The organism is Herbidospora cretacea (genome assembly GCF_001570605.1).
In the GTDB taxonomy this organism is placed as follows: domain Bacteria; phylum Actinomycetota; class Actinomycetes; order Streptosporangiales; family Streptosporangiaceae; genus Herbidospora; species Herbidospora cretacea.
In genome coordinates this window covers 57672-114336 of the sequence record NZ_BBXG01000004.1, presented here as the reverse complement: position 1 = coordinate 114336, position 56665 = coordinate 57672, and the positions used below count along the sequence as shown (strand labels likewise).

52 protein-coding genes (2 of these 52 only partly in view) are annotated in these 56665 nt (G+C 71.1%); 20 read left to right on the top strand and 32 right to left on the bottom strand.

What is annotated here, in order from left to right:
- The 3 genes from AW270_RS08650 to AW270_RS08640 form a co-directional block, all read right to left on the bottom strand.
- Positions 1 to 770: the 5' portion of an FAD-dependent oxidoreductase gene (locus AW270_RS08650; protein ID WP_061292628.1), read on the bottom strand. 634 nt of this gene lie to the left of the window's left edge; only the first 770 of its 1404 coding nucleotides appear in the window; the start codon lies at positions 768 to 770; the stop codon falls past the left edge of the window.
- Positions 767 to 2839 (bottom strand): molybdopterin oxidoreductase family protein, encoded by a 2073-nt coding sequence (locus tag AW270_RS08645; protein WP_082801412.1) that lies wholly within the window; start codon positions 2837 to 2839, stop codon positions 767 to 769. Before AW270_RS08645 ends, AW270_RS08650 begins: the two co-directional genes overlap by 4 nt.
- Positions 2840 to 2917: 78 nt before the next feature.
- Positions 2918 to 4243 carry an MFS transporter gene (locus AW270_RS08640; RefSeq protein ID WP_061292624.1) on the bottom strand — a complete coding sequence of 442 codons (1326 nt, stop codon included), beginning with the start codon at positions 4241 to 4243 and terminating at the stop codon, positions 2918 to 2920.
- A gap of 291 nt (positions 4244 to 4534) precedes the next feature.
- On the opposite strand from AW270_RS08640, the gene def reads away from it, so the two are divergent.
- The 4 genes from def (at position 4535) to AW270_RS08620 (ending at position 10855) form a co-directional block, all read left to right on the top strand.
- Positions 4535 to 5008, top strand: coding sequence for a peptide deformylase (gene def, locus AW270_RS08635; protein ID WP_061292622.1), 474 nt, complete (start codon positions 4535 to 4537; stop codon positions 5006 to 5008).
- A 152-nt stretch (positions 5009 to 5160) separates the two neighbouring features.
- Positions 5161 to 5946, top strand: coding sequence for a peptidoglycan recognition protein family protein (locus tag AW270_RS08630; protein ID WP_061292620.1), 786 nt, complete (start codon positions 5161 to 5163; stop codon positions 5944 to 5946).
- Positions 5947 to 6383: 437 nt separating this feature from the next.
- Positions 6384 to 7124, top strand: a complete 741-nt coding sequence (locus AW270_RS08625) for a glycosyltransferase family 2 protein (RefSeq protein ID WP_245674629.1) — start codon at positions 6384 to 6386, stop codon at positions 7122 to 7124.
- A gap of 47 nt (positions 7125 to 7171) precedes the next feature.
- On the top strand, positions 7172 to 10855 hold the full coding sequence (locus AW270_RS08620; protein WP_061292615.1) for a lipopolysaccharide biosynthesis protein: 3684 nt from the start codon (positions 7172 to 7174) through the stop codon (positions 10853 to 10855).
- Between the two features lie 53 nt (positions 10856 to 10908).
- Here the strand turns inward: AW270_RS08620 and AW270_RS08615 are convergent, their stop codons facing one another.
- From AW270_RS08615 to AW270_RS08605, 3 genes are read right to left on the bottom strand one after another with little or no spacing between them, the layout of a single operon-like run.
- Positions 10909 to 11811 (bottom strand): glycosyltransferase family 2 protein, encoded by a 903-nt coding sequence (locus AW270_RS08615; protein ID WP_063819158.1) that lies wholly within the window; start codon positions 11809 to 11811, stop codon positions 10909 to 10911.
- Positions 11808 to 13214, bottom strand: coding sequence for a GH39 family glycosyl hydrolase (locus tag AW270_RS08610; RefSeq protein WP_157521776.1), 1407 nt, complete (start codon positions 13212 to 13214; stop codon positions 11808 to 11810). The genes AW270_RS08615 and AW270_RS08610 overlap by 4 nt, the downstream gene beginning before the upstream one ends.
- A gap of 49 nt (positions 13215 to 13263) precedes the next feature.
- Positions 13264 to 14508, bottom strand: coding sequence for a cytochrome P450 (locus tag AW270_RS08605; RefSeq protein WP_061292609.1), 1245 nt, complete (start codon positions 14506 to 14508; stop codon positions 13264 to 13266).
- 153 nt (positions 14509 to 14661) lie between these two features.
- Between AW270_RS08605 and AW270_RS08600 the strand changes: the two genes are divergently transcribed.
- Positions 14662 to 15714, top strand: coding sequence for a GNAT family N-acetyltransferase (locus tag AW270_RS08600; RefSeq protein WP_061292606.1), 1053 nt, complete (start codon positions 14662 to 14664; stop codon positions 15712 to 15714).
- Between the two features lie 73 nt (positions 15715 to 15787).
- Positions 15788 to 16849 carry a GNAT family N-acetyltransferase gene (locus AW270_RS08595; RefSeq protein ID WP_157521775.1) on the top strand — a complete coding sequence of 354 codons (1062 nt, stop codon included), beginning with the start codon at positions 15788 to 15790 and terminating at the stop codon, positions 16847 to 16849.
- Here the strand turns inward: AW270_RS08595 and AW270_RS08590 are convergent.
- The 7 genes from AW270_RS08590 to AW270_RS08560 form a co-directional block, all read right to left on the bottom strand.
- Positions 16827 to 18164 (bottom strand): LVIVD repeat-containing protein, encoded by a 1338-nt coding sequence (locus tag AW270_RS08590; protein WP_061292603.1) that lies wholly within the window; start codon positions 18162 to 18164, stop codon positions 16827 to 16829. The genes AW270_RS08595 and AW270_RS08590 overlap by 23 nt on opposite strands.
- Before the next feature lie 18 nt (positions 18165 to 18182).
- Complete coding sequence (mshC, locus tag AW270_RS08585; RefSeq protein WP_061292601.1) at positions 18183 to 19388, bottom strand: cysteine--1-D-myo-inosityl 2-amino-2-deoxy-alpha-D-glucopyranoside ligase; 1206 nt, start codon at positions 19386 to 19388, stop codon at positions 18183 to 18185.
- A gap of 9 nt (positions 19389 to 19397) precedes the next feature.
- Positions 19398 to 20138, bottom strand: coding sequence for an NRDE family protein (locus AW270_RS08580; RefSeq protein ID WP_245674628.1), 741 nt, complete (start codon positions 20136 to 20138; stop codon positions 19398 to 19400).
- A gap of 101 nt (positions 20139 to 20239) precedes the next feature.
- Complete coding sequence (locus AW270_RS08575) at positions 20240 to 20986, bottom strand: SCO1664 family protein (RefSeq protein WP_061292596.1); 747 nt, start codon at positions 20984 to 20986, stop codon at positions 20240 to 20242.
- Positions 20983 to 21552 carry a DUF3090 domain-containing protein gene (locus AW270_RS08570; protein WP_061292594.1) on the bottom strand — a complete coding sequence of 190 codons (570 nt, stop codon included), beginning with the start codon at positions 21550 to 21552 and terminating at the stop codon, positions 20983 to 20985. The genes AW270_RS08575 and AW270_RS08570 overlap by 4 nt, the downstream gene beginning before the upstream one ends.
- Before the next feature lie 9 nt (positions 21553 to 21561).
- Positions 21562 to 22239 (bottom strand): MSMEG_4193 family putative phosphomutase, encoded by a 678-nt coding sequence (locus AW270_RS08565; RefSeq protein ID WP_061292592.1) that lies wholly within the window; start codon positions 22237 to 22239, stop codon positions 21562 to 21564.
- Positions 22236 to 23054 carry an undecaprenyl-diphosphate phosphatase gene (locus AW270_RS08560; RefSeq protein WP_174549854.1) on the bottom strand — a complete coding sequence of 273 codons (819 nt, stop codon included), beginning with the start codon at positions 23052 to 23054 and terminating at the stop codon, positions 22236 to 22238. Before AW270_RS08560 ends, AW270_RS08565 begins: the two co-directional genes overlap by 4 nt.
- A gap of 43 nt (positions 23055 to 23097) precedes the next feature.
- Here AW270_RS08560 and AW270_RS08555 point away from each other — a divergent pair, with 43 nt between their 5' ends.
- On the top strand, positions 23098 to 24030 hold the full coding sequence (locus AW270_RS08555; protein ID WP_061292589.1) for an aldo/keto reductase: 933 nt from the start codon (positions 23098 to 23100) through the stop codon (positions 24028 to 24030).
- 38 nt (positions 24031 to 24068) lie between these two features.
- On the opposite strand, the gene AW270_RS08550 is transcribed toward AW270_RS08555, so the two are convergent.
- On the bottom strand, positions 24069 to 25082 hold the full coding sequence (locus AW270_RS08550; protein ID WP_157521774.1) for a cellulose binding domain-containing protein: 1014 nt from the start codon (positions 25080 to 25082) through the stop codon (positions 24069 to 24071).
- A 205-nt stretch (positions 25083 to 25287) separates the two neighbouring features.
- On the opposite strand from AW270_RS08550, the gene AW270_RS08545 reads away from it, so the two are divergent.
- Positions 25288 to 26196, top strand: coding sequence for a hypothetical protein (locus tag AW270_RS08545; RefSeq protein ID WP_061292585.1), 909 nt, complete (start codon positions 25288 to 25290; stop codon positions 26194 to 26196).
- Between the two features lie 10 nt (positions 26197 to 26206).
- Here AW270_RS08545 and fabI read toward each other — a convergent pair whose 3' ends face one another.
- Positions 26207 to 26971, bottom strand: a complete 765-nt coding sequence (gene fabI, locus AW270_RS08540) for an enoyl-ACP reductase FabI (protein ID WP_061292583.1) — start codon at positions 26969 to 26971, stop codon at positions 26207 to 26209.
- 2 nt (positions 26972 to 26973) lie between these two features.
- Complete coding sequence (fabG, locus tag AW270_RS08535; protein WP_061292581.1) at positions 26974 to 27678, bottom strand: beta-ketoacyl-ACP reductase; 705 nt, start codon at positions 27676 to 27678, stop codon at positions 26974 to 26976.
- A gap of 119 nt (positions 27679 to 27797) precedes the next feature.
- On the opposite strand from fabG, the gene AW270_RS08530 reads away from it, so the two are divergent.
- Together AW270_RS08530 and AW270_RS08525 are read left to right on the top strand one after the other, a co-directional pair.
- On the top strand, positions 27798 to 29291 hold the full coding sequence (locus AW270_RS08530) for a TldD/PmbA family protein (RefSeq protein ID WP_061292579.1): 1494 nt from the start codon (positions 27798 to 27800) through the stop codon (positions 29289 to 29291).
- The gene (locus tag AW270_RS08525; RefSeq protein ID WP_061292577.1) at positions 29288 to 30655 is read left to right on the top strand and encodes a metallopeptidase TldD-related protein; all 1368 of its coding nucleotides are present in this window, start codon (positions 29288 to 29290) and stop codon (positions 30653 to 30655) included. Before AW270_RS08530 ends, AW270_RS08525 begins: the two co-directional genes overlap by 4 nt.
- A gap of 54 nt (positions 30656 to 30709) precedes the next feature.
- Here the strand turns inward: AW270_RS08525 and AW270_RS08520 are convergent, their stop codons facing one another.
- Entirely contained in the window at positions 30710 to 30925 is a 216-nt protein-coding gene (locus tag AW270_RS08520) for a dodecin (RefSeq protein ID WP_061292575.1), read from the bottom strand.
- Positions 30926 to 31003: 78 nt separating this feature from the next.
- Here AW270_RS08520 and AW270_RS08515 point away from each other — a divergent pair, with 78 nt between their 5' ends.
- Positions 31004 to 31321: a DUF3099 domain-containing protein gene (locus AW270_RS08515; RefSeq protein ID WP_061292573.1), complete on the top strand. Its 318-nt coding sequence runs from the start codon at positions 31004 to 31006 to the stop codon at positions 31319 to 31321.
- Positions 31322 to 31539: 218 nt separating this feature from the next.
- Here AW270_RS08515 and AW270_RS08510 read toward each other — a convergent pair whose 3' ends face one another.
- The 3 genes from AW270_RS08510 to moaA form a co-directional block, all read right to left on the bottom strand.
- Positions 31540 to 33462 (bottom strand): WD40 repeat domain-containing serine/threonine protein kinase, encoded by a 1923-nt coding sequence (locus AW270_RS08510; protein WP_061292571.1) that lies wholly within the window; start codon positions 33460 to 33462, stop codon positions 31540 to 31542.
- A 77-nt stretch (positions 33463 to 33539) separates the two neighbouring features.
- Positions 33540 to 33773: a DUF6457 domain-containing protein gene (locus tag AW270_RS08505; protein WP_061292569.1), complete on the bottom strand. Its 234-nt coding sequence runs from the start codon at positions 33771 to 33773 to the stop codon at positions 33540 to 33542.
- A gap of 19 nt (positions 33774 to 33792) precedes the next feature.
- Positions 33793 to 34776 carry a GTP 3',8-cyclase MoaA gene (moaA, locus tag AW270_RS08500; RefSeq protein ID WP_061292566.1) on the bottom strand — a complete coding sequence of 328 codons (984 nt, stop codon included), beginning with the start codon at positions 34774 to 34776 and terminating at the stop codon, positions 33793 to 33795.
- Between the two features lie 137 nt (positions 34777 to 34913).
- Between moaA and AW270_RS08495 the strand changes: the two genes are divergently transcribed.
- A complete protein-coding gene (locus AW270_RS08495; protein WP_061292564.1) occupies positions 34914 to 36068 on the top strand; it encodes an RtcB family protein in 1155 nt (384 codons plus the stop codon).
- Here AW270_RS08495 and AW270_RS08490 read toward each other — a convergent pair.
- Positions 36065 to 36835: a UbiA family prenyltransferase gene (locus AW270_RS08490; protein ID WP_245674627.1), complete on the bottom strand. Its 771-nt coding sequence runs from the start codon at positions 36833 to 36835 to the stop codon at positions 36065 to 36067. The two genes, AW270_RS08495 and AW270_RS08490, sit on opposite strands and share 4 nt — an antisense overlap.
- 90 nt (positions 36836 to 36925) lie before the next feature.
- Between AW270_RS08490 and AW270_RS08485 the strand changes: the two genes are divergently transcribed.
- From AW270_RS08485 to AW270_RS08475, 3 genes are read left to right on the top strand one after another with little or no spacing between them, the layout of a single operon-like run.
- Positions 36926 to 37969 (top strand): type III polyketide synthase, encoded by a 1044-nt coding sequence (locus AW270_RS08485; RefSeq protein ID WP_061292558.1) that lies wholly within the window; start codon positions 36926 to 36928, stop codon positions 37967 to 37969.
- Entirely contained in the window at positions 37970 to 38485 is a 516-nt protein-coding gene (locus tag AW270_RS08480) for an isoprenylcysteine carboxyl methyltransferase family protein (RefSeq protein WP_061292556.1), read from the top strand.
- Positions 38482 to 39498 carry an NAD(P)/FAD-dependent oxidoreductase gene (locus AW270_RS08475; RefSeq protein ID WP_061292553.1) on the top strand — a complete coding sequence of 339 codons (1017 nt, stop codon included), beginning with the start codon at positions 38482 to 38484 and terminating at the stop codon, positions 39496 to 39498. The genes AW270_RS08480 and AW270_RS08475 overlap by 4 nt, the downstream gene beginning before the upstream one ends.
- Here the strand turns inward: AW270_RS08475 and AW270_RS08470 are convergent.
- On the bottom strand, positions 39495 to 40202 hold the full coding sequence (locus tag AW270_RS08470) for a class I SAM-dependent methyltransferase (RefSeq protein WP_061292550.1): 708 nt from the start codon (positions 40200 to 40202) through the stop codon (positions 39495 to 39497). The two genes, AW270_RS08475 and AW270_RS08470, sit on opposite strands and share 4 nt — an antisense overlap.
- Positions 40203 to 40356: 154 nt before the next feature.
- Here AW270_RS08470 and AW270_RS08465 point away from each other — a divergent pair, with 154 nt between their 5' ends.
- The gene (locus AW270_RS08465) at positions 40357 to 41130 is read left to right on the top strand and encodes an alpha/beta fold hydrolase (RefSeq protein ID WP_061292547.1); all 774 of its coding nucleotides are present in this window, start codon (positions 40357 to 40359) and stop codon (positions 41128 to 41130) included.
- Between the two features lie 3 nt (positions 41131 to 41133).
- Here the strand turns inward: AW270_RS08465 and AW270_RS08460 are convergent, their stop codons facing one another.
- From AW270_RS08460 to AW270_RS08450, 3 genes are all read right to left on the bottom strand, one after another.
- Positions 41134 to 42612 (bottom strand): PQQ-dependent sugar dehydrogenase, encoded by a 1479-nt coding sequence (locus AW270_RS08460; RefSeq protein WP_061292545.1) that lies wholly within the window; start codon positions 42610 to 42612, stop codon positions 41134 to 41136.
- A gap of 150 nt (positions 42613 to 42762) precedes the next feature.
- Positions 42763 to 43707, bottom strand: coding sequence for a hypothetical protein (locus tag AW270_RS08455; protein ID WP_061292543.1), 945 nt, complete (start codon positions 43705 to 43707; stop codon positions 42763 to 42765).
- 156 nt (positions 43708 to 43863) lie between these two features.
- On the bottom strand, positions 43864 to 45687 hold the full coding sequence (locus tag AW270_RS08450) for an AMP-dependent synthetase/ligase (RefSeq protein WP_061292541.1): 1824 nt from the start codon (positions 45685 to 45687) through the stop codon (positions 43864 to 43866).
- 81 nt (positions 45688 to 45768) lie between these two features.
- Here AW270_RS08450 and AW270_RS08445 point away from each other — a divergent pair, with 81 nt between their 5' ends.
- Positions 45769 to 46383: a trimeric intracellular cation channel family protein gene (locus AW270_RS08445; RefSeq protein WP_157521773.1), complete on the top strand. Its 615-nt coding sequence runs from the start codon at positions 45769 to 45771 to the stop codon at positions 46381 to 46383.
- Here AW270_RS08445 and yczR read toward each other — a convergent pair.
- Positions 46367 to 47755: a MocR-like transcription factor YczR gene (yczR, locus tag AW270_RS08440; protein ID WP_245674626.1), complete on the bottom strand. Its 1389-nt coding sequence runs from the start codon at positions 47753 to 47755 to the stop codon at positions 46367 to 46369. The genes AW270_RS08445 and yczR overlap by 17 nt on opposite strands.
- Positions 47756 to 47877: 122 nt before the next feature.
- On the opposite strand from yczR, the gene yczE reads away from it, so the two are divergent.
- Positions 47878 to 48471: a membrane protein YczE gene (gene yczE, locus AW270_RS08435; protein WP_061292535.1), complete on the top strand. Its 594-nt coding sequence runs from the start codon at positions 47878 to 47880 to the stop codon at positions 48469 to 48471.
- A 4-nt stretch (positions 48472 to 48475) separates the two neighbouring features.
- Positions 48476 to 50233: a glycoside hydrolase family 15 protein gene (locus AW270_RS08430; RefSeq protein ID WP_061292533.1), complete on the top strand. Its 1758-nt coding sequence runs from the start codon at positions 48476 to 48478 to the stop codon at positions 50231 to 50233.
- On the opposite strand, the gene AW270_RS08425 is transcribed toward AW270_RS08430, so the two are convergent.
- A complete protein-coding gene (locus AW270_RS08425) occupies positions 50230 to 51087 on the bottom strand; it encodes a hypothetical protein (RefSeq protein ID WP_245674625.1) in 858 nt (285 codons plus the stop codon). The genes AW270_RS08430 and AW270_RS08425 overlap by 4 nt on opposite strands.
- Positions 51088 to 51172: 85 nt before the next feature.
- The gene (locus tag AW270_RS08420) at positions 51173 to 52090 is read right to left on the bottom strand and encodes a S66 peptidase family protein (RefSeq protein ID WP_061292532.1); all 918 of its coding nucleotides are present in this window, start codon (positions 52088 to 52090) and stop codon (positions 51173 to 51175) included.
- Positions 52091 to 52121: 31 nt separating this feature from the next.
- Here AW270_RS08420 and AW270_RS08415 point away from each other — a divergent pair, with 31 nt between their 5' ends.
- A complete protein-coding gene (locus tag AW270_RS08415; RefSeq protein ID WP_061292530.1) occupies positions 52122 to 52997 on the top strand; it encodes a sulfotransferase family protein in 876 nt (291 codons plus the stop codon).
- Here the strand turns inward: AW270_RS08415 and AW270_RS08410 are convergent.
- The 4 genes from AW270_RS08410 to AW270_RS08395 all read right to left on the bottom strand — a co-directional run.
- Complete coding sequence (locus tag AW270_RS08410) at positions 52975 to 54873, bottom strand: ABC transporter ATP-binding protein (RefSeq protein WP_061292528.1); 1899 nt, start codon at positions 54871 to 54873, stop codon at positions 52975 to 52977. The genes AW270_RS08415 and AW270_RS08410 overlap by 23 nt on opposite strands.
- A 39-nt stretch (positions 54874 to 54912) precedes the next feature.
- Complete coding sequence (locus AW270_RS08405; RefSeq protein WP_439649044.1) at positions 54913 to 55731, bottom strand: enoyl-CoA hydratase/isomerase family protein; 819 nt, start codon at positions 55729 to 55731, stop codon at positions 54913 to 54915.
- 142 nt (positions 55732 to 55873) lie between these two features.
- On the bottom strand, positions 55874 to 56089 hold the full coding sequence (locus AW270_RS08400; RefSeq protein WP_030452286.1) for a helix-turn-helix domain-containing protein: 216 nt from the start codon (positions 56087 to 56089) through the stop codon (positions 55874 to 55876).
- Between the two features lie 114 nt (positions 56090 to 56203).
- Positions 56204 to 56665, bottom strand: partial view of an ABC-F family ATP-binding cassette domain-containing protein gene (locus AW270_RS08395; protein ID WP_061292526.1) — the 3' portion only. Its footprint extends 1137 nt past the window's final position; the window shows 462 of its 1599 coding nt (coding positions 1138-1599); its start codon lies off the right edge, out of view; its stop codon occupies positions 56204 to 56206.

Genomic DNA, 56665 nt, shown 5'->3' with positions numbered 1-56665 from the left:
GTGCGCATCTCGTCGTCCACCACGATCCCGCGTTCGACGTGCAGGCCCGCGTCGTGCGCCAGGGCGGTGAGCGGCCGGACGCCGCAGGCCGCCACGACCAGGTCGGCCTCGACGTGGCCGCTGGTCAGCTCGACCTTGCCCTCGGTGATCCCGGTGACCACGACGCCCGTCATGATCTCGACGCCGAGTCCTTCGAGGGTGTCGCCGAGCACCAGCCCGGCCTCGTGGTCGAGCTGGCGGTCCATCAGATGCCCCTTGACGTGGAGCAGCGTGACCGGCAGGCCCCGCCCGGCCAGGCCGCGCGCGGCCTCGACGCCGAGCAGCCCGCCGCCGATCACGACGGCCCGCCGGGCGCCCTTCGCCGCCGCGAGGATGCGCTCGCAGTCGTCCATCGTGCGGAACGCGATGGCCCGTTCGGCGCCGGGCACGTCCGGGACGACCGGACGGCTGCCGGTGGCCAGCACCAGCACGCTGTAGGGGGTGCGCCGCCCGTCGGCCGTCAGCACGCACCGGGTCTCCCGGTCGACCCCGACGACCTCGGTGCCCAGGTGGGCGGTGACGTCGTGGTCGGCGTACCAGGAGGGGGCGTGCAGGCGCACCTGGTCGGCCCGGGTGGTGCCGGCCAGCACGTTGGACAGCAGCACCCGGTTGTACGGCGCCCGCTCCTCCGCCCCGAAGACGGTGATCCGCGTCTTCCTGTCGCGGGCCCGGATCTCGCTGACCAGGCGGGATCCGGCCATGCCGTTCCCCACCACGACGATGCCCCTCATCGGACACCGCCGACGACGGCGAGGTTGACCGCGCACACCTTGAACTCGGGCATCCGCGAGACCGGGTCGAGGGCCGGGTTGGTCAGCCGGTTGGCGCCCTCCCAGTGGAAGGGCAGGAAAACGGTGTCGGCCCGGATCGCCGCGCTGATCCGGGCCGTCGCCTCGGTGACCCCCCGCCGTCCGGTGACCCTGACCAGGTCGCCGGGGCGGATGCCGAGATGGTCGGCCAGGTCGGGATGGAGTTCGAGGAACGGCTCGGGGGCGGCCTCGTTCAGGTCGGCGATCCGGCGGGTCTGCGCGCCGCTCTGGTAGTGGGCCAGCAGGCGGCCGGTGGTGAGGTAGTAGGGGTAGTCGGCGTCGACGTCCTCGGCCGGGGGCCGGTGGTCGACGGCGACCATCCGGGCTCTCCCGTCGGGCGTGGGGAAGCGGTCGAGGAAGATCCGGGGGGTGCCGGGGTGGTCGTCGGAGGGGCACGGCCAGAAGACCCCGCCCTGGGCGGCGATCTTCTCGTACGTGATCCCCGAGTAGTCGGCCGGACCGCCCGCGCTGGCCCGGCGCAGCTCGTCGAACACGGTGCGGGGGTCGGCCGGGAACGAGCCGCCCCGGCCGAGCCGGTCGGCCAGGCCGGAGAGGATCTCCAGGTCGCTCCGCACCCCCGAGGGCGGAGCGACGGCCCGGCGGCGCAGGGACACGCGCCCTTCGAGGTTGGTCATCGTGCCGGCCTCCTCGGCCCACTGGGCCGTGGGCAGGACGACGGTGGCCAGCTCGGCGGTGTCGGAGAGCACGAGGTCGGCCACGACCAGCAGGTCGAGCGCCGCGAGCCGCCCGGCGATGTGCCCGGAACGGGGTGCGGAGACCACCGGGTTCGAGCCGAACAGCAGCAGGCCCTTCGGCCCGTCGGCGGTGCCGAGGGAGTCGAGCAGCTCGTAGGCCGACTTCCCGGGGCCGGGCAGGTCGGCGGGGTCGACGCCCCAGACGGCGGCGACGTGGGCGCGGGCCGCCGGGTCGTCGATCTTGCGGTAGCCGGGGAGCTGGTCGGCCTTCTGGCCGTGTTCGCGGCCGCCCTGGCCGTTGCCCTGGCCGGTGACGCAGCCGTAGCCGGAGCCGGGGCGGCCGGGCAGGCCGAGCGTGAGCGCCAGGTTGATGTAGGCGGTCACCGTGTCGGTGCCCTTGGCGTGCTGCTCGGCGCCGCGCCCGGTGAGGACGACGGCGTTGCCGGCCTCGGCGAGCATCGCCACGGCCCGCCGCATGAGCGCGACCGGCACCCCGGTCACCCGCTCGGCGCGCTCGGGCCACCAGGCCGACACGCTGTCGCGGACCGCCTCGAAGCCGGTCGTCCGGGCCTCCAGATAGGCGGCGTCGGCGTGGCCGTCGGCGATGGCGATGTGCAGCAGCGCGAGGGCGAGCGCCAGGTCGGTGCCCGGCGCGTTCTGCAGGTGCAGCGCGGCCAGGCGGGCGGTCGCGGTCTCGCGCGGGTCGACGACGACGAGCCCGGCCGGGTTGAGGTGGCGCACGAACGGCGGCATGGTCTCGGCGACGTTGCCGCCCGCCAGCAGCACCGCCCCCGCCTCGGCCAGGTCGGTGATCGGAAAGGGCAGCCCCCGGTCGAGCCCGAAGGCGCGGTTGGACGCCGCGGCGGCCGACGACATGCAGAACCGGCCGTTGTAGTCGATCTGGCTGGTGCGCAGCGCGACCCGGGCGAACTTGCCGAGCAGGTAGGCCTTCTCGTTGGTCAGCCCGCCGCCGCCGAAGACCCCGATCGCGTCGGGGCCGTGGACGTCCTGGATGCGCGCGATCCGCTGGGCGGCGTACCCGAGGGCCTCGTCCCATCCGGCGGGCTCGCCGTGGATGAGCGGGGTGGTCAGGCGGTGCGGGGAGCGGAGCAGGGCCCCGGCCGTCCAGCCCTTCTGGCAGAGTCCGCCCTGGTTGGCCGGGACGTCCTCGCGCGGAGTGATCGTGCCTGCTGTGACGTGCATGCCGCACTGCAGGGCGCAGTACGGGCAGTGCGTGGCCGTCCCCTCGGGCAGCGGCGACATCACAGACGCCGGAGCGGAAAGTGAGAACGGCATGGGTCCGATGGTGCTTTCAGGGGGTTTCACCGCTGGGTCCCTTCTGTTACCGCTGTGCTACAAACTGCCGGTCGTTTCCTAGACACGGGCGGCGGCGAGGCTGGGGGTGGTCCCGGTGGAGTAGCGGCGCAGGTAGCAGAACCAGGTCAGAGCGAAACAAACGCCGTAGAAAATGGCGAAAGCGGAAATCGCCGCGCCGGCTCCCCCGGTCGCGCCGATGGACGAACCGAAACCGCGATTGATGAAGAATCCGCCGAAAGCGCCCACGGCGGAGATGAAACCGATGGCCGCCGCCGCGTCCCGGCGCCCGCCCGCCAGCGCGTCGTCGTAGGCCTGCGTGCCGGGCTCCAGGCCCTCGATCGCCTTGGCCCGGAAGATCGCCGGGATCATCCGGTACGTCGACCCGTTCCCCACCCCGGCCGAGCCGATGAGCAGGAGGTAGGCGACGAAGAAAAGCACCACGTTGTGGGTCGCGAGACCCGCGTACACGAGAAGGACCGCGCCCGCCATCGCGGCGAAGTTCCACAGCGTGACCTTCGCCCCGCCGAGCCGGTCGGACAGCCAGCCGCCCACCGGCCGGATCAGCGAGCCGAGCAGCGCGCCCAGGAACGCCAGCGAGATCAGCCCCTTCTGCTCGGGGAACTGCGAGGTGATGAGCAGCGGGAACGCGGTGGAGTAGCCGATGAACGAGCCGAAGGTGCCGATGTAGAGCACCGACATGATCCAGGTCTGCGGCCGGCCCGCCGCCTTGGCCATCTCGCGCGGCTCGGCCTTGGCGACGGTCAGGTTGTCCATGAAGAAGAAGGCCCCCAGCGCCGCGGCCAGGATGAAGGGCACCCAGAACAGCCCCGCCGCGGCGAGCCCGAAGGCGCCGATCACCAGCGGCATCACGAGCTGCACCGAGGAGACCCCGATGTTGCCCCCGGCCGCGTTCAGCCCGAGCGCCGCGCCCTGCCGGGACTGCGGGTAGAAGTAGGTGATGTTGGCCATGCTGGAGGCGAAGTTGCCGCCGCCGAGACCGGCCGTGGCGGCGATGACGAGGAACATCCAGTAGGGCGTCGCCGGGTCGCTCACCGCGACCGCGAGCAGCCCCGCCGGCACGAGCAGCAGCAGCGCGCTGACCACCGTGAAGTTCCGCCCGCCGAACTTCGCGGGCCCGAAGGTGTACGGCAGCCGCAGCGCCGACCCCACGAGGTTCGGCAGGGCGACGATCCAGAAGAGCTGGTCGGTCGTGAACTCGTAGGAGCTCAGCCGCACCGCGACGATGCTCCACACCGTCCAGAGCGTGAACCCGAGGTGCTCGGCGAAGATCGAGTAGATCAGGTTGCGGCGGGCCACGGGCCGCCCCGTGGTGGCCCAGAAGTCGGGGTCGTCGGGGCGCCAGTCGGCGATCCAGCGTGCCATGAGGTGGGGTCCTTCCTCGGTTTCCAGGGTTGCCTGGAACCTAGGAGGCCGCCGTTACGCACACTGACGATCGGTGACGGTGCGCCCGTTAAGTGAGTCGCACGTACGAAACATGCAACTCATACGACGCACCGCCGCAACACGGATTTAACCGCGATTAGGTGAAGGGCGGGCCGGGCATTTCGTTGGGGTGTCGAAGCGGGACGCGGGACGACCGCGGCTCGCGCTGTGATTCTCGATGTGATTCTCGCTGTGATTCTGACCTGATGAATGCGCCCGCGGGGAGCGTGCATGACAGCCCATCGGATCGTCCCGTTCACCGATCCCGCACTACGCACCGTAGCCGATCACGTGACCACCTTCGACAAGGAACTACGTGAGCTGGTCAAGTCGCTCACGCGGACCCTGCGCGCCGGAGCCGGCCGGGCCGGTCTCGCCGCGCCGCAGCTCGGAGTGCCGCTCCGGGTCTTCGCCTTCGACCTCGACGGCCGGGCGGGCCATCTCGTCAACCCCCGCCTGGAGACGTCGGAGCGGACGGTCGTCGCCGACGAGGCGTGCCTGTCGGCCGCCGGGGTGTGGTGGCCGCTGGAACGCTCCTTCTCGGTCACCGCGCGTGGCCGTGACATGTTCGGCAAGCCGGTGACCGTGCGCGCCGTCGGACTGCTCGCCCGGGTGCTGCAGCACGAGGCCGACCACCTCGACGGAATGCTCTTCAGCGACCGGCTCGCGCCCGAAGAGCGGGAGAGGTTCCTGGCGCAGGTGTGATCGCCCGGTTTGGGCGCGGCGTTCTTGAGGTATTCCTCCTACCTGTCACGTTGTGTAACCGAGCGAGTCGCGGACGGCCGTGAACCGGCCGTGGCTCGCGTGGTGAAACGGCCCCAAGAAGACCGTCTCCTCCCGCCCTCGGAGGAGCCCGTATGCCGCTGGACCGCCGCCACGCCCTGACGCTCGGATTCTCCCTCGGCCTCGCGGGCGCCGCGGTCCCCCTGCTGGGCGCCGGGACGGCGGCGGCGGGGGTGGGCCCGATCCGCCCCCGCATCCACGAACGGCTCGAATGGGAGGCCCGCGACCCGCGCGAGATCGCCACGGTCGTCCGCCGGGCCCCCGAGTTCATCGTGATCCACCACACCGCGACGTCCAACACGATGGACGACACCCTGGAGCACGCCTACCGGCTCTCCCGGGCGATCCAGAAGCACCACATGCGCCGCAACCGCTGGGACGACATCGGCGAGCAGTTCACCGTCAGCCGGGGCGGCCACATCATGGAGGGCCGCAACCGCACCCTCTACGCGGTCTCCCGCCGCATGCACGCCGTCGGCGCCCACACCGCCGACCACAACCGGTCCGCGATCGGCATCGAGAACGAGGGCACCTACGCGCGCACCGGCCCGCCGCTGGCCCTGCTCGGCTCCCTGGTCAAACTGACCGCCTGGCTCTGCGAGCAGTACGAGCTCAACCCCTACGAGGCGATCGTCGGCCACCGCGACCTCAACAACACGCGCTGCCCCGGCGACTACCTCTACGAGCTGCTGCCCGAACTGCGCGAGCGGGTCTGGCACCGGATGCTCGGCCGCCGGTTCGACCCGGCCGCCTGGGAGCTGGAGCAGCAGTCGTTCCCGCGCCGGGGCGTGCTGTTCGCCGAACGGCCGGAGCGCGTCTTCGACCACGGTCCCGCGCTGGGCGTTTCGGACTCCCCATAGGGATCTGACCAGAATTGGTCGTCAAGGTTGACCGAAGTGATCAGACTTGCTCAGATGTATACATCGTTCTAATACACCTGGAATGTGGACGTATATGCGCCTAACGTCCAGCGAGGGAACTTCCTGGTGATGTGAGGTGGGGGCCGAATGAAGATCTTCTTGACGTCCTGGCGTGTTTCGGCGGGATCTCCACCCGGCACGAGATCAGGACATGTAGCGTCTTAGCGCTCCTTGTTTCGGACCGCGCCCCCGCCCGGACGCAACCGGACGCCACCCCTGGTACGTTTCACGTCCTCGCAGCTCGCGAAGGCAATCGTGCCCCCTTGCAACGAAGCAGCACGCACCTTGCCCCGGAGGATCCCCGCACCATGAATCCCGAGAGCAGCATTTCTCGTCCTATATCCCATTTAGGGTCGTTCACCACAATCACCCCTTTAATGGCCATTGCTCCTCGGGTGAGCGTCGTGGTGCCCGCGATGAACGAGGCCGAGAACCTGCCCCACGTCTTCGCGACGCTGCCCCGCTGGGTTCACGAGGTCGTCCTGGTCGACGGCGACTCCACCGACGACACGGTGGCGGTGGCCCGGCGGCTGCGCCCGGGGCTGCGGGTGGTGACCCAGCCGGGCCGGGGCAAGGGCGACGCGCTGGCCGCCGGGTTCGCCGCCTGCACCGGCGAGATCATCGTGATGATCGACGCCGACGGGTCGACCGACGGCCGGGAGATCGTCCGCTTCGTCGCCGCGCTGGTCGCCGGGGCCGACTACGCCAAGGGCTCGCGCTTCACCGCCGGGGGCGGCAGCGACGACATCACCCTCGGCCGCCGCCTCGGCAACCTGGTCCTGTCCGGCCTGGTCAACCTGATCTACCGGACCCGCTACACCGACCTCTGCTACGGCTACAACGCCTTCTGGGCCGGCAACCTCGACGTGCTCGCGCCCGACTGCGCCGGCTTCGAGGTCGAGACCCTGATGAACATCCGCGCCGCCAAGGCCGGGCTGAAGGTCCACGAGGTGCCCAGCCACGAACGCGGCCGCATCCACGGCACCAGCAACCTGCGCACGTTCCGCGACGGCTGGCGGGTGCTGAAGACCATCCTGCGCGAGCGCGACACCCGCCTGCCCGCCCCCGCCGAGATGAAGGCGGAGACGGGAGTGACCGCCGACCAGGGCGCCGCCTGACCTCCGGACGGGCCCGCCCCGCCATGACCCGTGATGACTGAGAACCGGTGACCGAGACGCTCCGCCGTCGGCTGCCCGCCGACCTCCAGGACCCCCTTCTGCGCAACGCCTACGCCCTGATCGTCAACGCGGGCATCGGGGCGGCGCTCGGCGTGGGCTACTGGGTCATCGCGGCCCGGCTCTTCCCCGCCGCCGACGTGGGCGAGGGCCAGGCGCTCATCAACGCGATGCGGATGCTGGCGGCGCTGACCTCGTTCGGGTTCGTGGGGGCGCTGACCCGGTTCGTGCCGGAGACCGGGCGGGCGACCGGGCGGTTCGTCGGGGCGGTCTACCTGCTCGGCGGCGCGCTCGGCCTGGCCGCCACGGCGGTGTTCGTCGTGGTGACCAAGGACGAGCCCGGGTTCCGCATCCTGTGGGGGTGGCTCCCCGCCGGGGTGTTCGCGCTGGTCGTGACCGTGTGGTCGGTCTACACGCTGCAGGAAGTGGTGCTGTCGGCGCTGCGGCGCTCGACGTGGGTGCCCGTGGTGAACGTGGCCGTCGGGTTCGTGAAGGTCGCCGCCGTGGCGGCCTGCGCGTTCCTGGTGGCGGCGCGCGGCGACGTGGTCTCCTGGCAGGTGTTCCTGGCCTGGATCGTGCCGTGCGCGCTGGCCGTGCTCCCGGTCAACTACCTGCTCTTCGCCCGGGTGATCCCGCGCCACGTCGCCGAGACGGCCCACCGCGCTCCGCCCTCGCTCAAGCGGATCGCCCGGTTCGCGGGCGGCGACTACTTCGGCTCGGTCTTCACGCTGGCCGCGATCTACCTGGTCCCGGTCGTGGTGGCCACCCAGGTCGACCACCGGACCTACGCCTACTACGGCATCGCGGTCACCGTCGGCGGCCTGCTGGAGATCTTCGCGTTCACGATGGCGACCAGCCTGACCGTCGAGGGCTCCTTCGACCCCGCCGCGCTCGGCCGCCACACCCGGCGGGCGCTGCACCGCAGCCTGACCGTGCTGATCCCGATGATCGCCCTGGTGGTGCTGGCCGCGCCGCTCGTGCTGAGCGTCTTCGGCGCGGAGTTCGCCGACAACGGCACCACGCTGCTGCGGCTGATCGCGCTGGCCACCCTGGCGCGGGCGTTCGTCGAGCTGTACCTCGGCGCGCTGCGGGCCATGGGGCGCGGCCGGGCGCTGCTGTGCGTCCAGGCGGCGCGGTGCGCGCTGGCGCTCGGGCTGACGTGGCTGCTGCTGCCCCGGTTCGGCATCGAGGGCGTCGGGATCGCCCTGGTGATCACGCAGAGCGTGACGGCGGCCGGGGTCGCGCCGGCCCTGATCCGCCTGTGCCGCCCTCCTCGCACCCTCGACGATTCGCCTGACGTTCCGGAAACGGCGGACACCATCAAACCCTCAGCCCTCCCCTTCGGCGGCATCCGCCGGCTCAGAAGCGCCGCCTTCGCCCACCCGATCGTCGACGATCCGGACATTCCCGCCGAGGACGCGCCGCCACCCGGCGAAGACCCGGCCGAACCGGAGAAGGACGCGGAAGAACAGGTCGACTGGAGCGACTCCGAATTCGGGCTGAAGACGCAGGAGTTCCGGATCGTCGCGCCGGGCTGGGAGGTCGCCCCCGCCGGAGAACTCGTCGTGGTCCCCGAACGGGTGCAGCCGCCGGAGAAACCGCGAAGAGACTGGCGGGGGGCCGCTCTCCTGGTGCTGCGGCAGCCCCGCGAATGGCTGGGCGCCGCGATCACCGTCCAGGCCCTGGTCATGTACGTGCTGGCGATGAAGGCCCGCCCCACCGGCCTGGTCGGCGTGGACCTCTACGCGATGACCGGCCTCGGCCTGGTGTCGGTCATGCCGCCGGTCGCCCTGTTCGCCGTCGCGCTGCTGATCCTCAGCTTCTTCGACACCCTCACCCAGAAGCGCAACCGCCCGATCCTGCTGCTGTTCCAGATCCTGGCCGTCATGTTCGCCCTGCACGGCGCGGCGGTCCTGGTCGAACCCCTCCCCCGGTTCCCGGTCGCCTGGACGATCGGCGGCTTCGTCGACTACATCGCCCGCACCGGCGAGACCCTGGTCGCCCTCGACGCCCGCTTCAACTGGCCCGGCTTCTCGGTCTTCTCCGCGTTCATGATCAGGGCGGCCGGCGTCGAGGACGCGGCGGCGCTGCTCAACTGGTGGCCGCTGATCTCCAACGTGGCCTACCTGATCCCGCTGATCGTCATCGTCAGGCGGCTCCAGGCCGACCGCCGGGCCAAGTGGCTGGCCCTGATGGTCTTCGTGGTGTCGCAGTGGGTCGGGCAGGACTACTTCTCGCCGCAGGGCATGACGTACCTGCTCTACATGCTCTTCGTCGCGATCCTGCTGACCTGGTTCGTCAAGGTCGACCCGGTCTCGTCGTTCTGGCGGCGCCGCTGGACGCTGCGGCCGGGCGAGCGGGCCCCGCGCCGGACCACGACCACCGACCGGATCATCATCCTGGTCCTCATCGTGCTGATCTTCGTGGCGACCGCGACGTCCCACCAGATCACCCCGTTCATGATGTGCGGGGTGCTGCTCGGCTTCGTGGTGTTCCGGCGGACCCGGCTCAGCTTCATGATGGTCGTGCTGTTCGGCGCGATCGTGGCGGCGTACGTCAACTACATGGCCGTCGCCTACTGGTCGGGCCACCTCGACGCGATGGTCGGCTCGGTCGGGCAGGTCGGCGGCAACCTCACCTCGCAGACCACCGGCCGGATCAGCTCCACCAACCCCGAGCGCCTGATCGTCCTGTACACGCGCCTGGCCATCACCGGGGTGATCCTCGGCCTGGCCGGGCTCGGCCTGCTGCGCAGGCTCAAGAAGGGCATCGGCGACCGGGTCGTCTTCGTGATGATGGTCGTGCCGGTCCTGTCGCTCGCCATGCTCAGCTACGGCGGCGAGCTGGGCCTGCGCGTCTACCTGTTCACGCTCCCGGCCACCAGCATCCTGGTGGCCTACCTCTTCTACCCCGACCTGCCGAGCAAGGTCGCCCCGAAGCGCCGCTTCCCGGTCCTCGCCAAGCTGCGGCCGGTCATCGCCTGCGGTCTCGTGCTGGGGCTGGCGGGCGCGTTCCTGCTGGCCCGGTTCGGCAACGAGAAGTACGAGTGGACCTCCCCCCAGGAACGCGCCGCGATCGACTACATCTACGAACGCGACCTGGAGACGACCCGCATCCTCTACCTGGTCCCCGAGGGCGACGGCGGCTCGTCGATCTCGTGGAGCCTGACCGGGGTCGAACGGGTCCGCCAGATCAGGGCGACGGCCGGGCGTGACCCCTACAAGGTCGACAACGTGGTCGAGCAGCTGCGCGACGCGGGGCCCGGCTCGTTCATCTTGGCGACGCGGAGCCAGGAGGCGTCGCTGGAGATCGACGCCAACTACCCGGCCGATTGGGGCCCGAAGATCCGGGTGTCGCTGGCCCAGCACCCCGACCTGGAGACCCTGGTCTGGAACGACGACGCGGCCGTCTACGCGCTGAAGGAACAGCCGACCGGCCGGATCGCCCCGCAGCTGCGCGGGACGCCGTTCCGGATCGGCGAGACGCCGTGGACGCCCTACGGGCTGATCGCGCTGGCGGTCTTCGTGCTGCTGGTGATCACCCGGGAGATCATCCGGATCAGGGACCGGCCGGGGACCTGGTACTGGAGCCGCCGCCTGGCTTGGCTGTCGATCCCGTTCCTGCTGCTCGCGGGCTGGGTCGTCCTGGAGAGGTTCATGCTCCTGAGCGTCTGACCCGGCGACGCCGGGCTATGGGATCCCAGCGCTCCAGAGCAGCAGGGTGCGCTTCACGTGCCGCTCCCCCGGGCCTGAACCTTGCGGATGACCCACTCGCCCGAAACCAGCCGGGAGGTGACGGCCAGGGCCGCGTAGGTGCGCGGCTCCAGCGGCGAGGTGAGGAACGCCCGGCGGGCCCACTTCAAGGACCGGCCCCAGTCGCGGGCCATCGAGCTCTCGAAGGCGACCTGCCCGGCCAGGCGGGCGTAGCCCCTGCGGTCGCGCTGGAACTCGGGGTAGTGGTCCAGCAGCCACTCGTGGGAGTCGGCGATCATCGACCAGCGGCCGTAGAAGTGGGAGCCCTCGTGCGGGGGCACCTCGACGAGGATCTCCGGCACGTAGGGGATCGGAGCGTGCCGGGCGCAGCGCAGCAGCAGCTCGTAGTCCTCGGCGAAGCCGCGCGGGATCTCCTCGGAGAAGATCCCGACCGGGCCGAGCAGCAGGTCACGCCGCATCAGGAACGACGACGTCGTCGCCGCCGGGATGCGGGAGCGCAGCAGGTCGTCGAAGGTGATGTGAGAAGCGGGCCAGAGGCGCTCCTGCGTGGACACCATCCCGCACGAGACCAGCGCCGCGTCGGGGTTCGCCCGGAGCGCCTCGACCTGCGAGCGCAGTTTCGCCGGCCGCCAGGTGTTGTCGTCGTCGCAGAAGGCGACCAGGTCGTCGGGGGCTGCGAGGATGCCGCTGTTGCGGCTGCCCGCGACGTTGGGGACGCGTTCGTTGGTCGTCCAGGTCACCCGGCGGTGCGGGCCGTCCGACAGGACCTCCTTGTCGGGCTCGCACCGGTCGAAGACGATGACGGCGGTGATGTCACCGGGGTAGTCCTGGGCGCGGATCGAGGCGAGGGCCTCGCGCAGCATCTCGGGCCGGTTGCCGGTCGTGCAGACGACCACGCTGACCGCGGGCCAGGTCATCGGCTCACCCACCGGACCTCGTAGGACTTGAGCGTGAGCTGTCTCCCGTCGACCGACGCCCTGGTCTCCTCGCCCCGCGTGTTGACCACGACCAGCTTCTTCGACGACGCCAGCACCCGGATCGCCGGATGGGCCGTCGGCACGCTGGCCAGCCGGGTCCCGGCCGGGAACCAGCGCGCGAAGTCCTGGAGCATGGTGAGGGCGGGCAGCGGCTGACCGGCCTTCGGCTGGTCGAGGTTGGTCCACAGGCAGCCGTCGCACCGGCGGCCCTCGCCCTGGGGCGACCAGTAGAGGGCGGCGGCGGTGCCGCTCTTGGCGAACTCGATCATCGCGGCGGCCTGGACGGCCAGGCGGCGGCCGGTCGTCCAGTCGGACTCGGCGGGCTCGAAGTACCACTCGGCCCACCAGATCGGCAGCCTGGTCTGCTTCTTCAGCCACCCGTTGACGGCAGAGAACTTCGCCAGCGCCCGGAACTCGTCGGGGTACATGCCCTTGGACGACTCGGAGGTGCCGTCGACCACGATGAAGTCGGCGCCGTGCTTGTTCTTCAGCCAGAACCTGATGGCGTCGAGGCCGCGCTGGTCCTGGCTGCCCCACGGGCCGGACACCTCGGACTTCCAGCCGGGCCGGTCGGTGACGTTGACGTAGGGGCCGCCGACCTGGATCTTCGGGTTGACCTTCTTCAGGGCGTCGTACACGAGGTTGTACATCTCGGTGTAGCCCTCGTAGTCCCACCGCTTCAGGCCCTCGTTGAAGAAGCCCTTGAACTCGTTCCAGACGATGAAGTGGCGGACGTACGGATAGCGCTTGGCCGCGGCGGCGGCCAGTTTCGCGAAGTCCTTGTAGTGCTTGCGCAGCGGCGACTGGGTGAAGTTGTTCTCCCAGTCGGTCTCGCCGGGCTTGCCGCCGACCATCCAGTCGGGGGCGCAGCAGAGCGTGATGACCGGGAGGCCGCCCGACCGCCTGATGGCGGCCATCCGGCTGTCCATGCTGGCCCAGTCGTACTTGCCGGGCGAGGGCTCCGGGTTGAGGGTGCCGAAGCCCATGATGTGCTGGTTCTGGATGATCCGGCCGCGGCTCAGGCTGCGCTCGGCGATCGCGGTGACCTCGGGCGGGCCCGAGTCGACGCTGAAGCGGGTGTGCGAGAAGCCCCAGATCGGGAAGCCGGAGGGCGCGCCGCCGCCGATCACGATCGGCCTGGCCGCCGCCGGACCGGCCACCGCCTCGGGCGCCGACTCGCCCTGGTCGCCCAACGGCTGCCACGGCACGGCCGGGGGCCCGGCCGTCGCGACGATGAGGGCGCCGACGGCGCCGGCGACCGTGACGGTCGCGAAGAGCATGACGAGCCTGGTGCGGAGGGAACGGCGCGCGTGCCGCCAGTGCCGCCGATTCTCTCGAGCCACCCCGACACGATATCGGGCGAAAGAAAGAAATCCCGGCCCACCCGTGAATCTAGAAGCCGAATCGCAACTCGGTCAGACCGTTCTCGAAGTTGGAACGCAGTTGGCGTCCGTCACCGATGGCGTGGATGTCCGGAAGGCGATGCAGAAGTTCCCTGAACGCCACAGTGAGTTCTTTCCGGACGAGATTCGCACCGAGGCAGAAGTGGATACCCGGCGCGCCGAACCCGACATGTGGATTCGGGTCACGGGTGATGTCGAACGCGTCGGGATCAGCGAAGACCGAATCGTCGCGATTGGCGGAGAGAAAGTAGAGGACGACCTTGTCGCCCGGTTTGAAGACCTGGCCGCCGACCTCGTGCTCGACCTTGATCGTCCGGCCGGTGCGCATGCCGGGGGTGACGTAGCGGACGATCTCCTCGATGCAGGTGCCGATGTGCTTGTCGAAGTCGTTGACGAGGAGTTCGCGCTGCTCGGGATGGGCGGTGAGGAGCTTCAGGCCGTGGGCCATGGCGTTGCTGGCGGTGTTGATGCCGGCGGTGACCAGCAGGGTGAAGAACGCCCCGAGCTCCATGCTGGTCAGCTTCTCGCCGTCGATGTTGGCGGTGACGAGCTGGGAGATGACGTCCTCGCGGGGGTCCCTGCGGCGCTCCTTGCCGAGCTCGATCACCATGCGCCGCAGGCCGACCAGTCCCAGGGTGTTCTTGGCGGCCAGGCGCAGGGAGGAGACGAACCCGGGCCGCACGCCCGTGTAGTCGGCCCAGGTGTGCACCCGCTCGATGACCAGGCCGCGGTGCTCCTCGGGCACGCCGACGATGTCGCAGATGACGCCCGCCGCGATGGGGTTGGCGACCTGGGTGATGAAGTCGCCGCCCGGCCCCGCGGCGACGACGCCGTCGATGATGCGGTTGACGTTGGCGGTGACGTCCTGCTCGCTCTTGTCGAGCATGCGGGGGGTGAACGCGCGGGCGATGATGCGGCGCAGGCGGCCGTGCTGGGGGTCGTCGAGGTTCACCATCGAGTTGCCGAAGATGTACTTCGCCCAGAACGGCGGCGGCGGGATCGACACCGAGGGGTAGCTGCTGAACACCCCGGGGTTGCGCAGCGCGTCGGTGATCTCCTGGTGCCGGACCAGCGCGTAGAAGCCCTTGCCCGACCGCAGGCCCGGGACGCGCGGCTCGCCGAAGTACATCGGCCGCTCGATCTGCCGCAGCCGCTCGAAGGCCGCCAGCCTCTCCGGGTGGGGCCGGCCCCAGAAGGACAGGCTGCCCAGGTCGATGTCCTGAACGACAGTCATAAGGGGCGGCACCTCGGGTCGGGGGACGGGACGCTATTCGCAGTGTCTTTTGCGGCAGATTCACCACGCGAGCCACGGCCGGCCTTCGGCCGGCCGCGTCTCGCTTTAGTATGGCGCGGTCATCGCCTCCTAGGTCACCGGAATTCATCGCATATGAAGATCGATGTCATACGCCCCCGCGATCTCGGCGAGCCGGAATTATCGGCCTGGCGGTCGATGCGCCGGGCCTCCCCGCACCTCGCCAGCCCGTGGCTGGCGCCCGAGTTCGCGCAGGCGGTCAGCGCGGTCCGCGACGACGCCAGAGTGGCTGTGATCTGGGAGAACACCGAGATAGCGGGGTTCCTGCCGTTCGAGCCGTGCGGGCCCCGGGCGGGCCGGCCGCTGGCGGCGTGGATCACCCTGGCGCAGGGCGTCGTCCACCGGCCGGATTTCGAGGTGAAACGCGGCGACCTGCTGAAAGGCTGCGGGCTCGACGTCTTCGAGTTCGAATATCTGGTGGGCGGTCAGCCGTGGTTCACGTCGGAGGAGAATCGGACGGCGATGCTGCTCGATCTCGAATCCGGATATGACGGATATATCAAGTTCTTTCGCGAGACATCGCCGAAGTCGTACAAGACCATCACCTACAAAGAGCGCAAGCTCCAGCGGGACCTCGGCCCGCTGACCTACGAATACGCGTCGAATGATCATTTCGGCACGCTGCTGCGCTGGAAGTCCGACCAGTATCGCCGCATCGGCCGCGCCGACCGCACCGCGGAACCGTGGGTGGCCGCTTTGGCCGAACGGCTGCGCGACATTCAGACCCCCGAATTCAGCGCCCCGCTGTCGGTCCTGTCGATCGGCGACCGCCCGATCGCCGCGCATTTCGGCCTGGTCAGCGAAGGGGTCATGGCGGGCTGGTTCCCCGCTTACGATCCGTCGCTGGGCTCTTATTCCCCCGGTCTCATTCACCATTTACGCCTCGTCGAGGCCGCCGCCTCCCACGGGCTCCGGCACATCGACACCGGCACCGCCGGCGACTACAAACAGACCATCTGCAACGGCACGCTGCCCCTGTCGGAGGGCGTGGCGGCCCGGCCGAGCGCGGCCTCGGCCCTCCACTGGCTGCGCACCGCCCCCGCCCGGAAGGTCAAGAAGACGATCGTCGAGAGCCCCCGGCTCCACGCCCTCGCCGACCGAGCGCTGAAGGCACGAGGCCGCTCATGAGGATCGAGATCGCACGCCCGCGGCGGATCATCCGCGACGCGCCGGAGACCGGAGCCCGCTTGTGAGGATTGACGTGTTCCGTCCCGCGCAGCTCACCGAGGCCCATCTGGCCGACTGGCGGGCGCTGGAGCGGCTCGACCGCCGCCCGAACCCGTTCCTGGCTCCCGAGTACGCCCAGGCCGTCGGTTCGGTGCGCGACGACGCCCACGTGGCCGTGATCGACGGCGGCCGGGGGTTCTTCCCCTTCGAGAAGCGAGGTCCGATCGGCCTTCCGATCGGGTCGGTGCTGTCCGACCTCCAGGGCATGGCCGCCGAACCCGGCCTGGTCGTTCCGCCGAGAGACCTGCTCAGAGCCTGTGACCTCAAGGTCTGGGCCTTCGACCATCTCGACCCCGCCCAGTTCGTCCAGAGCCAGAAGGAACTGCACCCCTCCCCGGTCATCGACCTGACCGGCGGCTACGACCTCTACGCGAAGGGCCTGGCCGAGCGGTCGAACAAGATCTACAAGTCGACCCTGAAGAAGGAGAGGCGGCTGGCCCGCGAGGTGGGCGAGGTCCGTTTCGAGCTCGACTCCCCCGACCGCGCGGCGCTGCGCACCCTCCAGCGCTGGAAGTCGGCGCAGTACCGCCGCACCGGCCGCCCCGACCGCTTCGCCGAGCCGTGGGTCGTCGCCGTCACCGAGCGCCTCCACGACGTCAGGACCCCCGTCTTCACCGGCACCCTCGGCCTGCTCTACGCGGGCGACACCCTGATCGCGGGCAACTTCGGCGTCCGCACCGAGACGACGATCATCGCCTGGTTCCCCGTCTACGACCCCGCCTTCGCGTTCTACTCCCCCGGCCTGATCCACCGCCTGCGCCTGTGCCGGGCCGTGGCGGAGGCGGGGGTCACGCTGATGGACCTCGGGAGGGGTGAGAAGGGCTACAAGGACAGCCTCAAGACGGGCGACCACCTGGTCGCCGAGGGCCGCCTGGCCCGCCCGTCGGTCGCGGCGGCCCGCCACTGGCTGGTCCACGAGCCCCGCCGCCGCGCCGTGAACCTGGTGCTCTCCACCCCGGTCCTGTACGGCGCCGCCGACCGCGCGGCCCGGTGGGCGGCGGCCCGGCGCGGCGCTACTCCTGCGTCTGCGGATTGAGCCCCGGCAGCCGCGCGGCCCCCCTGACCGCCGGATCGGTGAGTTCCAGCACGTCCAGCCCCCGGGTGATGTCGCTGGAGTAGATGTAGCCGTTGTAGAAGTAGGCCGACCACGACCCGCCGGGCACGCCGGGCGCGAGCGGCTCCCGGTCGAACGAGGCGACCTCGCGGGCATGGGCCGGGTCGGTGAAGTCCCAGACCGAGACCCCGCCCTGATACCAGGCCTGGACCATCAGGTCCCGGCCCTCCACGGGGATCACGTTGCCGTTGTGCGCGACGCAGTTCTCCGTCTCGCCCTGCGGCCGCGGGATCTTGAACAGCCCGAGCGGGCTGAGCCGCCCGTCCTTCAGTTCGTAGACGGCGTTCCCGCCCTTGTTCCTCGGCACGTCGGCCGTGCACATCGGGGTGGTGCCACCGCCCAGTTCGTCCATGAAGACGACCTTCGTCCCGTCGGGGGTGAAGGCCGCCGAGTGCCAGATCGAGAAGTTCCTCCGGTCGGTGACCCGCTGGAGGACCTTCGGCGCGGCCCGGTCGGTGATGTCGAGCAGCAGGCCGTCGCCGTAGCAGGCGGCCACCGCCAGGTTCTTCGCCGGGAACGCGGTCACGTCGTGGCAGCCGCCGAACCGGCCGGGGTCCCGGTCGGTGAACAGCGTCGGCGTGGCCACGACCCTCGCGGCGGCGGGGTTGGCGGCGGGGACCTCGATGATCGAGATGAGCTCGTGCGGCGGGGGGCAGCCGGCCGTGTCGGGCATCGGTCCCGGCGAGGAGACGTAGACGTGGTGGACGCCCTCGCCCGGGATGATCGTGTTCGTGTGGGAACCGCACGGCGTGCGGACGGCGGTCACGTAACGCGGATGCCCGACGTCGGAGATGTCGAAGATCCGGACCCCCTCGAACGAGGTCTCCCGCGAGGGGTCGCCCGGCCCGCTCGAACACTCCGCGCCCGCCCGGGGCTCGTCGACCGACAGGAACAGCAGGTCGTTGTAGACCGACACGTCGTTCTGCCCGGCGGGGCAGAGCACCCGGGTCACCACGGCGGGCCGGGCGGGGTCGCCGATGTCGTAGACGGTGAAGCCGTCGTAGTTCCCGGCGAAGGCGTACTTCCCCTGGAAGGCCAGGTCGGTGCCGAAGGACTCCGGGGTGTCGAACGGCGCGCCGGGCGGCACGCTGGCGACGTGCCGCAGACCGGGCGTGATCGTGAACTCAGGCGCCGGGGCGCTCTTGGAGGTCACCGGAGTGGACGCCGGAGTGGGCGGGGTGGACGGTGCGGTCGTGCAGCCCGCTGTCAGGACAAGTGCCACCATTAACCGCTTCATCACGGTGCAGCGTACCGATCAGAGAGCGATCCCGAGCAGCGCGTCGGCCAGATCCCGCATGAGTCCGGGGGCCTGCGGGTCGTCGCCCTCGGCGGCGGCCCAGGCGTCGATCGCGGCCAGCGCGCCGGGGGCGTCGAGGTCGTCGGCGAGCCTGCTCCGGACGCTCTCCAGCAGCTCGGCGCCCGACGGGCCGGTCGGCCGAGCGGCGGCGGCGCGCCAGCGGCCGAGCCGGGCGACCGCGTCGGCGAGGTCGCGCCCGGTCCACTCCCAGTCGGCGCGGTAGTGGTGGCCCAGCAGGGCCAGCCGGATCGCCATCGGGTCGGTGTCCTGGCGGAGCCGGGAGACGAAGACGAGGTTGCCGCGCGACTTCGACATCTTCTCGCCGTCGAGCCCGACCATGCCGGAGTGGACGTAGGCCTTCGCGAACGGCCACTCGCCGGTCGCCACATGGCCCTCGCAGGCGCCCATCTCGTGGTGGGGGAAGATCAGGTCGGTGCCGCCGCCCGAGACGTCGAAGCCGGGGCCGAGGTTGTTCAGCGCGATCGTGGTGCACTCGATGTGCCAGCCGGGGCGGCCGGGGCCGAAGGGCGAGGGCCACGACGGCTCGCCGGGGCGCTCGGCCCGCCAGAGCAGCCAGTCGAGCGGGTCGCGCTTGCCGGGCCGCTCGGGGTCGCCGCCGCGCTCGCCGAACAGGGCCAGCATGGTCTCCTCGTCGTAGCCGGAGACCGCGCCGAACTTGGGGGCGGCGGTGCGGGCGAAGTAGACGTCGCCGTCGATCGTGTACGTCGCCTCGCCCAGCCGCTCGATCAGCGCCGCCACCTGGTCGACGACCTCGGTGACGCCGACGTACTCGGCCGGGGGGAGGACGCGCAGCGCGGCCATGTCGGTGCGGAACAGCTCGATCTGGTCTTCGGCCAGCTCACGCCAGTCCTGCCCGTCGCGCTGGGCCCGCTCCAGCAGCGGGTCGTCGACGTCGGTCGCGTTCTGCGTGTAGTGCACCTCGTGGCCGGCGTCCCGCCAGGCCCGGTTCACCAGGTCGAACGCCAGATAGGTGTTGGCGTGGCCGATGTGGGTCGCGTCGTAGGGGGTGATGCCGCAGACGTACATGCGCGCCACCGGGCCGGGCTCCGTGGTCCGGATCTCGCGGGCGGCGGTGTCGTAGAGGCGGAGCGGGTGACCTTGGCCCGGCAGGCTGGGGACGTTCGACGAAGACCACGAATGCATGGTGTGAGCCTATCCACGTGCCTCGCGCGGAATGTCCACGGGATGCCAGGTCCGGGGGTCGTCGGGGGTGGGGAGGAAGTCGTAGCGGACGGCCGGCTCGGCCAGCGCGACGAGGCTGACCGACAGCGACATGAACAGCCGGCCGTCGCTCAGCTCGTGGCGGACCAGCAGGGCGGCCGGGTCTTCGTAGGGCAGGCCGTCGCCGGAGGCGAGGGGGAGCCACTCGCCCCAGTAGCGTTCGGGGCTCCCCCCGGCGGGACGGCCGGGCCGGGTCGCCTTGGCGAAGGCGGGCTGGAAGCGGGCCACCCGGGGGTTCTCGTCGGGCTCGGGCAGGCCGGCGTTGACGATGACGTAGGTGCCGGGGCGGAGCTTCTCCTCGGTGAGCCGGTCGCCCGTCCACGTCCACAGGCGGACGCCGTCGAGCCCGGCGAGCACGAGGTGGAAGGGGTCGTAGCGGACCAGTTCGACCAGGGGCATCTCCCCGCTGGAGGCGGCCAGGAGCGGCAGGTCGCCGCGGGTGGCGCGGTTGCGGGCGCCGGTCAGCAGGCCGTGGCCGTTGAGCAGGGCCGCGCAGCGGCGGGCGGCGGGGTTGACGGCCAGCCACGTGCCCCCGGCCAGCAGGTCACGGCCGCCGAGCACGCCCTGGTATTGGGGCCAGTAAGCGCCCGGGGACATCCAGGGCCGGTTGACGAACTCGTCGCGGATCCCGGCGAGCAGGATCGGCGCCTCCGCATCGGGGTCGAAGCTCACGATGACCGTACACAATGCCCGTTCCCTCCACTATCGGTAGAGACTCATGCAGAGTGCCGGAAATATCGTGCTCCGTCCAGCTCAGCGAGGCTCCAGGGACGTTATATCGGGGGCCAGGGGATCGCGGGCCAGTCGCCCGAGGGGTAAGGGTGGATTCCGGTGTCCAGAAGCTTGCGTACCCGGTTCCAGGTGGCCTCCACCTCGGCGGAGGTGAGCAGTTCTCGCAATCTTCGCCCGAGTCGTCCTCTCTCCAGTTCCTGGTCGAGATGGACCAGGACGGCGACCGCCTCGCGGGAGAGCGGACGGCCCTTCCACTGCCACAGCACGGTGCGGAGCTTGGTGTCGACGGAGAAGCAGACACCGTGGTCGACGCCGTAGACGTGGCCGTCGGGCAGCGGCAGGAGGTGGCCGCCCTTGCGGTCGGCGTTGTTGATCACGGCGTCGAAGACCGACATGCGGCGCAGCGCGGGCTGGCGGCTGCGCATGACGGCCATCAGGTCGGCGTCGGGGTCGGCGTCGATCCAGAGCTGGACCATGCCGGGGCCGAACGGGCCGTCGCGGTAGACCGTGGGCGGGACCAGCCGCCAGCCGGTGGCCACGGCCACCTCGTAGGCGGCGACCTCACGGTTGGCCAGAGTGCCGTCGGGGAAGTCCCACAGCGGGCGCTCCCCCTTGACCGGCTTGTAGACGCAGGCCGCGACCTGATCGCCCTGGCTGATCGTGCAGTAGAGGGTCATGTTGGTGGCCTCGACCAGACGGCCGGCCACCTCCAGGCGCCCGCCGCGCAGCAGGCGCATGGCCGCCGCGTCGTCGAGTTGAGTCCCCTCTTCCGCGTTCTCAGCGGTCATGCGGTGAGTCCCCCGGGGTGGTGTCCGTTGAGCCTGACGCAGATGTGACCCTCGGGATCGAGGGGTTGCCCGCACAGCGGGCAGGGAGGCCGGCCGGCGGCCACGACGTCGAGCGCGCGGCGGCTGAAGGCGCGCGCGGCGGCGGCGCTGATGCGCACGCGCAGGACGGCGGGCTCGGGCCGGTCGGGATCGCCGAAGATCGGGTCTTCCTCCTCCTCGGCGGTGGCCTCCTGTGCCTCGATGATCACCTGTGCGGTGTCCGGGTCCCAGGCGAGGGCCATGGTGCCGACGCGGAAGTCCTCTTCGATGGGGGTGTCGAGCGGTCCCTCGTCGGAGGTCTCGCCGACGGCCACGGCGGGGACGGGGGCGCGGCCGCCGCTGCGGCGCAGCACCTCGTCGAGCAGCTCGTCGAGCCGGTCGGCCAGCACGGCGACCTGGAATTTCTCCAACGAGACCGTGGTGATGCGCCCCTGCGCCCTGGCCTGCAGGAAGAAGGTGCGTGCGCCCGGTTGCCCCACGGCACCGGCCACGAACCTCTCTGGCGGATCGTAGTCGAAGACCGGCATAGCCCGACCTTACGTGGTCCCGGCTCCGCCGCCGACGGCGGCGTCGCTCCCGGCGATGTTTTCTCCTCCATCTTTGTGCTCCGGAGGCGGCTCCGGAAGCCCGAAATTTCGGGTGTCGTTAAGTCTGCGAAGAAAGGGGCGCAGGGGGGTGTATTCAATCACTGTGACCGATCCTGGGTCGACGTTGATCCGCTGGAACTGGTCGAGGTGCAGACCGAGCGCGTCGGCCACGATCGCCTTGATCACGTCGCCGTGGGAGCAGACCAGATAGGTCGCCCGCTCCCCCAGCCGGGCGTTCCAGTCGCGCACGGCCGCGACCGCCCGCGCCGACACGGCGGCCAGCGACTCCCCGCCCGGGAAGACCGCCGCGCTGGGGTGGGACTGCACCACCCGCCACTCGGGCTCCTTGGCGAGGTCGCCGAGCTTCCGGCCGGTCCAGTCGCCGTAGTCGCACTCGGCGAACCGGTCGTCGCGGCGGACGTCCTTCCCGAAGGGCTCCACGGTCTCCAGGCAGCGCTCCAGCGGGCTGGAGACGACCGCGTCGAGGGTCACCTCGTGGAGGCGCTCGGCGGCGTCGGCGGCCTGCCTGCGGCCCCGTTCGTCGAGGTGGACGCCCGGCGCGCGCCCGGCCAGGACCGGCCCGGTCAGCGGGGTCAGCCCGTGGCGCAGCAGCAGCAGGGTCGTCATGCCGTGATCACTCCCAGACCGAGCAGGGTCAGCAGCAGGGTCCCGGCGAACACCCGGTAGATCACGAAGATGTTGACCGAGTTCTTCGCCACCCATTTCAGCAACCAGGCTATCGAGGCGTAGCCGACCGCGAACGACACCACGGTCGCGACGGCGGTCGCCACCAGCGGCGGGCCGCCGCCGTCGCCGACGTGGCGCATCTCGTAGACGCCCGACAGCACCACCGCCGGGATCGACAGCAGGAACGAGTAGCGGGCCGCCGCCTCGCGGGTGTAGCCGAGGAACATCGCGCCGGTCATGGTCGAGCCCGACCGGGAGGCCCCCGGGATGAGCGGCAGCATCTGCCAGGCGCCGATGATGAGACCGTCTTTCAGGCCCAGGTCGGACAGTTGCTTGGCCTTCTTGCCGAACTGCTCGGCGGCCAGCAGGATCAGGCCGAACACGATGAGCATGGCCGAGTTGAGCCACAGGTTCCGGGCCGGGCCCTCGATCGCGTCGGAGAACAGCAGGCCGGCGACCGAGATCGGGATCGTGCCGAGGATGATGTACCAGCCCATGCGGGCGTCGAGGTCGCCGCGCAGGTCCTTGTCGGTCAGGCTGCGCAGCCAGACGGCGGTGATCCGCAGGATGTCGCGCCAGAAGAAGATCAGCACGGCCAGCATGGTGCCGAGCTGGATGACGGCGGTGAACGCGGCCCCGGGGTCTGCCCAGCCGGCCAGCTTCGGCACGATGAGCAGGTGCGCCGAGCTGGAGATCGGCAGAAACTCGGTCAGCCCCTGGACGATGCCGAGGATGACCGCCTCGAAGACGTTCACGGTCGGCCAGCTTAGAGCCTCGGACACGATACTCTGACTCGCAATGGATCAGCGATATGTCGGGCGCAGCGGCCTGTCCGTGTCGCGCGTCGGCCTGGGCACGATGACCTGGGCCCGCGACACGTCGGCCGAGGAGGCCTCCGCCCAGCTCATGACCTTCGCCGACGAGGGCGGCACGCTGATCGACACCGCCGACGTCTACGCCGGCGGCGACGCCGAGCGGCTGATCGGCCGGCTGATCAAGGAGGTCGTCCCCCGGGAGGACCTGGTGATCGCCACCAAGGCCGTGCTGACCCCCGGCGGGACGAACGGCTCGCGCCGTCACCTGATCCGCGCCCTCGACGCCTCGCTCGACCGCCTGGGCGTCGACGAGGTCGACCTGTGGCAGCTCCACGCCTTCGATCCCGACGTGCCGCTGGAGGAGACCCTCTCGGCCGTCGACATCGCCGTCGCGACCGGGCGGGCCGCCTACGCCGGGGTGTGCAACTACGCCGGCTGGCAGCTCGCGGCGGCCGGGGTGCACCAGCGCTCGGCGCCCGGCCGGTCCCCGATCGTGGCCGCGCAGGTCGAATACTCCCTGGTGGCACGGGAGGCCGAAGACGAGCTGATCCCCGCCGCCGGTCACGTCGGCGCGGGGGTGCTGGCCTGGTCGCCGCTGGGGCGGGGCGTGCTGACCGGCAAGTACCGCACCGGCATCCCGGCCGACTCGCGCGCCGCGACGCCCCATTTCGCCGACTTCATCCAGCCCTACCTCGACGAGCGGTCCCGCCGGATCGTCGAGTCGTGCGTGACGGCGGCCGAGGGCCTCGGCGCCTCCCCCCTGGCGGTGGCGCTGGCCTGGGTCCGCGACCGGCCCGGCGTCGCCTCGGCGATCGTGGGGGCCCGCACCCACGCCCAGCTGCTGGGCGTGCTGGAGGCGGAGAAGCTCGTGCTCCCCTGGGAGATCCGCGAGGCCCTGGACGACGTGTCGTCCTGACACGCCGACCAGGGCCCCCGGTGAACGCCGCCCGCGGGTCAGGCGCAGGCGGAGCCGTTGACGGTGAAGTCGGCCGGGGCGGGGTTCGCGCCGGTGTGCTCACCGTTGAAACCGATCCACAGGGTCCGGCCGGGCGCGATGTCCTCGTTCCAGCTCACGCCGGTGGCGGTGACCCGCTGGCCGCTCTGCGCCCAGTCCGCCGACCAGCCCCGCTCCACCCGCTGCCCGCTCGACGGGAAGGTGAACGCGAGCTCCCAGTCCTCGATCGGCTCGTCGCCCGTGTTCTTGATCGCGACGTTGGCGCTCATCCCGGCGCCCCAGGTCCTGGCCGAGTAGGAGACCTGGCACGACACGGCGGGCGCGCTGGGCGTGAAGACCACCGGCAGTGATTGGGGTCCCCAGCTGCGGTCCGTGTAGATGGGGCGGACCGTGACGGAGTACTCGGTGCCCGGCGTCAGCCCGGTGAGGGTCGCGGTGGTGCCGGGGACCGTCGTGAGCAGCTGCCCGCCCGAGAAGACCTGCCAGGCCGTGGCCGGTGAGCTGTAGGAGGGAAGCGTCCACGACAGCCGCACGCTGGTGGGGCTCAGCGGGGCCGCGACCGGGCGGCTCGGCTGCGGCTGCACGATGTCGTTGCTGATGGACACCTGGGTGACCGGCGACCGGGCGCTGCGCACGCCGTAGCGGTCGACGGCGACCACGTAGAGGGGATAGATCCTGGTCCCGATGGGGGTCGGGAGGTTGACCCAGCCCTCGTTGGGCCCCTGGAAGACGGCCCGGATGATCCCGTTCGCGCCGTCGTCCTGGTAGACCTCGTAACAGGCCACGCCGTGGTCGTCGGTCGACGGCGCCCAGCGCAGGGACGCGCCGTTGAAGAACCACCAGACGACCTCCGGCGCGCCCGGCGCGGTCGGCGGGGCGTTGACGGGCGGGTTCGGGGGGATCGGGCCGGTCCGGCACGTCATGGGGACGGGGCTCCCCGTGGGAGACGGGGTCGGCGACGGCGCCGGGGCCGCGAGCAGAGCGGCGGCGAGTACCACAGCGGTGATCTGCATGGACCCGATCGTCTGGATCGGCCGAGCCCGCAGTCAACGAGCGGGCCGTCGCGGTCCGGCCCGCAGCAGGTGACCCCTGAAAGGTTCAGAACCGAACGAGAAATGGTCTCGCGTATCACACCTGGATACCGAAGGGCGACAGAGCGCGAAATTCATCACCCGGTGGAGAGACACTGGACCGCGCCAACGAGCTGGGGAGGGGCACATGAGGATCGGACGGCGCGCGTCCAACCTCGGAGCCGGCCTGCTGGCCGTGGCCATCGGCGCCACCTTCCCGCTTCTCGCCGCGGAGGCCGCCCGGGCCGCCGACTGCGACCGGGGCGGCCTGCTTCCCGGGGTGACCGACGCGCTGTGCAAGGTGGTCGACGGCGCGACCGACATCGTCGACGACGTGACCAAGGGCGGCCTCGGTGACGTCACCGACACGGTCGACGACGTCGTCGGCGGGGTGACCGGCAGCGACAACTCGAAGTCGTCGACGGCTCCCGGCCAGAACAAGGACTCCGGCAAGCCCGGCAAAGAGCAGAAGAACAACGGGAAGAACGACTCGTCGACCGGCGCCGACTCCGGCGGGACGGACAGCGACGCGAGCAGCGTCTGCGGGACCACCTGCGGCCACAGCCCGGCGCCCACGCTCGACGCCGAGCCGGTGCGGGTGAAGCCCGCCGAGGCCACCGGGTCCGCCGACTCCGATGAGTCCACCGAGCCCGCCACGACGGGCCGGCGCGGGAACCACCGGGAGCGGCGGCCGGAACCCCGCCCCCAGTTCGTCACCACGGGCGAGTCGATCACCGCCTCGCCCGAGCCGACGCCCCCGCCGGGCGCCGAGCCCGAGCCGGTCCGCGTCGGCGAGGTCGCCCCGCCGCTGCTGTGGCCGGGCCAGCTGATCCCCGAGCTCATGAGCGACACCCGCAAGGCGCCGGTCCGGCCGAGGCAGGCCTACGACCCCGTCGCGACCGGGCTGACGACGCTGCTGCTGGTGTCGGCGGTGCTGGCCGCGCGGGTCGCGTGGCTCAAGCGGGCCAGGAAGGAAGAGCTGGAGGCGATGTGCCCGGAGGTGCTGCCGCTCTCCGGGCTCCCGCCTGCCTCGCGCAGGCGTCAGCGCATCGCCTAGGTCGGCACTCCTAGGCGCCCATGGCGTGGACGCCGCCGTCGACGTGGACGATCTCTCCGGTGGTGGCCGGGAACCAGTCGCTCAGCAGGGCCACGCAGGCCTTGGCGGCCGGCAGGGTGTCGGCCAGGTCCCAGCCCAGCGGGGCCTTGGCGGGCCAGGAGTCCTCGAACTCCTTGAAGCCGGGGATGCTCTTGGCGGCCATCGTGCGCAGCGGCCCGGCCGCCACCAGGTTGGCGCGGATCCCGTGTTTGCCCAGGTCGCGGGCGAGATAGCGGTTGGTCGCCTCGAGACCGGCCTTGGCCACGCCCATCCAGTCGTAGACCGGCCAGGCCTTGGAGGCGTCGAAGTCGAGGCCGACGACCGAGCTGCCCTGCTTCATCAGCGGCAGGCAGGCCATCGCCAGCGACTTGTAGGAGAAGGTGGAGATCTGGAAGGCGGTGGCGACGTCCTCCCACGAGGTGTTGAGGAAGTTGCCGCCCAGGGCGGTCTGCGGCGCGAACCCGATGGAGTGGACGACGCCGTCGAGCCCGCCGAGGTGTTCGCCGACCCGCTCGGCCAGGCTGTCGAGGTGTTCGACGTTGCTGACGTCGAGCTCCAGCACCGGCGGCGGCTCGGGCAGCCGCTTGGCGATGCGCTCGACCAGGCTGAGGCGGCCGAACCCGGTGAGGACGATCTGGCCGCCCTCCTCCTGGGCCAGCTTGGCCACGTTGAAGGCGATCGAGGCGTCGGTCAGGACGCCGCTGACGAGGATGCGCTTGCCCTCGAGGATTCCCATGGTCAGTGCCCCATTCCCAGACCGCCGTCGACGGGGATCACGGCCCCGGTGATGTAGGAGGCGTCCTCGCTCGCCAGGAAGCGGACGACGCGCGCGACCTCGCCCACCTTGGCCTGGCGGCCGAGCGGGATCTGCTTCTGGATCGCGGCCTGCTGCTCCTCGGTGAGGACGGCGGTCATGTCGGTCTCGACGAAACCGGGGGCCACGATGTTGACGGTGATGCTCCGCGAGCCGAGCTCGCGGGCCAGCGACCGGCCGAAGCCGACCAGACCGGCCTTGGAGGCGGCGTAGTTGGCCTGCCCGGCGGAGCCGAGGAGACCGACGACGGACGAGACGAGGATGATGCGGCCGCGCTTGAGGCGCAGCATCGGGCGGACGGCGCGCTTGGCGACCCGGTAGGCGCCGGTGAGGTTGGTGTCGATGACGTCGGTGAAGGTCTCTTCCTTCATCATCGCCAGCAGGGTGTCTTTGGTGATGCCGGCGTTGGCCACGACGACCTCGACCGGGCCGTGTTCGGCCTCGGCCTTCTCGAAGGCGGCGTCGACCGACTCCTGGCTGGTGACGTCGCACGGGACGCCGAAGAGCCCCTCGGGGGCCTGGCCGGATCGGTGGGTGACGGCGACGAGGTCTCCGGCCGCCGAGAGCTCCCGGGCGATCGCGAGGCCGATGCCGCGGTTGCCGCCGGTGACGAGTACAGAACGAGGCATGTACCCGACGTTACTAGTTACCAGTGGGTAGCCCCTTGTCCGCCGGGCACAAGATCGCGGCTGCGCCGTGGTGGGGTTACTCCAGATCAACATGTACGCGGCGGACTAGGATCCCCTCCATGCGTCAGATCGATCCCGACTTCCTCGCCCTGCCGCTGCGGCGGCTGGCCGACGCCGCCCTCCAGCGGGCCCGCGAACTGGGCGCCGAGTTCGCCGCCTTCCGCCTGGAACGGGTGCGCGCCGAGACGCTCCGCCTGTTCGACGCGCGCCTCGAAGGCTCCAGCGACGCCGACGACCTCGGTTTCGCCGTCCGGGTGGTCAAGAACGGCACCTGGGGGTTCGCCGGCGGCATCACCCTCACCCCCGAGGCGGTGGCCGAGGTGGCGGCGCAGGCCATCCTGGTGGCCGAGGTGAGCGCGCCGCTGAACCGCGAGCCCATCGAGCTGGCGGCCGAGCCCGTCCACGAGGGCGTGTGGGTGTCCGCCTACGACGTCGACCCCTTCGACGTGCCGCTGCGGGAGAAGGTCGCGCTGCTGGGCGACTGGTCCTCCGGCCTGCTGGCCAAGGGGGTCGACCACGTGTCGGCCTCGCTGATGCAGGTCAAGGAGCAGAAGTTCTACGCCGACTCGGCCGGCACGGTGACCACGCAGCAGCGCGTCCGCGTCCATCCCGCCCTGACGGCCATGAAGACCGAGGGCTCCACGTTCGACGACATGCGCACCCTCGCGCCGCCGGTCGGCCGGGGCTACGAATACCTGACCGGCACCGGCTGGGACTTCCCGGCCGAGCTGGCCGAGCTGCCCGACCTCCTCGCCGAGAAGCTGGCCGCCCCCTCGGTCAAGGCCGGCGCCTACGACCTGGTCGTCGACCCCTCCAACCTGTGGCTGACCATCCACGAGTCGATCGGCCACGCCACCGAGCTCGACCGCGCGCTGGGCTACGAGGCGGCGTACGCCGGCACCTCCTTCGCCACCTTCGACCAGCTGGGCGAGCTCACCTACGGCTCCCCGATCATGAACGTGACCGGCGACCGCACCGCCGAGCACGGCCTGGCCAGCGTCGGCTGGGACGACGAGGGCGTCGAGGGCCAGCGGTTCGACATCGTGCGCGACGGCACCCTGGTCGGCTACCAGCTCGACCGCCGGATGGCCCTGCTCAAGGGCCTGGGCCGCTCGAACGGCTGCGCGTTCGCCGACTCCCCCGGCCACCCGCCCATCCAGCGGATGGCCAACGTCTCGCTCCAGCCCGCCGAGGGCGGCCCGTCGGCCGAGGAGCTCATCGCGGGCGTCGACGACGGGATCTACGTCCTGGGCGACAAGAGCTGGTCGATCGACATGCAGCGCTACAACTTCCAGTTCACCGGCCAGCGCTTCTACAAGATCGAGAACGGCCGGCTGGCGGGCCAGCTCCGCGACGTCGCCTACCAGGCCACCACCACCGACTTCTGGCGCTCGATGGACGCCGTCGGCGGCCCGGAGACCTATGTGCTCGGCGGCGCGTTCAACTGCGGCAAGGGCCAGCCGGGCCAGGTGGCCCCGGTCAGCCACGGCTGCCCGTCCGCCCGGTTCCGCGGCGTGAAGATCCTCAACACGGTCCAGGAGGGCGGCAAGTGACCCCGCAGGAAGTAGTCGAGCGCGCGCTGGCGCTGCCCGGCGCCGACGACCGCGTCGTCATCGTCGACGAAGACACCACCGCCAACCTGCGGTTCGCCGGGAACACCCTGACGACCAACGGCGTGGCCCGGGGCTCCCGGCTGACCGTCGTCTCGATCGTCGGCGCCGGGACCGGCGTGGTCTCGCGCTCGGGTGTCACGCCCGAGCAGATCGCCGACGTGGTGGGCGCGGCCGACCAGGCGGCGCGCGACGCGCAGCCGTCCGAGGACGCGCGCCCGCTGGTCGCGGGCGAGGTGGCGGCCGACTGGGACCGCCCGGCCGAGGAGACCTCGATCGCGGTCTTCCGCGACCTGGCCCCGGCGCTCGGCGAGGCGTTCGCGGCGGCCGAATCAGGCGGGGGGCGGCTCTACGGCTTCGCCGAACACCTGGTCAACTCGGTCTTCGTCGGCACCAGCACCGGCCTGCGCCGCCGCCACGACCAGCCGACCGGCCGCCTGGAGCTCAACGCCAAGTCGCCCGACATGACCCGCTCGGCGTGGGTCGGCGCGGCCACCCGCGACTTCACCGACGTCGACATCGCCGCTCTCGACGCCACGCTGGCCCAGCGCCTCGAATGGGCCAAGCGCAAGATCGACCTGCCCCCGGGCCGCTACGAGACCCTGCTGCCCCCCGGCGCGGTGGCCGACCTGATGATCTACCTCTACTGGTCGGCGGGCGCCCGCGACGCCTTCGACGGCCGCACCGTCTTCGCCAAGCCCGGCGGCGGCACCCGCGTCGGCGAGGAGCTGGCCAAGCTGCCGATCGACCTCTACAGCGACCCCGCGCGGGCGGGCGTGGAGTGCGGCGGCTTCACCGTGGCCCACACCTCCAGCCGCGAGCAGTCGGTCTTCGACAACGGCTTCGACCTGGGCCGGACGAAGTGGATCGCCGACGGCAGGCTGGAGAACCTGATCCAGACCCGTCACTCGGCCGAGGTCACCGGCCTGGCCGAGACCCCCGCGATCGACAACCTGATCATGGAGGGCCCGTCGGGCGGCCGGTCGCTGGAGGAGATGATCGCGGCCACCGAGCGCGGGCTGCTGCTGACCTGCCTGTGGTACATCCGCGAGGTCGACCCGCAGACGCTCCTGCTCACCGGACTGACCCGCGACGGCGTCTACCTGGTCGAGAACGGCGAGGTGACGGGCGAGGTGAACAACTTCCGCTTCAACGAGTCGCCGGTCGACCTGCTCGGCCGGATCACCGAGGTCGGCGCGGCCTCGCAGACCCTGCCGCGCGAGTGGAACGACTACTTCACCCGGACGATCATGCCGCCGCTGCGGGTCCCCGACTTCAACATGTCGACCGTGAGCCAGGCCAACTGATCTGACAAGGCTGTCAAGGGGCGGTCCCGTGTTGCACGGGACCGCCCCTTTCTGCTATTCGGAGTCTTCCAGCCGGAACCCGACCTTCATGCCCACCTGGAAGTGGGCGACCTCGCCGTCCTGGATGTGGCCGCGGACCTCCGTCACCTCGAACCAGTCGAGATGGCGCAGCGTCTGCGACGCCCGCCTGATCCCGTTGCGAATGGCCTGGTCGACGGAGTCCCCCGACGTTCCCACGATCTCGGTCACCCGGTAGGTGCGGTCAGACATCGTGCCTCCCTGTCGTCGCGGAGTTGATCATAACCCGCCGCCCGGAGGACCTCCGGGGCCCGGGATTAGTCTTGAACCGTGAACCTGTTTCATCGGCGGCAGCCGACCGTTCATCAGGTGACCGACGCGCAGCCGTCCCTGTCGGCCGACATCCGCAGACGTGAGATCAGCTACGTGATCAAGATGTCGATCCGGGTCGTCTGCCTGATCCTCGCGGTGGCGTGGCCGGGGGCGCCGGTGTGGCTGAGGGTCGCCTTCATCGCCGGCGCCGTGCTTTTGCCGTACCTTGCCGTGATCGGTGCCAACGAGCGGGGAAAGGACCTTCCTCCACCTCAGGACATGGGCGGGGCTAACCAAAACGAGATACCACGGCATCGACGCGAGATCGGGTCGTGACTAAGTCTTGACGCATCCTAAGGGTGGTAGGTGTACAGTTTAGCCAAGCGCTCTGGTCCCCCGTCGGAGCGCTGGTGCCGGCGTTCCGGGCCCCCGTCGGAACGCCGATGAAGCGACGCCGGGTGGTTTGCCCCCGTAACCACCCGGCGTCGCCCTATTCCCAGACCTTTGCAGGCGCCTTTACTCCGCCTCGTTCTGGACGAAGATTTTTCCCCGCTTCACATGATCTTCCACAGCTGGACCGTGCGGTCGAAGCTCCCGGCGGCCAGCAGCGTCCCGTCGCGGTTGAAGGCGACCGTGCCGACCCGGTCGCCGAAGCCGGTGAGGACGTCCACGAGAGAACGGCCCGCCACGTCCCACAGGCGCACCGTCCTGTCGGCGCCGGCCGTGGCGAGCAGGGTCCCGTCGGGGCTGAACGCGACCGCGGACACCGAGTCGGTGTGACCTGGCAGGACCGCCGCCTCCCTGCGGGCGGCCACGTCCCACAGGCGCACCGGCAGTTCGCCGCCGACGGTGGCGAGCAGGGTGCCGCCGGGGTTGAAGGCCACCCCGTGGACCGACGCGGTGGTCAGCAGGCTGAGCGGGCGGGCCCCTGCGGGCAGGTCCCACAGCAGCACCGAGGGGCTGGACCCGCCACTGGCCAGCAGCGTGCCGTCGTGGCTGAACGCCACCGAGGCGGCTCCCCCGGCGTGGCCGTCGAAGGTGTCCTTGAGGGTGCGGCCGGACATGTCCCACACGCGCACCCCCTTCTCGCCGCAGGCCGCAGCCAGCAGGGTCCCGTCGGGACTGAACGCCGCCGACGTCACCATGTCCGGATTTTTCAGGACGCCCACACGGACGCGGCCGACCACATCCCAGACCATTGCTTCCCTGTCGCCGCCAGCCGTGACCAGCAGTGATCCCTGGGGGTGGAACGCCACCGCGTTCACCCCCATCGTGTGCCCCTTGAGCGCGGCCACCCGCTCACCGGCCGCCACGCTCCACAGCTCCACCGACGGATCGCCGCTGCCGCCGGTGGCCAGCAGCGTCCCGTCAGGGCTGAACGCCAGCGCGAACACCCCGCCCTCGCGGGTGAGCGTGGCGGCATGACCCACCACGACCGACCTCTTCGTCGCTTCGGGGGCAGGAGTGTCCGACGCGGCGTCCCCGAGCTCGAACGCCCGGAAGACCCCCACACCCGCGAGCACCGCCCCCACCCCGAGCCCTCCGGCCAGCAGCACACGACGACTGATCACCCGGCCCGCGGAACCATCCACACGCCCACCACCGCCCTCACCGCTGGACAGACCGGCGATGCCATCACCAGGCGGGACGGCGACCGTCTGCCCGAGAGGGTGAGCCGGGGCGAGGCGGGTCAGGATGTCGGCTGGGGTGGGGCGGTCGGCGGGGGGTTTCGCGAGGCAGGCGGCGACCAGATCGCGGAGGCCGTGGGTGGTGGGGACCCTCGTCAGGTCGGGGGCGTCGGCGGTGACGCGGTGGACGACGGCGGGTGGCGACGGGGCGTGGAAGGGGCTCTGGCCGGTGGCGGCGAAGGCCAGGACGCAGCCGAGAGCGAAGACGTCGGCGGCCGGGGTCGCCGGGTGGCCGTTGAGCTGCTCGGGGGACATGTAGGCGCAGGTGCCGACGAGCGCGCCGGTCTCGGTGAGGGTGCTCGCGTCCAGTGGGCGGGCGATGCCGAAGTCGATGATGCGGGGGCCGTCGTCGGCGCAGATCACGTTGCCGGGCTTGAGGTCGCGGTGGACCAGCCCGCGCTCGTGGATCGCCGCCAGGCCCTCGGCGAGCCCGGCGCCCAGGGCGGCGACCGCGTCGGCGGTGAGGGGACCCCGGCCGGAGACCAGCGCGTGGAGCGACGGGCCGGGGATGTGGGCGGTGACCATCCACGGCCGGTCGGCGCCGGGGTCGGCCGCGACCACCTGGGCGGTGTGGTGCCCGCCGACGCGGCCGGCGGCGTCGATCTCCCGGGCGAAGCGGGCGCGGTATTCGGGGTCGCCCGCGTGGTGGCCGTGGATGCGCTTGACCACGACGACCCGGCCGCCCGGCGACCGGGCCAGGAAGACCTCGCCCATGCCGCCCGCGCCGAGCCGCCCCTCCAGCCGGTAGGGCCCGATCCGGTCGGGATCGTCGGGCAGCAGCGCGTCCATGATCGGCGAACCCCTCGTCAGGAAGGACGACCTGAGGGATCTTCCCAAAGCGCGTGGCGTCGCGCGGGGAAACCGGCCTAGTCGCGGGTCCATTCGGCCGCTTTGGCCGACAGCAGGGCCGCCGCGTCCGGGGGCGCGGTGCCCGCTCCCTGGGCCAGGCCGAGGAGGTAGGCCGTCAGCGGCGCGGCCGGGCGGGCGACCCCGTGGGCGACGTCGCGGGTCAGGTCGAGCACCAGGTCGCGGTCGACGGTCGCCGGGTCGATGCCGAGCTCGCGGCAGACCAGGGCGGTCCACTCCTCCAGCACGTTCACGGAACATCCTCCAGGTAGGTCAGCCACCGATGGCGCTCATGGGACGGGCGGGCTGGAGGAACTCCGGGTTGTCGATGCCGTGGCCCGGCTTCTTGCGGGCCACGGACGCCAGCCAGCGGGCCGCGAGTTCCTCGTCGGTGGCCCCCGAGCGGAGGGCGGCGCGCAGGTCGGATTCCTCGGTGGCGAACAGGCAGTTGCGGATCTGGCCGTCGGCGGTCAGCCGCACGCGGTCGCAGGCGCCGCAGAAGGGCCGGGTCACCGAGCCGATCACGCCGACCGTCGCCGGGCCGCCCTCGACGAGGAACAGCTCGGCGGGGGCGCTGCCCCGCTCGCGGGGGTCGGCGTCGACGAGCGTGAACTCCTTGCTGAGGGTGGCCAGGATCTCGTCGGCGGTGATCATGTTCTCGCGGCTCCAGCCGTGCTGGGCGTCGAGCGGCATCTGCTCGATGAACCTGAGCTGGTAGCCGCGGTCGAGGCAGTAGCGCAGCAGGCCGGCGGCCTCGTGGTCGTTCACATCGCGCATCAGCACCGCGTTGACCTTCACGGGGCGCAGACCGGCCGCGTCGGCGGCCTCCAGACCGGCCAGGACGTCGGGGAGGCGGTCGCGGTGGGCCAGCTTCTTGAACGTCTCGCGGTCGATCGTGTCGAGGGACACGTTCACCCGGTGGAGGCCCGCCTCGGCCAGCGGGGCGGCCAGGCGGGCCAGGCCGATGCCGTTGGTCGTCAGGGAGATCTCGGCGCCCAGGGCGGAGGTGCGGGAGACGATCTCGACCAGCTCGCGCCGCAGCAGCGGCTCCCCGCCGGTGTAGCGGACCTCGGTGATGCCCAGGTCCCGCACGCCGACGGTGACCAGGCGGACGATCTCGTCGGCCGTCAGCAGGTCGGGTTTGGGCAGCCAGTCGAGACCTTCCGGCGGCATGCAGTAGCTGCACCGAAGGTTGCATCGGTCGGTCAGCGACACCCGGAGGTCTGTCGCGACACGCCCGAACGAGTCGACCAGCACGTCACCATCTCCATTCTGTATGCCACCTTAAAACACATACAACCAGGCGCGATCAACGGGGATTCCGCCGGGTCTAAAACCATTGGGAACGATTGACCCCGGTTCGGCACACTGGTCGCACCGAACAGGAGATCATCATGCCGAAGGAAGTCGCCCACAACCTGCTGTCCTGGGCCAGCGACATCGACCCCGCCACGATCGAGCAGGCGGCCCGGACCGCCCGGCTGCGGTTCGTGTCCGGGCACGTCGCCCTCATGCCCGACGCGCACATCGGGATCGGCGCGACCGTCGGCTCCGTCATCCCCACCGAGGGCGCGATCATCCCGGCCGCCGTCGGGGTCGACATCGGCTGCGGGATGATCGCGACCGAGACCGATCTGACCGCCCGCGACCTGCCGGACGACCTCGGCGCGCTGATGCCGCTGGTGGAGCGGCGGATCCCGGCCGGCGTGGGCAAGGGCCACGACGACCGGGCCGTCGACCGGGCGCTGGAGGCGATCGGGCGGCCGTACACGGAACTGACCCCGAAGCAGGACAAGACGGTGGCGACGCAGTTCGGCACCCTCGGGTCGGGCAACCACTTCGTGGAGGTCTGCCTCGACGAGCGCGACCGGGTGTGGACGGTGCTCCACTCCGGCTCGCGGGGGATCGGGAACCAGCTCGCGACCCGCCACATCGCCGGCGCGAAGAAGGCGATGAAGCAGGCGGCGATCGGGCTGGAGGACCCCGACCTGGCCTACTTCACCCAGGGGACGCCCGAGTTCGCCGCCTACATCGACGACATGCTGTGGTCGCAGGCCTACGCGATGGCCTCGCGGGCGCGGATGGACGCGGTGCTGTCGAACGCGCTGTTCTCGGTGGTCGGGAAGGGCCGCCGGGTCCGGACGATCAACTGCCACCACAACTTCACCCAGCAGGAGACGCACCACGGCAAGTCGCTGTGGATCACCCGCAAGGGCGCCATCAAGGCCGACACCGGCGACGAGGGCGTCATCCCGGGCTCGATGGGGACGCGGTCCTACATCGTGCGCGGGAAGGGCAACGCCGACTCCTACCACTCGTGCTCCCACGGCGCGGGCCGGCGGATGTCGCGCGGCCAGGCGAAGCGGACCCTGACGGCCTCGTCGCTGAAGAAGGCGATGGAGGGCCGGACCTGGAACGCCGACCGGGCGTCGTCGCTGGTCGACGAGCACCCGGAGGCCTACAAGCCGATCGACCGGGTGATGGCCGACCAGACGGATCTGGTGACCGTGCAGCACACGCTCCGCCAGGTGTTCAACTACAAGGGCTAGCCGGTTCCGCGCACGAGCAGGAGCGCGACGGCCAGCGCGGCGACGGCGACGGCGCTCAGGAAAGGGGCGCCGTCGCCGCGCGCGTAGCGGGGTGCCAGTGCCAGCGCGAGCGCCACGACGACGGCGGGCCACCAGAGCACGGCGACGGCGGCGACCAGGAAGACGGCGGTGAGCACCCGGGTCCGGCGGGGGCCGAGACGCTGGGGCAGGCCGTGCACCCCCGTCTTCCGGTCGCCGTCGATGTCGGGCAGCACGTTGGCCAGATGGGCCCCGACGCCGAGCAGCGCGCCGGCGAGCACCGACCACCACGCGGGCCACGGCTGGCCGGGCAGCCCGAGGGAGACGAACACCGGGAACTGCCCGAAGCCGATCACATAGGGCACCCACGAGAAGACCGTGGCCTTCACCCCGAGGTTGTACGCCCACGCCGCCGCCACCCCGAGCAGATGGAACCCACCGGCCGCCACCCCGCTCGCCAGCGACAACGGCACGCACGCCACCAGCGCCACCCCGGCGGCCACCCACAGCGCCCTGACCGGCACTAGCCCGGAAACGGCTGGTTTGTCGGTACGGCCCAGGGCCCGGTCCCGCCCCGCGTCCACGGCGTCGTTGCTCCAGCCGACCGACAACTGCCCGGCCAGCACCGCGGCCGCCACGAGCAGGCACCCCGCGAGGTCCCGCCCCGACCCGGCGGCCAGCGCGGTCACCAGCGCGGTGACGGCCAGCGTCGGCCCCGGATGACACGCCCGTACTAAGCCCAGAAGCACAGAGGTTGGGGTTCCCATCGGCACGCACATGAACCCGTGAGGGGTGGGCAGAGATCGGAACGGGATGTTTTCTGCCTATATGGGAGTGCGATGTCACGTATCGCCGCTGTTCAGGGCGTCCTGCCGCCGAACCGCTACGCGCAGGCCGAGATCACCGAGGCGATCGCCCGGATGGGCTTCCTCGACGCTGCCGAGCGCCGGGTGCTCGACCGGCTCCACCGGCACGCCAAGGTCGACTTCCGGCATCTCGTGCTTCCCCTCGACGACTACGCCAAACTCGACGGTTTCGGCGCGGCGAACGACGTGTTCGTGGGGGCGGCGGTCGAGCTGGGTTCCCAGGCGGTGGCCGAGGCCCTGGACGCGGCCGGGCTGACCCCGCGCGACGTCGACATGTTCCTGTTCATGTCGGTGACCGGCATCGCGGCCCCCTCGATCGAGGCGCGCATCGCGTCCCGGCTGGGCATGCGGCCCGACCTGAAGCGGATGCCGATGTTCGGCCTCGGGTGCGTCGGCGGCGCGGCCGGGATCGCCCGCACCCACGACTACCTGTCCGGCGGGCCCGACCAGGTCGCGGTGCTGCTGTCGGTGGAGTTCTGCTCGCTGACCGTCCAGCGCGACGACCACTCGATCGCCAACCTGGTGGCGGGCGGCCTGTTCGGCGACGGCGTGACCGCCGTGGTGGCCACCACGTCGGGGGGCCCCGGCCCGCGCGTGGTCGACTCCCGCTCGCACCTCTATCCCGACTCCGAGCAGGTCATGGGCTGGGACATCACCAACGGCGGCTTCCGGGTGGTCCTCGACGCCGGCGTCCCCGGCGTGGTCCGGACCTATCTCCCCGGCGACGTCGACGGCTTCCTGGCCGACCACGGCCTGACCAGGAAGGACATCACCGCCTGGGTCTGCCACCCCGGCGGCCCCCGCGTGCTGGAGGCGGTCATCGAGACCCTGGATCTGCCGCCGGACGCCCTCGACGTGACGTGGCGGTCGCTGGCCGAGGTGGGGAACCTCTCGTCGTCGTCGGTGCTGCGGGTGCTGGGTGACACGATGGCACTCGACCCGCCGAAGGGGACCCCGGGCCTGATGATCGCGATGGGCCCCGGCTTCTGCTCGGAACTCGTCCTGCTGGAGTGGTGAATGGGCTGGTACGCCGTTCTGGTCGCCCTCGTCGGGGCCGAGCGCCTCGCCGAGCTCGTCGTGGCGAAGCGGAACCTGCGGTGGAGCCTGGCCCGGGGTGGGGTCGTCACCGGTCAGGGTCACTATCCGTTCATGGTCGTCCTGCACACCGGGCTGCTGGCCGGCTGCCTGATCGAGGTGTACGCCGCCGGCCGCCCCTTCCTGCCCGCGCTGGGCTGGCCGATGCTGGCGCTCGTGATCGCCTCCCAGGGGCTGCGGTGGTGGTGCATCAGGACCCTGGGCCACCAGTGGAACACGCAGGTCGTGGTCGTCCCCGGGCTGACGGCGGTGACCGGCGGCCCCTACCGTTTCCTGCGCCACCCCAACTACGTCGCGGTCGCCGTCGAGGGCGCCGCCCTTCCCCTCGTCCATTCGGCGTGGGTCACCGCGCTGGTGTTCACGGTGCTGAACGCCGGGCTGATGGTGGTCCGGATCCGGAGTGAGGAGGCCGCGCTGGCCCGGCTGGGCACCGCGTGATCGACGTCCTGATCGCCGGTGGCGGGCCGGCCGGGCTCGCCACCGCCTGCCACGCCGCGCTGGCCGGGATGGAGGCCGTCGTCGTCGAACCCCGGGCGACCCCGGTCGACAAGGCCTGCGGCGAGGGGTTGATGCCCACCGGCGCCGAGGCGCTGCGATCGCTCGGCGTGCGGCCCGAAGGGTGGCCCTTACGCGGCATCGCCTACCTCGACGCCGCCGGGTCGGTGACCGCCCCCTTCCCGCGCGGCCTGTCCGGGCTCGGCGTCCGCCGCACGATCCTGCACGAGACGCTCGCCAAACGGGCGGCCGAGCTGGGCGTCCGGGTGGTCGCCGGGCGGGTCGGCCGGTTCCGGCAGCGGCCCGACGCCGTCGAGGCCGACGGGTTCGGCCGGGCCCGCTGGCTGGTCGCGGCCGACGGGCTGCACTCCCCCGTCCGCGCGTCCCTGGGGCTGACGACCACGTCCCGTCGGGTACGCCGCCATGGTCTGCGCCGCCATTTCGCGGTCGCCCCGTGGAGTTCCCATGTCGAGGTGCACTGGTCGCCGGGCGCGGAGGCCTACGTGACGCCCGTCGGGCCCGAGCTGGTCGGGGTGGCGGTGCTGAGCTCGCGGCGAGTGCCGTTCGACGAGCATCTGGCCGCCTTCCCGGCGTTACGCGACCGGCTCGGCCCGCCGTGCTCGCCGGTCAGGGGGGCGGGGCCGCTGCGGCAGACGGCGGCCGCCCAGGTGGCCGGGCGGGTGCTGCTCGTCGGCGACGCCGCCGGATACGTGGACGCGCTCACCGGTGAGGGGATCTCGCTGGCCGTCCGGTCGGCCGAGGCGCTCATTTCAGCTCTAAGACAGGAAAATCCGGAAATGTACGCCCGGTCGTGGAGACGTCTGTCGTGGCGTCACCGGCTGCTCACGGAGGCGCTGGTGGCCGTCCGGGGCAACCGGGTCACCGGGGACCTCATCGCGCCGGCCGCGCGGCGGCTCCCGTGGGCCTTCCGCGCGGCCGTCGCCCTTCTCGCCTAGCGGCGGGCCACCAGGATCAGGCGGGCTGACCTGAGCTCGTAGGGGGCGCCGTCAGGATCGGCGTACATCTCAATGGTGCCGAAACCCGCCTCGGTGACCATGCGGCCGACCTCGGCGGCGGTGTAGACGTGCTGGACCGAGGTCCCCCGGTGCACCTCTTCGCCCCGGGTGAAGGTGAAGTGGGTGATCCAGCGGCTCCGGGCCACGTCGTACTCGTTGATCTGCTCGGCGGTGACGCCGCCGATGGTGAGCGGCTCCTCCTCCAGGGCGACGCCCGGGAGGAACGACTCGGCGGCGAAGCCGTAGTCGAGGACCAGCGTCCCGACGTCCAGCCCGGCCAGGAAGGCGCGCGTCTGGTCGTGGTCGAGGTAGCCGAAGGCGTTGCCCATGCAGATCGCCGTGTCGGCGGTCGTCACGGGCAGCGCCCGCATGTCGCCGACGAGGAACTCGGCGCTCAGGCCCCGCTCGCGCGCGGCGTCGGTGGCATGGGCGACGGCCTCGGCCGACACGTCGACGCCGGTCACCCGGCGGCCCCGCGCGGCCAGTTCGAGGGCGTGCCGCCCGCTGCCGCAGGCCACGTCGAGGACGTGGTCGCCCGGCAGTTTCATCAGGAAGTCGATCTCGGCGGTCGTCGACTCGATCGGGACGGCGGCGCGCCAGAAGGTGTTGGGAAGCTCGGTGAAGAAATCCGTGTACCACGGCATTGGGAAATGCTCCAGTCAGAAGTACGAAAAAACCTGTTTCTCGTCTCGACCGGGACAGCGTTCAACCACCCCGGTCACACCGGACGGGTGGCCATGGCCTCTCCTCGTTTTGCTCGACTGAGTGACGACGGTACCGGCTGATAGAACGGTTGTCATGGAGATTACGACCTCGCGAGACGGCACCACCATCGCCTACGACAAGATCGGCGAGGGGCCGCCGGTGATCGTCGTGGTGGGGGTCTTCAACGAGCGCGCCACCGGGCTGCCGCTGGCCGAGGCGCTGGCCCGCGACTTCACGGTCTTCGTCTACGACCGGCGCGGGCGCGGCGGCAGCGGCGAGGTCGCCCTCCCCTACCGGATCGACGACGAGGTCGACGACCTGAAGGCCATGATCGAGGTCGCGGGCGGCGAGGCGGCCGTGTTCGGCTACTCCTCGGGCGGCCTGCTGGCCCTGAAGGCGCTGATCGCGGGGGCCGCCATCACCCGGCTGGCCCTCTACGAGCCGCCCTACCAGAACGAGAACCCCTCCCCCGCCGACCACGCCGGCCACCTGACCGAGCTGATCTCCCAGGGGCGGCGCTCGGAGGCGGTCGAATACTTCCAGCTGAAGATCATCGGCATGCCGCCCCCGATGGTGGAGCAGGCCAGGCGCGCCCCCTTCTGGCTGGCGCTGGAGGCCCTGGCCCCTTCGGCGGTCTACGACGCGCTGCTCGTGAGCGACCGCGAGCTGCCCGACGAGCTGGCCGCCCTGCGCCCGCCGCCCACGCTGGTCCTCGACGGCGCGGCCAGCCCCGACCGGCTGCGCGGCATGGTGGGCGCGCTGGGCACGGCCGTCGACGGCGCACGGGTGATCGCCCTCGACGGCCAGACCCACACGATCGACCCGGAGGTGACCGGGCCGATCGTCGCGGCGTTCCTCAGGGGCTGAGCCTCACGCGGAGGCGCAGGTGTAGCCGTTCGCCGTGGCCGTGTCGCCGTTGGGGCGGGTGACCTGGAAGCCGAACGTGGTGCTCGCGTTCGGGGCGAGGTTGCCGTTGTAGGCCTGGTTGCGGGCGGTCACGGTCTGGCCCGAGACGGTGACGGCGGCGTTCCACGAGCCCGACAGGGTGTGCCCGGCCGGGAGGGTGAAGGTCACCCGCCAGCCGCTCAGGGCCGAGGTTCCGGTGTTGGTGACCGTCACGGGCTGCACGACGTAGCCGTTGCCCCACTGCGTCTGGACCGTCCCGCTCGCCGAGCACGGACCGCCGGGCTGCGGGCTGGGCGAAGGCGACGGTGACGGGGAGGGCGAGGGGCTGGGCGAGGGCGACGGGCTGGGCGACGGGCTGGGGGAAGGCGACGGCGACGGGTTCACGCCCGCCGGGGGGACGCGGATGATGCGGTCGTCCGCCGCGACCGGGGTGCCCCGGCCGTCGCGGTTGCTGGTGCCGATCCACAGCCAGCCGTCCGGGCCGACGGCGACCGCCCGCAGGCGGCCGTACTGGCCCTGGAGCTGGGCGGAGGCGCCGGCCGAGCCGCCGGAGCCGTTCAGCGAGACGGCCCACAGGCGGGTGCCGCGCAGGGCGGCGGCGAACAGGGTGTTGTTGGCGTACGCGAGGCCGCTCGGGGAGGCCTCGGCGGTCGTCCAGGTGACGATCGGGTTGCGGAACGCCGGGTTGCCGCAGACGCCCTCGCAGGTCGGCCAGCCGTAGTTGCCGCCGGGCACGATCTGGTTGATCTCGTCGGTGGTGTTCTGGCCGAACTCGGTGGCGTACAGGCGGCCCTGACCGTCCCAGGCCAGGCCCTGGACGTTGCGGTGGCCCAGGCTGTAGACCCGCGAACCGGCGGTCGGGTTGCTCGCGGGGATGCTCCCGTCGGGGTTCATCCGGAGGATCTTCCCGGCGGGCGAGCTCGCGTTCTGGGCGTTCGACGTGGTGCCGGCGTCGCCGGTGGCCAGGTAGAGCATGCCGTCGGGGCCGAAGGCGATGCGGCCGCCGTCGTGGACGGTGGCGCGCGGGATGCCCGACAGCAGCACGTTCTGGGTCTGCGGCGCGCTGAGGCGGAAGCGGGCCAGCCGGTTGTCGCTGGCCGTGGTGAAGTAGACGTAGATCCACTGGTCCTGCGCGTACGTCGGGGAGACGGCGATGCCGAGCAGGCCGCTCTCGCCCGAGGCCGACACCCCATTGACGGTGGCCACGGCGACCGGGGTCTGACCTGGTCTCACCTGCATGACGCGGCCGGTGTTCCGCTCGGTGACCAGGGCGCTCCCGTCGGGGAGGAAGGCGAATCCCCACGGGACCTGGAGCCCGGTGACCGACACCTGGGCCCTGTCGAAGTCGAAGCCGCCGACCACGGCGGCCCGGGCCGGTAGGGCGATCATGACTCCGAGGAGCAGGATCGCCACGGCGATGACGTGCCTAACGTGTCTGGACATTTCGGAACCATACGAAGGCACGAAAAATCCTGACAACGATCACCAGGTACGCCGGCCGCTGACCTGCGCGAGGTAAGGAAACTTTCAACCACTTCTGACACGGGGAAGCCCGGGCCTCCGTGGAGGGGAGGCCCGGGCTCGTAGAGAAAACTACTTGACGACCTTCACGTAGTCGCTCGCCTCGGCGGAGCCGAAACCGTGGCTGCCGTCGTACCGGACACCCCAGGTGCCGCTACCCCAGGCCTTGACCTTGGTGTAGAAGGATCCGCTGGGGTTGGTCTCGATCGTCTTCACGTACTTCCACTTGTGCGAACCCGCGGGGAGGAAGTAGACGTCGATGTCCTGCCAGCCCAGCTTGTACCAGCCGTGCCAGTAGTCGCGGTTGTCGTAGCAGTCGCCGCCACCCCAATCGGCCTTGGGGTAGCCGTCGAGCTCGACGTAAGCGCGGTCGTACTCGTAGTACCAGTCGCCGTAGCACTGGGCGACCTGAAGCTTGCCGGTCAGGGTCAGGTGACGGCCCTTCTTCACCGGCTCAGGGCCCGCGTTGAAGTCGACGATCCGGGTCGCCTTGGGGCCCTTCGGGGGCTTCGGACGCCAGGTGTCGTGCTTGACCGTGAAACCCGAGGAGTCGGTGTAGAGCTTGCCGTCGAAGCCACGCGCGTACACCTTCACGGAGTAGAACCCCTTGGGGTCCTTCGTGTCGATCTTCACGCTCTCCGAGGCGGAGAACCACTGGGGCTTCCACTCGGGCTTCTTCTTCTCCTCCGACGTGTCGGCGGTGGTGCTGTCCGCCGACTTGTCGTCCCAGCCGTGACCGTCCCAATCGTCACGACCCCAGCTGCCCTTGTGATCGATCACGATCCGGGCGTGCTTGATGTCCACGCCCTTGACCGTCACCGTCACGACTTCGGAGTCGTACTTGCCCTTGAGGACGACCGAGGTGGGGTTGACCACGAGTGCCGTGATCTTCGGGTCGGGGCCGTCGTGGTGACCGTGCCCGTGACCCGGATTCGCTAAGGCGGGAGTCGCCCCGACGAGCGCCGAGGCGCTCATCGCGGCGGCCGCCACCAGAGCGGTGGCGATGCGCTTGATCATAAGAGGGTGCTTCCTCTCCCCGTTCTGCGCGCTTCCGGCATGAAGCGCGCCTACGTCATAGACGGAAACTACGCCCCAAAAGTTGCGTGGTGGTCGCGGAAAAAGTGATCACAACTTGGCAACGGGAGCCCCGGCTCGCGCGTCGGGGTCGGAAGATCACTGAGCGTACATCTCCTCGATGATCTCGGCGTACTTGGCGTGGATGACACGGCGCTTGAGCTTCAGGCTCGGGGTGAGCTCCTCGGTCTCGGCGGTCCACTCGACCGGCAGCAGCCGCCAGCGCTTGACCTGCTGCACCCGCGCCAGCTTCTCGTTGGCGATCTCGATGGCCGCCTCGACGGCCTTCAGCACGTCGGGGTGGGCGGCCAGCTCGGCCAGGTCGGTCGAGGCGATGCCGTTGGCCTGGGCCCAGCCGGGGGCGATCTCGCCGTCGAGGGTGAGGATCGCGACCGGGTAGGGCCGCGCGTCGCCGAACGCGAGCGCCTGGCCGATGAGGGGGTGTTCCTTCAGGTAGTTCTCGATGTTGGCCGGGGAGATGTTCTCGCCCCCGGCGGTGATGATGATCTCCTTCTTGCGGTCGACGATGCGGACGAACCCGTCCTCGTCGAGCGAGCCGACGTCGCCGGTGTGCAGCCAGCCCTCGTCGTCGAACAGTTCGGCGGTGGCCTCGGGCCGGTTGAGGTAGCCCGTCGTGTTGAGCGGGCTGCGGGTGAGGATCTCCCCGTCCTCGGCGATCCGCACCTCGACGCCCGGCTCCGGACGGCCGACGGTGCCGAGCTTGTAGGCGTCGGGGCTGTTGGCGGTGAAGGCGCCGGTGGTCTCCGTCATGCCGTACACGTCGAGGACCTTGAGCCCCAGACCGGCGAAGAACCTCTGCACCTCCAGCGGCATCGGCGCGGCGGCGGTGGCGAGCCATCCGGCGTTGTCGAAGCCGATCATGCCGCGGACGACCGCGAGCAGCGCGGCGTCGGCGGCCTCGTAGGCGGCCTGGATCTCCGGCGTGACGGTGTGGCCGACCTGGCCGGCCTCGACCCAGGCGAGCCCGGCGGCCATCGCCTTGCGGGCGTTCTCCTGCTGGTCCTCCGGCGACATGGCCAGCAGCGCGGTGAGCTTGGCCATCATCTTCTCCCAGACGCGCGGCACGCCGAAGAACAGCACCGGCTTGACCGCGCCGAGCGTCGCCCCGAGGTTGGCGAGGTCGGTGCAGAAGTGCACGTGGGAGACCTTGAACAGGGGCAGGTAGAGGCTCAGCACCCGCTCGGCGATGTGGGCGTAGGTCAGGTAGGAGATCTGGGTGCCCTGGGTGGGCAGCGAGGTCATCCGGTCGGTCGCGCCGACCTCGAACAGCACGTTGCGGTGGGTGAGCGGGACGCCCTTCGGCATCCCGGTCGTGCCCGAGGTGTAGAGCACGGTGAGGGTGTCGTCGGGGGCGACCGAGCGCCAGCGCTCCTCGACCGACCCGGGGTCGGCGGCCAGCGCCTCGGCGCCGAGCGCGAGGAAGTCCTCCCAGGAGAGCTGGTCGGCGGTGGCGCCCTCCAGCATGATGATCTTCTCCAGGCCGGGCAGCTCGCCCAGGACCGGCTGCCACCGGGCGAACTCGGCGGGCCCGCCCAGCACGACGACCTTGGCGCCGACGTCGTTGGCCACGTAGGCGATCTGGTCGGGGGCGAAGGTGGCGTACACGGAGCAGGGGATCGCGCCCGCGTGGACGGCGCCCAGGTCGGCGAGCACGTGTTCGCTCCGGTTGACCATCATCAGCGCCACCGAGTCGCCCGGGTCGACGCCCAGGGCGGCGAAACCGGCGGCGATTTCCAGCACCCGCTGCCGCGCCTCCCGGTAGGTGAGGGTGGACCATCCGTCCGCCGACGGGTCGGAATAGGCCGGCGAGTCGGGAAAGGCCTCCGCCGTCTCGTCGAGCTGCGAACAGATGGTCCGGCCCGCGATGCTTTCCTCGATCGCCGCCCGCTCGTCAAAGACCATTCCGCGCCTCCTGTAGGGCTGCTCCTGCACAGAGTGACCCGCATCACATCATCAGTAAGTCAACCCTGACAAGATGTCCTGGTGACATGGGTGCTCGACCTGGCCGGGATCTTCGTTTTCGCCATCTCCGGGGCGCTGGCCGGGGTCCAGACCCGTCTCGACGTGGTGGGCATGGCGGTGCTGGCGTTCTTCACCGCCGTGGGCGGCGGCATTCTGCGGGACGTGTTCCTGGGGGTGCAGCCGGCCGCGCTCCACGAGGCGGGCTACGTGCTGGTGCCGCTGCTGGCGTCGGCGATCGTGTTCTTCTGGCATCCGCAGGTCACGCGGGTGCTGCCGAGCATCCTGATCTTCGACGCGGCCGGGCTCGGCCTGTTCTGCGCGACCGGCACGGAGAAGGCGCTGCTGTTCGGCCTCTCGCCGCTGCACGCCGTCCTGCTCGGCGTGGTCACGGCCGTAGGCGGGGGTGTGCTGCGCGACGTGCTCTCGGGCTCGCGCCCGAAGCTGCTCTACGACCGCCAGCTCTACGCGGTGCCCGCGTTCCTGGGCGCGACCGTGCTCGCGATGCTCTTCGAGTTCGGTGTACGCGGCCCGCTGGCCGTCCTGGCCGCCGCCGTCCTGGCCTTCTCGTTCCGGTTCGCGGCGATGCGGCTGGGCTGGCGGGCCCCGCTGGCGCGCGGGGTCACAGACTCATCGTGAGCCGGTTCTCGGTGACCGGCGCCATCCCCGGCCGGGCGGCGGCGATCCGCCGGACGGCGTCGGCCAGCACGTGGGGCGGATGGCAGTACGACAGCCGCAGGTAGCCCTCACTGGCGCCGTCGACCCCGAACCACCGGCCGGGCGCGAGCCTGACCCCCTGCGCGGCGGCCGCCGCGACCATCGGCGCGGCCGACGGGACGTCGAGTTTGGCCCAGATCGACCCGCCGCCGACCGGCTTCGGATACGTCCACGCCGGCAGGTGCTCGGCGAGCTCGGCCATCAGGGTGTCGCGCGAGGTCGCCAGCCAGGCCCGGCGCTCGGCCCGCGCCTCCTCCACCTGCGGGAACAGGTCGGCCACGACGAGCTGGTCGAACACCGCCGTGGCCAGGTCGATGCCCGACCGCAGCACCGACAGCCGCTCGACCAGGTCGGCGGTCCCCCGCAGCCAGCCGACCCGCAGCCCGCCCCACCACAGCTTCGAGGCCGACCCGATCGTGATCACCCGGTTGTCGGTGTCCCAGCGGGCCAGCGGCGGCGGCATGACCACGTCGTCGACGGCCACCTCGCCCCACGTCTCGTCGCAGATCAGCGTGACGTCGTGCCGCCGCGCGGCGGCCACCAGCGCGGCCCGCTCCTCGGCCCCCATCAGGGAGCCGGTGGGGTTGTGGAAGTCGGGCAGCACGTAGGCCACCTTGGCCTGGGGCAGCGAGCTCTCCATCAGCTCCCCCGCCGCCACCGCCCTGGCCCCGTGGAGCCGGACGCACTGGATCGCGTGGGCGTAGGTCGGCGACTCCAGGAGCACCGGGTCGCCCTGGCGGAGCAGCAGCGTGAACAGCAGGTGCATGGCCTGCTGGGAGCCGGGCGTGATGAGGATCTGCTCCGGCCGGGTGGCCACCCCCCGGTCCGTGTAGCGCCGCGCCACCGCCTCCCGCAGCGCGAGCAGCCCGACGGGCTCGTAGCCGATGCCGAGCAGGTGGCGGTGGTAACCGGCGGCGGCGTTCTCCACCGCCGCGGCGACCCCGGAGGCGGCCGGCATCGAGGCGACGTGGAGGGGGATCATGCCGTCGCCCGGGACGGGGATCGTCCAGGGGGTGTCGCCTCCGGCGGGCAGCGCGGTGGTGCTGCCCGAGCCCTGCCGCGCGGTGACGTATCCCTGCTCTTTCAGCAGGTCGTAGGCGGCGGTGACGGTGGTCCGGCTGACGCCCAGGGCGGTGGCGAGGTGGCGTTCGGCCGGGAGCCGCACCCCGACCGGGATCGCGCCGTCGTGCAGCCGGCCCCGCAGGGCCTCGGCCAGCGCCCGGTAGTAGGGGCGGGCCCCCGGCGGGACGTGCAGGAGTCGGGCGAGCTGCTCCGGGGCGATGTGGCGCGGCATGCCGACCACAGTAGAACCAGTTCTCATCGCTTGCACCGTTCCAGACAAGCTTGATCAGAACAGGCCAATTTCCCCGATTGGCTCTTTTCTGGCCTGCCCGCCACCGCGACACTGGGGCGATTATGGTGCAGACATCCACTCGTCCTACCTCTAGCAGGCTGGTCCGCCTCTACGTGGGACTCTTTCTCTACGGCGCAGGCTCCGGCCTGCAGATCGAGTCGAACCTCGGCAGCGCCCCCTGGGACGTCTTCCACCAGGGCCTCTCCCGCCATTTCGGGCTCAGCATCGGCGCCTGGGTGATCATCGTCGGAGCGGCGGTGATGCTGCTCTGGATCCCCCTGCGGCAGCGGCCGGGCCTTGGCACGATCAGCAACGTCCTGCTGCTCGGCTGGTTCTTCGACCTGACCGTCTGGCTGGCCCCGGCCCCCGGGCACTGGGTCGTCCAGTGGGCGTACCTGCTGATCGGCGTGGTCACCGTGGGCGGCGCGACCGCGCTCTACATCGGCGCGGGCTTCGGCCCCGGGCCGCGCGACGGCCTGATGACCGGGCTCCACCGGCTCGGGCTGTCGATCCGGGCCGCCCGGGTGATCATCGAGCTCACCGTGCTGGCGATCGGCTGGACGCTCGGCGGCGTCGCCGGGATCGGCACGCTGGTGTTCGCGCTGATGATCGGCCCCATCACGCAGTTCTTCATGCGGGCCCGGCGGGTAGCTTGATCACATGCGGATCGAGGACTACGCGCTGATCGGCGACATGCAGTCGGCGGCTCTGGTGAGCCGTGACGGCTCGGTCGACTGGCTCTGCCTGCCCCGTTTCGACTCCCCCGCCTGCTTCGCGGCGCTGCTGGGCAACCAGCGCCACGGGGCCTGGCGAATCTGGGCCTCCGGGCTGGAGACCGCCTCCAGCCGCCGCTACTGGGGCGACACGCTCGTCCTCGAATCGACCTGGGACACCCCGACCGGCACCGCCCGGGTGATCGACTTCATGCCGGTACGCCATGAGCACCCCCGCCTGATCCGGGTCGTCGAGGGCGTGGCCGGATCGGTCGAGATGAACTGCGAGATCCGCATCCGGTTCGACTACGGCCGGATCGTGCCGTGGGTGCGCAAGCGCGACGGCAGCCTCCAGGCGGTCGGCGGCCCCGACTCGGTGTGGATCCACTCGCCCGTCCACCTCCACGGCAGCGACTACGCCCACAAGGCCACCTTCCGGGTCGAGGCGGGCGACAAGGTCCCCTTCGTCTTCGGCTGGCACCCCTCCCACGCGGCCGCGCCGCCGCTGGTCGACCCGCTCGACGAGCTCGACTACACCCGGGAGATCTGGGAGGACTGGGTCTCCAAGGGCACCCACGCGGGCGCCTGGCGCGACGCCGTCGTCCGCTCGATGATCACCCTGAAGGGGCTGACCTACGCCCCCACCGGGGGCATCGTCGCCGCCGCCACGACGAGCCTGCCCGAGGACCTCGGCGGCGTCCGCAACTGGGACTACCGGTTCTGCTGGCTGCGCGACGCCTCGATGATCCTCGACGCCCTGCTGACCAGCGGCTATCTCGACGAGGCCAAGGCCTGGCGCGAGTGGCTGCTGCGCGCGATCGCCGGACGCCCCCAGGACCTCCAGATCATGTACGGCGTCGCCGGCGAGCGCCGCCTCCCCGAGATGACCCTCGACTGGCTGCCCGGCTACGAGAACTCCCTGCCGGCCCGCATCGGCAACAGCGCCGCCGGGCAGCTCCAGCTCGACGTCTACGGCGAGGTCGTGAACTCGCTCTACCACGCGGGCCAGGGCGGGCTGCCGCCCGACGACCACGCCTGGAAGCTGACCCGCAAGATGATGGACTTCCTGGAGACCGGCTGGAACCAGCCCGACGAGGGCCTGTGGGAGGTGCGCGGCCCGCGCCGCCAGTTCACCCACTCCAAGGTCATGGTCTGGGTCGCCTGCGACCGCGCGATCAGGACGATGGAGCGCCAGCAGCGCTCGGGCCCGATCGAGAAGTGGAAGGCGCTGCGCGACCGGATCCACAAGGAGGTCTGCGAGAAGGCCTACGACCCCGACCGCAACACCTTCACCCAGTCCTACGGCTCCACCGAACTCGACGCCGCGACCCTGCTCATCCCGACCATGGGCTTCCTGCCCGCCGACGACTCCCGGGTGATCGGCACGATCAACGCCATCGAGCGCGAGCTGACCACGCCCGAAGGCTTCGTGCTGCGCTACTCGACCAGCGAGCACAACCCGGTCGACGGCCTGCCCGGCCGCGAGGGCGCGTTCCTGGCCTGCAGCTTCTGGCTCGCCGAGGCCAAGGCCCGGATGGGCCTGCGCAAGGAGGCCTGCGACCTGTTCGACCGGCTGCTCGGCCTGCGCAACGACGTCGGCCTCCTCTCCGAGGAGTACGACCCCGTGCAGGGCCGCCTGGTGGGCAACTTCCCCCAGGCGTTCAGCCACGTGCCGCTGATCCACACGGCGCAGGCCCTCAGCTAGTTGGCGTCTCCAGCCAGGCGGGCCAGCAGCCGGGCGAAGTCGGCGGGCGGGGTGACCACGAGCCGCACCTGACCGTCCTGGGGAACCAGGTCGGCCTGGATGCGGGTCAGCCGGTCGCGGTGCCACCAGTAGACGTGGGGGCTGAGGCCGCCGTCGCGGTCGTCGAACTCGCGCTGGGCGAAGACGCGCATCCGCTCCAGGGCGCGGACCACCCCGATGCCCTCGATGGGGTGGATCGCCATGGCCCCCGGGTGGAGCAGCACGACCAGCAGCCCGTCGGCCGGGCCGGGCAGCCGCCGCAGGTGCGCCACGGCCGTGGGCGCGCTGATCATCCGCACGCTCACCCCGCCGAGCTGGAGATACTCGGCGGTGATCCGCTCGTCGGCCAGCGCGTTGTCGAGCGCGACGTCGAGCGCCTCGGCGGGCGGGATCGGCCAGCAGAAGGCCTCCTCCGGCCGGACCGGACGGCCGCCGATCGTCAGCACCTCGATCAGGTCGGCGCTCAGGTGGCGGCCGATGATGCGCGAGGGGTCGGGGATCGCCGGGTCGTCGGCCGCGTGCAGCCGGGTGCGCAGCAGCGGTTTGATCCTGGCCAGGTTGCACGCGTCGAACGGCTCGCCCGACACGGCGTGGGACAGGTGCTCGGAGACCAGCATCGGCCAGTCCTCGCGCGACCTGCGGGCCGCCTCACGGCGGAGCCCGACCAGATTGACGGTACGGGACGTCTCGTCGCCGCCCATGATCAGGGTGGCGCCGTCGTCCTCGAACGCGCAGGTGTATCCCATCGTCTCGACGACCAGGGCGAGGAGCGAGTCAAGATCGACGTCCTCGACGGGCCGGGAGACGGGCTGCACAGGCTGGTCAGGCCGTATCCGGCTGCGGAGCCGCCGCAACAGACCCAAGGCTCATCCCCTTACAAACGTGGCGTGTTGCCAGGTTTCAGGGTGCCTTGTCCTGGTTGCCGATGAGGCCTGTCAGAGAGCACGATTCGGTATCAATGACACCATCAGCCCCCAGCCACACACTGAACTGTGGTGTCCCGTGACCGATCGGCAGCCCCGCGATGATCGGCACTCCCAGCGGTCCGAGCCGCTCCACCAGCACCGGGAGCGCCTCGCCGCAGTCGATCCACGAGCCGAGGGCGAAGCCGGCCACGCCGTCGAGGCAGCCGGCCTGCAGCAGCTGGGTCAGCATACGGTCGATTCGGTACGGCTCCTCCCGGACGTCCTCCAGCAGCACGATCCGGCCGCGCGCCTCCATCTGGTGGGGCGTGCCGCACAGCGCCGCGAGCATCGTCAGATTTCCGCCGGTGACCGGCCCGATGGCCGATCCGGGCACCAGCACCTGGTCGCCCTTGACCGGCCGGGGCTCCAGGCTGGAGATGAGCGAGGCCTTGAGGTGGGACAGCGAGCGGGGCTCCGGGCCGTCCTCGTCGCTGATCGTGGCGCAGGCCGGCATCGGGCCGAACAGCGAGGCCACCCCGAGACGGCGCTGGAAGGCCAGGTGGAGGGCGGTGATGTCGCTCGATCCCAGGAGGGGCTTGGGCCGGACGGCCTCCATCTTGTCCCAGTCGAGGTGGTCGAGGACCCGGGTCGCGCCGTAACCGCCGCGGGCGCAGATCACGGCCGCGATCTCCGGATCGCACCAGGCCTCCTGCAGATCGGCGGCGCGGGCCTGGTCGGGCCCGGCGAGGTAGCCGCGGCGGATCAGCATGCGGGGCCCGAACCGGACGTTCAGGCCGAGGCCGGTGAGCACGTGGCGGCCGCGGTTGAGCCGATCGAGGTCGACCGGACCGGAGGGCGCGACGACGGCCACGGTGTCACCGTGCCGGAGGCGGGGTGGAGTTCGTTCGGACACCCCCCAAAGAGTGTCAGACTAGGCGCTACCTATGCGACCACCGACCCACATTCTCGTGGTAAACGGCGTCAAGGTCCGTCAGCCGGTCTTCGTGCTCGCCGCTCCCCACTCCGGCGCGGATCTGCTCGCCCGTGCCATCAAGCGCTCGCCCGGCGTCCATCTCACGATGGGCCGCGGCGCGGTGTCCCGTGTCGTCTACGCGTTCGCGCGGCGGCCGTCGATCGCGCGCAGTCCGGGGGCGCCCCGCGTCATCCGCGACGTGCTGGCCGAGGCCTGGCAGGTCGTGCCGGGCGCGTGCGGCGAGTGCTCCGGCACGTGCAAGGAGGCCGGCGGCATCATCGGCGCGGGCCCGTGCGTGACCGCGGCCGAGCTGACCCGGTTCGGCGACGCCAGCCCCGACCTGCTCTACAGCGCCCCGGTGCTGCTGGCGGCCTTCCCCGACGCCCGGTTCGTCCAGGTCATCCGCGACGGCCGCGACGTCGTCGCCGACATGCTCGCCGACCCGGCGACGATGGCCTGGTTCAAGCCCCACATGCTGAGCGACGACAGCGAGTTCCCCAGCCCGTTCCTCGGCGTCAACAGCGCCGAGCACAAGCTGCGCTGGAAGGAGATGCCGGTCGCCGGCAAGAGCGCGCTGCGCTGGCGCGCCGCGATCCGCCTGTCGGCGGTGCTCCGCAAGGAGCTCCCCGCCGACCAGCTCATGACGATCCGGTACGAGGACCTGCACAAGTCCCCCGCCGAGACGTTCGGCCAGGTGGGTGAGTACCTCGGCGCCAAGATCTCCACGATCGCCCTCTACGGCGCCGGGGCCCCGCAGGTCGGCGCCCGGCGGCGGCTGACGTCGAGCGACGCCGAACTGGTCGGCAAGGTCGCCCGCGAGGAGCTCAAGCGACTGGGCTACTCGTGAACCCCGTGCCTGAGAACTGGGTTCGGTAGAGCTCGGCGTAGGCACCGTCGAGGACCATCAGCTCGTCGTGTCGGCCGAGCTCGGTCACCCTGCCGTCGTTCATCACCAGGATCACGTCGGCCTCGCGGATCGTGGAGAGCCGGTGGGCGATCACCAGGCTGGTCCGCCCGGCCAGCGCGGTCTTCAGCGCCTGCTGCACGGCCGCCTCCGACTCGGAGTCGAGGTGGGCGGTGGCCTCGTCGAGCACCACCACCGGAGGGGCCTTGAGCAGCAGCCGGGCCAGCGCCACACGCTGCTTCTCGCCGCCGGAGAACCGGTAGCCGCGCTCCCCCACCACCGTGTCGAGCCCCTCGGGCAGCGCGGCGACCAGGTCGTGGATCTGGGCCGCCCGCAGCGCCTCCCAGATCTCCTCGTCGGTGGCGTCGGGGCGGGCGTAGCGGAGGTTGGCGGCGATGGTGTCGTGGAACAGGTGCGGGTCCTGCATGACGACGCCCACCGTGTCGCGCAGCGAGTCCATCGTGGCGTCGCGCACGTCGAGGCCGTTGAGCCGCACCGCGCCCTCGTCGACGTCGTAGAGGCGGGAGACCAGCGAGGTCGTGGTGGTCTTGCCGGCGCCCGAGTGGCCGACCAGGGCGATCATCTGGCCGGGCCGGGCGGTGAAGGTGACGCCCTTGAGCACCTCGGCCGGCTCGCCCGTGTCGGGGCGGGCCACCGACTCCAGCGAGGCCAGCGACACCTCGGAGGCGGCCGGGTAGCGGAAGCGGACGTCGTCGAACTCGATGGTGACCGGTCCGGCCGGGACCGGCCGGGCGTCGGGCTTCTCGTCGACCATCGGCTTGAGGTCGAGCACCTCGAAGACGCGGTCGAAGCTGACCAGGGCGGTCATCACGTCGATGTGGACGTTGGACAGGCCGGTGAGGGGGCCGTACAACCTCATCAGCAGGGCCGACATGGCCACCAGCGTGCCCAGCTCGAACGAGCCGTCGACCGCGAGCACGCCGCCGAACCCGTAGACCAGGGCGGTGGCCAGCGCGGCGATCAGGCCCAGCGCGACGCGGAACACCGTGCCGAGCATGGCGACGGTGACGCCGACGTCGCGGACCCGGGCGGCCCGCTCGGCGAAGTGGCGCGTCTCGTCGGCCGGACGGCCGTAGAGCTTGGCGACCATCGCCCCGGCGACGTTGAACCGCTCGGTCATCACCGAGCTCATCTCGGCGCCGAGCTCCATCTGCTCGCGCGTGTACTTGGACATGCGCCTCCCCACCCACTTGGCCGGGAAGATGAAGATCGGCAGCATGACCAGCGCGACCAGGGTGATCTGCCACGACAGCGCCAGCATGGTGACCAGGACGACGACCAGGCTGATCACGTTGGAGACGACCGACGACAGCGTGCTGGTGATCGCCCGCTGCGCGCCGATGACGTCGCCGTTGAGCCGGGAGACCAGCGCGCCGGTCTGCGCCCGCATGAAGAACGCCACGGGCATCCGCTGCACGTGGTCGAAGACCTGCGTGCGCAGGTTGTAGATCAGCCCCTCGCCGATGCGGGCCGAGAACCAGCGCTCCCCTAGCGACAGCACGGCGTCGAACAGCGCCAGCCCGGCGATCGCGACCGCGAACCAGATGACGAGCCCGGTGTCCTTCGCCGGGATCGCCACGTCGATGACCTGCTTGATCAGCAGCGGGTTGGCCACCACGATCAACGCCCCGACCATGATCAGGACGAGGAACCCGGCGATCGACCACCGGAACGGCGCGGCGTAGCCGGCGATGCGCCGGACCGTGCCGGGCGCGAGGCGCTCCTTCATGACGTCGCCGTCGCGGCGCATCGACTGCATCATCGCCCAGCCCGAGTTCGGGCCGCCCATCATCGCCATGTCGTGGCCAACCCTTTACGAACCAGGGCTATTTCAGGATCAGCCCGAGGCGAACAACGACCGGACGCGGACCACCTGCTCGGCTCTCTCCGCGGCGGCCTGCTCCTCCAGTGTGCGGCCTCCCGCCCCCTGGAGCAGCCGCTTCGTCGCGATCGCGACGGAGCGCTCGGTGGCGAGCAGCGCCGCCGCCAGGTCGGCCACGGCCGTATCCAGCTCCTCAACCGGTACGGCCAGCTCGGCCAGCCGGAGGCGCAGCGCCTCCTCCGCCCCGACCTTCCGGGCGGTGACACACAGTTCCAGGGCCCTCGGCAGCCCGACGAGATCGACCAGCGGCTTGGTCCCCGTCAGGTCGGGCACCAGGCCGAGCGCCGGCTCCTTCATGCAGAACTGCACGTCGTCGGCCACGATCCGCAGATCGCACGCGAGCGCGAGCTGGAACCCGGCCCCGATCGCGTGGCCCTGGACGGCCGCGATCGAGATGATCTCTGGGCGGCGCAGCCAGAGGAAGGCCTTCTGCGCCTCGGCGATGCGTTCCTCGAAGCCCTCACCGAGCACCGAGACGAACGAGTCCTCGCCGGGGACTCCCTCGGGCGTGAACAACCGCAGGTCGATGCCTGCTGAGAAGGACGGCCCCTCGCCTTTCACGACGACGATCCGCACGGCCTCGGGGAGGTCGTCCCCGATCCGGGCCAGTGCCGACCAGGTGGCGAACGTCTGGGCGTTCCGCTTGTCCGGCCGGTTGAGCGTGATCGTCGCGATCTCGCCGTCCACCTCGTAGCGCAGTCCGATCTCAGCGAGCGCGCTCGCCGAGATCCGCTCCGCTCTCCCCCCTGGTGTCGCTTCCACAGCCTCGTTCACAGCTCGCAACCCCTTCCTGGCGGTAGCGCCCGAGCCTACCGAACCCTGTTCGGTCAACCGACCCCGGCCGGTCGGCCCGGGAGCGGACCGCTCTGGATCTGAGGTACACGAGCGGCTGCGGTCGCGCGTCAGCGAGGCGGAACTAGCGCTTGGTCTTGCCCCGGGTCGCCCCGCCGCGTCCCCGCAGAGTCACGCCGGACTCGCTGAGGATGCGGTGGATGAATCCGTACGACCGGCCGGTGGAAGCGGCCAGGGCGCGGATGCTCTCACCCGCGGCATAGCGCTTCTTGAGATCGCTGGCCAGTTTTTCACGGTCGGCCCCGGTCACCCGGGTGCCCTTCTTCAGAGTCTCGGCCACGAGTACCTCCTGTAGTGCCAGACTTCCGCAGCGTTACTCACGCCATGATCAGTCATTTCGGCTCGATCGGCTACCTACTCCCAGGGAAAAGATCCGTACCCGGTAAATTTATGATCAGGCGAGGGCGACGAGATCGGAAAATTCCTCGCTCCACGCGTCTTCGACGCCGTCGGGCAGCAGGATGACCCGGTCGGGTTGCAGCGCCTCCACCGCCCCTTCGTCGTGGGTGACCAAGACGATCGCCCCTGTGTAAGAGCGCAGAGCCGTCAGCACCTGTTCCCGTGAGGCCGGATCGAGGTTGTTGGTGGGCTCGTCGAGGAGCAGGACGTTGGCGCTGGAGAGCACCAGCGTGGCCAGCGCCAGCCGGGTCTTCTCGCCGCCCGACAGGACCCCGGCGGGCTTGTCGACGTCGTCGCCGGTGAACAGGAACGAGCCCAGGACCTTGCGGAGCTCGACGTCGAGGATGTCGGGGGCGGCCGAGCGCATGTTCTCCAGGACGGTGCGGGACGGGTCGATGGTCTCGTGTTCCTGGGCGTAGTAGCCGATCTTGAGGCCGTGGCCGGGACGGACCTCGCC

Excerpts from the sequence above, each read along its gene's own strand:
- AW270_RS08645 (WP_082801412.1), bottom strand. The coding sequence starts at position 2,839 with ATGCCGTTCTCACTTTCCGCTCCGGCGTCTGTGATGTCGCCGCTGCCC.
- AW270_RS08640 (WP_061292624.1), bottom strand. The coding sequence starts at position 4,243 with ATGGCACGCTGGATCGCCGACTGGCGCCCCGACGACCCCGACTTCTGG.
- def (WP_061292622.1), top strand. The coding sequence starts at position 4,535 with ATGACAGCCCATCGGATCGTCCCGTTCACCGATCCCGCACTACGCACC.
- AW270_RS08630 (WP_061292620.1), top strand. The coding sequence starts at position 5,161 with ATGCCGCTGGACCGCCGCCACGCCCTGACGCTCGGATTCTCCCTCGGC.
- AW270_RS08625 (WP_245674629.1), top strand. The coding sequence starts at position 6,384 with ATGGCCATTGCTCCTCGGGTGAGCGTCGTGGTGCCCGCGATGAACGAG.
- AW270_RS08615 (WP_063819158.1), bottom strand. The coding sequence starts at position 11,811 with ATGACCTGGCCCGCGGTCAGCGTGGTCGTCTGCACGACCGGCAACCGG.
- AW270_RS08605 (WP_061292609.1), bottom strand. The coding sequence starts at position 14,508 with ATGACTGTCGTTCAGGACATCGACCTGGGCAGCCTGTCCTTCTGGGGC.
- AW270_RS08600 (WP_061292606.1), top strand. The coding sequence starts at position 14,662 with ATGAAGATCGATGTCATACGCCCCCGCGATCTCGGCGAGCCGGAATTA.
- AW270_RS08590 (WP_061292603.1), bottom strand. The coding sequence starts at position 18,164 with ATGAAGCGGTTAATGGTGGCACTTGTCCTGACAGCGGGCTGCACGACC.
- mshC (WP_061292601.1), bottom strand. The coding sequence starts at position 19,388 with ATGCATTCGTGGTCTTCGTCGAACGTCCCCAGCCTGCCGGGCCAAGGT.
- AW270_RS08575 (WP_061292596.1), bottom strand. The coding sequence starts at position 20,986 with ATGACCGCTGAGAACGCGGAAGAGGGGACTCAACTCGACGACGCGGCG.
- AW270_RS08570 (WP_061292594.1), bottom strand. The coding sequence starts at position 21,552 with ATGCCGGTCTTCGACTACGATCCGCCAGAGAGGTTCGTGGCCGGTGCC.
- AW270_RS08565 (WP_061292592.1), bottom strand. The coding sequence starts at position 22,239 with ATGACGACCCTGCTGCTGCTGCGCCACGGGCTGACCCCGCTGACCGGG.
- AW270_RS08555 (WP_061292589.1), top strand. The coding sequence starts at position 23,098 with ATGGATCAGCGATATGTCGGGCGCAGCGGCCTGTCCGTGTCGCGCGTC.
- AW270_RS08550 (WP_157521774.1), bottom strand. The coding sequence starts at position 25,082 with ATGCAGATCACCGCTGTGGTACTCGCCGCCGCTCTGCTCGCGGCCCCG.
- AW270_RS08545 (WP_061292585.1), top strand. The coding sequence starts at position 25,288 with ATGAGGATCGGACGGCGCGCGTCCAACCTCGGAGCCGGCCTGCTGGCC.
- fabI (WP_061292583.1), bottom strand. The coding sequence starts at position 26,971 with ATGGGAATCCTCGAGGGCAAGCGCATCCTCGTCAGCGGCGTCCTGACC.
- fabG (WP_061292581.1), bottom strand. The coding sequence starts at position 27,678 with ATGCCTCGTTCTGTACTCGTCACCGGCGGCAACCGCGGCATCGGCCTC.
- AW270_RS08530 (WP_061292579.1), top strand. The coding sequence starts at position 27,798 with ATGCGTCAGATCGATCCCGACTTCCTCGCCCTGCCGCTGCGGCGGCTG.
- AW270_RS08520 (WP_061292575.1), bottom strand. The coding sequence starts at position 30,925 with ATGTCTGACCGCACCTACCGGGTGACCGAGATCGTGGGAACGTCGGGG.
- AW270_RS08510 (WP_061292571.1), bottom strand. The coding sequence starts at position 33,462 with ATGGACGCGCTGCTGCCCGACGATCCCGACCGGATCGGGCCCTACCGG.
- AW270_RS08495 (WP_061292564.1), top strand. The coding sequence starts at position 34,914 with ATGCCGAAGGAAGTCGCCCACAACCTGCTGTCCTGGGCCAGCGACATC.
- AW270_RS08485 (WP_061292558.1), top strand. The coding sequence starts at position 36,926 with ATGTCACGTATCGCCGCTGTTCAGGGCGTCCTGCCGCCGAACCGCTAC.
- AW270_RS08480 (WP_061292556.1), top strand. The coding sequence starts at position 37,970 with ATGGGCTGGTACGCCGTTCTGGTCGCCCTCGTCGGGGCCGAGCGCCTC.
- AW270_RS08470 (WP_061292550.1), bottom strand. The coding sequence starts at position 40,202 with ATGCCGTGGTACACGGATTTCTTCACCGAGCTTCCCAACACCTTCTGG.
- AW270_RS08465 (WP_061292547.1), top strand. The coding sequence starts at position 40,357 with ATGGAGATTACGACCTCGCGAGACGGCACCACCATCGCCTACGACAAG.
- AW270_RS08460 (WP_061292545.1), bottom strand. The coding sequence starts at position 42,612 with ATGTCCAGACACGTTAGGCACGTCATCGCCGTGGCGATCCTGCTCCTC.
- AW270_RS08455 (WP_061292543.1), bottom strand. The coding sequence starts at position 43,707 with ATGATCAAGCGCATCGCCACCGCTCTGGTGGCGGCCGCCGCGATGAGC.
- AW270_RS08450 (WP_061292541.1), bottom strand. The coding sequence starts at position 45,687 with ATGGTCTTTGACGAGCGGGCGGCGATCGAGGAAAGCATCGCGGGCCGG.
- yczR (WP_245674626.1), bottom strand. The coding sequence starts at position 47,755 with ATGCCGCGCCACATCGCCCCGGAGCAGCTCGCCCGACTCCTGCACGTC.
- yczE (WP_061292535.1), top strand. The coding sequence starts at position 47,878 with ATGGTGCAGACATCCACTCGTCCTACCTCTAGCAGGCTGGTCCGCCTC.
- AW270_RS08430 (WP_061292533.1), top strand. The coding sequence starts at position 48,476 with ATGCGGATCGAGGACTACGCGCTGATCGGCGACATGCAGTCGGCGGCT.
- AW270_RS08415 (WP_061292530.1), top strand. The coding sequence starts at position 52,122 with ATGCGACCACCGACCCACATTCTCGTGGTAAACGGCGTCAAGGTCCGT.
- AW270_RS08410 (WP_061292528.1), bottom strand. The coding sequence starts at position 54,873 with ATGGCGATGATGGGCGGCCCGAACTCGGGCTGGGCGATGATGCAGTCG.